The 56543-nt window shown below is 62.5% G+C and carries 51 protein-coding genes and 3 pseudogenes (2 of these 54 running past the window's edge); 31 read left to right on the top strand and 23 right to left on the bottom strand.

Annotated elements, in window-relative coordinates; genetic code table 11:
* From atpD to glmS, 5 genes are all read left to right on the top strand, one after another.
* Window positions 1-343, top strand: the 3' end of a protein-coding gene (gene atpD, locus GKC70_RS23500; RefSeq protein ID WP_317872224.1) for a F0F1 ATP synthase subunit beta. 1034 nt of this gene lie to the left of the window's left edge; 343 of the gene's 1377 nt are visible here — the last part of the coding sequence; its start codon lies off the left edge, out of view; it ends in the stop codon at window positions 341-343.
* A gap of 44 nt (window positions 344-387) precedes the next feature.
* Window positions 388-807 carry a F0F1 ATP synthase subunit epsilon gene (locus tag GKC70_RS23495; RefSeq protein WP_023532701.1) on the top strand — a complete coding sequence of 140 codons (420 nt, stop codon included), beginning with the start codon at window positions 388-390 and terminating at the stop codon, window positions 805-807.
* Window positions 808-927: 120 nt separating this feature from the next.
* Window positions 928-2295 carry a bifunctional UDP-N-acetylglucosamine diphosphorylase/glucosamine-1-phosphate N-acetyltransferase GlmU gene (gene glmU / locus GKC70_RS23490; protein WP_342650075.1) on the top strand — a complete coding sequence of 456 codons (1368 nt, stop codon included), beginning with the start codon at window positions 928-930 and terminating at the stop codon, window positions 2293-2295.
* A gap of 161 nt (window positions 2296-2456) precedes the next feature.
* The gene (locus GKC70_RS23485; RefSeq protein ID WP_039582305.1) at window positions 2457-3233 is read left to right on the top strand and encodes a DeoR family transcriptional regulator; all 777 of its coding nucleotides are present in this window, start codon (window positions 2457-2459) and stop codon (window positions 3231-3233) included.
* A gap of 2 nt (window positions 3234-3235) precedes the next feature.
* Window positions 3236-5071, top strand: a complete 1836-nt coding sequence (glmS, locus tag GKC70_RS23480; RefSeq protein ID WP_295483139.1) for a glutamine--fructose-6-phosphate transaminase (isomerizing) — start codon at window positions 3236-3238, stop codon at window positions 5069-5071.
* A 158-nt stretch (window positions 5072-5229) separates the two neighbouring features.
* Here the strand turns inward: glmS and GKC70_RS23475 are convergent, their stop codons facing one another.
* A complete protein-coding gene (locus GKC70_RS23475; protein WP_342650074.1) occupies window positions 5230-5754 on the bottom strand; it encodes a nuclear transport factor 2 family protein in 525 nt (174 codons plus the stop codon).
* On the bottom strand, window positions 5751-6851 hold the full coding sequence (locus GKC70_RS23470; protein WP_342650073.1) for an aldo/keto reductase: 1101 nt from the start codon (window positions 6849-6851) through the stop codon (window positions 5751-5753). The genes GKC70_RS23475 and GKC70_RS23470 overlap by 4 nt, the downstream gene beginning before the upstream one ends.
* 143 nt (window positions 6852-6994) lie before the next feature.
* On the opposite strand from GKC70_RS23470, the gene GKC70_RS23465 reads away from it, so the two are divergent.
* The 3 genes from GKC70_RS23465 (at window position 6995) to GKC70_RS23455 (ending at window position 10179) form a co-directional block, all read left to right on the top strand.
* Window positions 6995-7885 (top strand): AraC family transcriptional regulator, encoded by an 891-nt coding sequence (locus GKC70_RS23465; RefSeq protein WP_342650072.1) that lies wholly within the window; start codon window positions 6995-6997, stop codon window positions 7883-7885.
* A gap of 249 nt (window positions 7886-8134) precedes the next feature.
* A complete protein-coding gene (locus GKC70_RS23460) occupies window positions 8135-9118 on the top strand; it encodes a DUF1852 domain-containing protein (protein WP_342650071.1) in 984 nt (327 codons plus the stop codon).
* Window positions 9119-9144: 26 nt separating this feature from the next.
* A complete protein-coding gene (locus GKC70_RS23455; protein WP_342650070.1) occupies window positions 9145-10179 on the top strand; it encodes a methionine synthase in 1035 nt (344 codons plus the stop codon).
* Between the two features lie 39 nt (window positions 10180-10218).
* Here the strand turns inward: GKC70_RS23455 and GKC70_RS23450 are convergent, their stop codons facing one another.
* Window positions 10219-11595 (bottom strand): amino acid permease, encoded by a 1377-nt coding sequence (locus tag GKC70_RS23450; protein ID WP_342650069.1) that lies wholly within the window; start codon window positions 11593-11595, stop codon window positions 10219-10221.
* Between the two features lie 378 nt (window positions 11596-11973).
* Here GKC70_RS23450 and hcnA point away from each other — a divergent pair, with 378 nt between their 5' ends.
* The 4 genes from hcnA (at window position 11974) to cfaB (ending at window position 16264) form a co-directional block, all read left to right on the top strand.
* On the top strand, window positions 11974-12288 hold the full coding sequence (gene hcnA / locus GKC70_RS23445) for a cyanide-forming glycine dehydrogenase subunit HcnA (RefSeq protein ID WP_342650068.1): 315 nt from the start codon (window positions 11974-11976) through the stop codon (window positions 12286-12288).
* Entirely contained in the window at window positions 12285-13679 is a 1395-nt protein-coding gene (hcnB, locus tag GKC70_RS23440) for a cyanide-forming glycine dehydrogenase subunit HcnB (protein ID WP_317871756.1), read from the top strand. Before hcnA ends, hcnB begins: the two co-directional genes overlap by 4 nt.
* A 2-nt stretch (window positions 13680-13681) precedes the next feature.
* Entirely contained in the window at window positions 13682-14932 is a 1251-nt protein-coding gene (gene hcnC, locus GKC70_RS23435; protein ID WP_342650067.1) for a cyanide-forming glycine dehydrogenase subunit HcnC, read from the top strand.
* Window positions 14933-15079: 147 nt separating this feature from the next.
* Entirely contained in the window at window positions 15080-16264 is a 1185-nt protein-coding gene (gene cfaB / locus GKC70_RS23430; RefSeq protein WP_342650066.1) for a C17 cyclopropane fatty acid synthase CfaB, read from the top strand.
* 43 nt (window positions 16265-16307) lie between these two features.
* Here the strand turns inward: cfaB and cls are convergent, their stop codons facing one another.
* The gene (gene cls / locus GKC70_RS23425) at window positions 16308-17747 is read right to left on the bottom strand and encodes a cardiolipin synthase (RefSeq protein ID WP_039582372.1); all 1440 of its coding nucleotides are present in this window, start codon (window positions 17745-17747) and stop codon (window positions 16308-16310) included.
* Window positions 17748-17876: 129 nt separating this feature from the next.
* Here cls and GKC70_RS23420 point away from each other — a divergent pair, with 129 nt between their 5' ends.
* Window positions 17877-18407, top strand: coding sequence for a DUF3617 domain-containing protein (locus GKC70_RS23420; RefSeq protein ID WP_039582374.1), 531 nt, complete (start codon window positions 17877-17879; stop codon window positions 18405-18407).
* 4 nt (window positions 18408-18411) lie between these two features.
* Here GKC70_RS23420 and folE2 read toward each other — a convergent pair whose 3' ends face one another.
* Window positions 18412-19299, bottom strand: coding sequence for a GTP cyclohydrolase FolE2 (gene folE2, locus GKC70_RS23415; protein WP_342650065.1), 888 nt, complete (start codon window positions 19297-19299; stop codon window positions 18412-18414).
* 25 nt (window positions 19300-19324) lie between these two features.
* Complete coding sequence (locus GKC70_RS23410) at window positions 19325-19708, bottom strand: hypothetical protein (protein ID WP_029612214.1); 384 nt, start codon at window positions 19706-19708, stop codon at window positions 19325-19327.
* A gap of 112 nt (window positions 19709-19820) precedes the next feature.
* Between GKC70_RS23410 and zigA the strand changes: the two are divergent.
* The 3 genes and pseudogenes from zigA to GKC70_RS23395 all read left to right on the top strand — a co-directional run bounded on the left by zigA (window position 19821) and on the right by GKC70_RS23395 (window position 22700).
* A pseudogene (zigA, locus tag GKC70_RS23405) lies at window positions 19821-21028 on the top strand (zinc metallochaperone GTPase ZigA).
* On the top strand, window positions 21025-21657 hold the full coding sequence (locus tag GKC70_RS23400; protein ID WP_342651569.1) for a DUF1826 domain-containing protein: 633 nt from the start codon (window positions 21025-21027) through the stop codon (window positions 21655-21657). Before zigA ends, GKC70_RS23400 begins: the two are co-directional and overlap by 4 nt.
* A gap of 68 nt (window positions 21658-21725) precedes the next feature.
* Window positions 21726-22700, top strand: coding sequence for a CobW-like GTP-binding protein (locus GKC70_RS23395; RefSeq protein WP_342650064.1), 975 nt, complete (start codon window positions 21726-21728; stop codon window positions 22698-22700).
* Here GKC70_RS23395 and GKC70_RS23390 read toward each other — a convergent pair whose 3' ends face one another.
* Window positions 22701-23093, bottom strand: a complete 393-nt coding sequence (locus tag GKC70_RS23390) for a DUF3301 domain-containing protein (protein WP_342650063.1) — start codon at window positions 23091-23093, stop codon at window positions 22701-22703.
* A 120-nt stretch (window positions 23094-23213) separates the two neighbouring features.
* On the opposite strand from GKC70_RS23390, the gene pdxY reads away from it, so the two are divergent.
* Window positions 23214-24086 carry a pyridoxal kinase PdxY gene (gene pdxY / locus GKC70_RS23385; protein WP_342650062.1) on the top strand — a complete coding sequence of 291 codons (873 nt, stop codon included), beginning with the start codon at window positions 23214-23216 and terminating at the stop codon, window positions 24084-24086.
* A 1-nt stretch (window position 24087) separates the two neighbouring features.
* Here pdxY and GKC70_RS23380 read toward each other — a convergent pair whose 3' ends face one another.
* Entirely contained in the window at window positions 24088-24567 is a 480-nt protein-coding gene (locus GKC70_RS23380) for an acyl-CoA thioesterase (RefSeq protein WP_029612221.1), read from the bottom strand.
* A 340-nt stretch (window positions 24568-24907) separates the two neighbouring features.
* Between GKC70_RS23380 and GKC70_RS23375 the strand changes: the two genes are divergently transcribed.
* On the top strand, window positions 24908-26668 hold the full coding sequence (locus tag GKC70_RS23375; RefSeq protein ID WP_039582384.1) for a cation:proton antiporter: 1761 nt from the start codon (window positions 24908-24910) through the stop codon (window positions 26666-26668).
* Window positions 26669-26744: 76 nt separating this feature from the next.
* Here GKC70_RS23375 and GKC70_RS23370 read toward each other — a convergent pair.
* The 3 genes and pseudogenes from GKC70_RS23370 to uvrD form a co-directional block, all read right to left on the bottom strand.
* Window positions 26745-27151 (bottom strand): annotated as a pseudogene (locus tag GKC70_RS23370) (SMI1/KNR4 family protein).
* 113 nt (window positions 27152-27264) lie between these two features.
* Window positions 27265-28113, bottom strand: a complete 849-nt coding sequence (locus tag GKC70_RS23365; protein ID WP_342650061.1) for a Tim44 domain-containing protein — start codon at window positions 28111-28113, stop codon at window positions 27265-27267.
* 182 nt (window positions 28114-28295) lie between these two features.
* Complete coding sequence (uvrD, locus tag GKC70_RS23360; RefSeq protein WP_342650060.1) at window positions 28296-30479, bottom strand: DNA helicase II; 2184 nt, start codon at window positions 30477-30479, stop codon at window positions 28296-28298.
* A 218-nt stretch (window positions 30480-30697) separates the two neighbouring features.
* Between uvrD and GKC70_RS23355 the strand changes: the two are divergent.
* Window positions 30698-33192 (top strand): annotated as a pseudogene (locus GKC70_RS23355) (EAL domain-containing protein).
* A 36-nt stretch (window positions 33193-33228) separates the two neighbouring features.
* On the opposite strand, the gene GKC70_RS23350 reads toward GKC70_RS23355, so the two are convergent.
* Window positions 33229-33525, bottom strand: coding sequence for a hypothetical protein (locus GKC70_RS23350; RefSeq protein WP_304483130.1), 297 nt, complete (start codon window positions 33523-33525; stop codon window positions 33229-33231).
* A gap of 91 nt (window positions 33526-33616) precedes the next feature.
* Complete coding sequence (gene zwf / locus GKC70_RS23345) at window positions 33617-35059, bottom strand: glucose-6-phosphate dehydrogenase (protein WP_342650059.1); 1443 nt, start codon at window positions 35057-35059, stop codon at window positions 33617-33619.
* 105 nt (window positions 35060-35164) lie between these two features.
* On the opposite strand from zwf, the gene hexR reads away from it, so the two are divergent.
* Together hexR and GKC70_RS23335 are read left to right on the top strand one after the other, a co-directional pair.
* Window positions 35165-36031: a transcriptional regulator HexR gene (gene hexR, locus GKC70_RS23340; protein WP_039582397.1), complete on the top strand. Its 867-nt coding sequence runs from the start codon at window positions 35165-35167 to the stop codon at window positions 36029-36031.
* A 104-nt stretch (window positions 36032-36135) separates the two neighbouring features.
* A complete protein-coding gene (locus tag GKC70_RS23335; RefSeq protein ID WP_029612230.1) occupies window positions 36136-36354 on the top strand; it encodes a hypothetical protein in 219 nt (72 codons plus the stop codon).
* Here the strand turns inward: GKC70_RS23335 and GKC70_RS23330 are convergent.
* A complete protein-coding gene (locus GKC70_RS23330; protein WP_342650058.1) occupies window positions 36296-37258 on the bottom strand; it encodes a LysR family transcriptional regulator in 963 nt (320 codons plus the stop codon). The two genes, GKC70_RS23335 and GKC70_RS23330, sit on opposite strands and share 59 nt — an antisense overlap.
* Window positions 37259-37448: 190 nt before the next feature.
* Here GKC70_RS23330 and GKC70_RS23325 point away from each other — a divergent pair, with 190 nt between their 5' ends.
* Complete coding sequence (locus GKC70_RS23325; RefSeq protein ID WP_039582399.1) at window positions 37449-38864, top strand: acetyl-CoA carboxylase biotin carboxylase subunit; 1416 nt, start codon at window positions 37449-37451, stop codon at window positions 38862-38864.
* A gap of 97 nt (window positions 38865-38961) precedes the next feature.
* Window positions 38962-40770 carry a sodium-extruding oxaloacetate decarboxylase subunit alpha gene (gene oadA, locus GKC70_RS23320; protein WP_342650057.1) on the top strand — a complete coding sequence of 603 codons (1809 nt, stop codon included), beginning with the start codon at window positions 38962-38964 and terminating at the stop codon, window positions 40768-40770.
* 132 nt (window positions 40771-40902) lie between these two features.
* On the opposite strand, the gene GKC70_RS23315 is transcribed toward oadA, so the two are convergent.
* From GKC70_RS23315 to GKC70_RS23305, 3 genes are read right to left on the bottom strand one after another with little or no spacing between them, the layout of a single operon-like run.
* A complete protein-coding gene (locus GKC70_RS23315) occupies window positions 40903-41598 on the bottom strand; it encodes a GNAT family protein (RefSeq protein WP_342650056.1) in 696 nt (231 codons plus the stop codon).
* Between the two features lie 5 nt (window positions 41599-41603).
* Window positions 41604-42050 carry a GNAT family N-acetyltransferase gene (locus GKC70_RS23310; protein ID WP_342650055.1) on the bottom strand — a complete coding sequence of 149 codons (447 nt, stop codon included), beginning with the start codon at window positions 42048-42050 and terminating at the stop codon, window positions 41604-41606.
* A 12-nt stretch (window positions 42051-42062) separates the two neighbouring features.
* Entirely contained in the window at window positions 42063-42692 is a 630-nt protein-coding gene (locus GKC70_RS23305) for an FMN-binding negative transcriptional regulator (RefSeq protein WP_342650054.1), read from the bottom strand.
* 91 nt (window positions 42693-42783) lie between these two features.
* On the opposite strand from GKC70_RS23305, the gene GKC70_RS23300 reads away from it, so the two are divergent.
* Window positions 42784-44310 (top strand): PLP-dependent aminotransferase family protein, encoded by a 1527-nt coding sequence (locus tag GKC70_RS23300; RefSeq protein WP_342650053.1) that lies wholly within the window; start codon window positions 42784-42786, stop codon window positions 44308-44310.
* Between the two features lie 19 nt (window positions 44311-44329).
* Here the strand turns inward: GKC70_RS23300 and GKC70_RS23295 are convergent, their stop codons facing one another.
* The 4 genes from GKC70_RS23295 to aspA all read right to left on the bottom strand — a co-directional run bounded on the left by GKC70_RS23295 (window position 44330) and on the right by aspA (window position 49229).
* Window positions 44330-45433: a polyamine ABC transporter substrate-binding protein gene (locus tag GKC70_RS23295; protein ID WP_029612243.1), complete on the bottom strand. Its 1104-nt coding sequence runs from the start codon at window positions 45431-45433 to the stop codon at window positions 44330-44332.
* A 2-nt stretch (window positions 45434-45435) separates the two neighbouring features.
* Window positions 45436-46476 carry a histone deacetylase family protein gene (locus GKC70_RS23290; RefSeq protein WP_342650052.1) on the bottom strand — a complete coding sequence of 347 codons (1041 nt, stop codon included), beginning with the start codon at window positions 46474-46476 and terminating at the stop codon, window positions 45436-45438.
* Window positions 46477-46631: 155 nt separating this feature from the next.
* A complete protein-coding gene (locus GKC70_RS23285; protein ID WP_295483287.1) occupies window positions 46632-47624 on the bottom strand; it encodes an AraC family transcriptional regulator in 993 nt (330 codons plus the stop codon).
* Between the two features lie 180 nt (window positions 47625-47804).
* A complete protein-coding gene (gene aspA, locus GKC70_RS23280; RefSeq protein ID WP_039582414.1) occupies window positions 47805-49229 on the bottom strand; it encodes an aspartate ammonia-lyase in 1425 nt (474 codons plus the stop codon).
* A 181-nt stretch (window positions 49230-49410) separates the two neighbouring features.
* Between aspA and GKC70_RS23275 the strand changes: the two genes are divergently transcribed.
* From GKC70_RS23275 to GKC70_RS23255, 5 genes are all read left to right on the top strand, one after another.
* Window positions 49411-50352 carry a LysR substrate-binding domain-containing protein gene (locus tag GKC70_RS23275; protein WP_029612249.1) on the top strand — a complete coding sequence of 314 codons (942 nt, stop codon included), beginning with the start codon at window positions 49411-49413 and terminating at the stop codon, window positions 50350-50352.
* A gap of 168 nt (window positions 50353-50520) precedes the next feature.
* Window positions 50521-51012 carry a 5-(carboxyamino)imidazole ribonucleotide mutase gene (gene purE, locus GKC70_RS23270; protein ID WP_029612250.1) on the top strand — a complete coding sequence of 164 codons (492 nt, stop codon included), beginning with the start codon at window positions 50521-50523 and terminating at the stop codon, window positions 51010-51012.
* 10 nt (window positions 51013-51022) lie between these two features.
* Entirely contained in the window at window positions 51023-52105 is a 1083-nt protein-coding gene (locus GKC70_RS23265) for a 5-(carboxyamino)imidazole ribonucleotide synthase (RefSeq protein WP_342650051.1), read from the top strand.
* Between the two features lie 95 nt (window positions 52106-52200).
* Window positions 52201-52446, top strand: a complete 246-nt coding sequence (locus tag GKC70_RS23260) for a GlsB/YeaQ/YmgE family stress response membrane protein (RefSeq protein WP_039582420.1) — start codon at window positions 52201-52203, stop codon at window positions 52444-52446.
* Between the two features lie 48 nt (window positions 52447-52494).
* Window positions 52495-53028, top strand: coding sequence for a DUF3299 domain-containing protein (locus GKC70_RS23255; RefSeq protein ID WP_162889481.1), 534 nt, complete (start codon window positions 52495-52497; stop codon window positions 53026-53028).
* A 13-nt stretch (window positions 53029-53041) separates the two neighbouring features.
* On the opposite strand, the gene GKC70_RS23250 is transcribed toward GKC70_RS23255, so the two are convergent.
* Both GKC70_RS23250 and GKC70_RS23245 read right to left on the bottom strand, forming a co-directional pair.
* Complete coding sequence (locus tag GKC70_RS23250; RefSeq protein ID WP_342650050.1) at window positions 53042-53938, bottom strand: D-hexose-6-phosphate mutarotase; 897 nt, start codon at window positions 53936-53938, stop codon at window positions 53042-53044.
* 71 nt (window positions 53939-54009) lie between these two features.
* Window positions 54010-54408, bottom strand: coding sequence for an acyl-CoA thioesterase (locus tag GKC70_RS23245; RefSeq protein ID WP_029612256.1), 399 nt, complete (start codon window positions 54406-54408; stop codon window positions 54010-54012).
* A gap of 356 nt (window positions 54409-54764) precedes the next feature.
* On the opposite strand from GKC70_RS23245, the gene GKC70_RS23240 reads away from it, so the two are divergent.
* A complete protein-coding gene (locus GKC70_RS23240; protein WP_342650049.1) occupies window positions 54765-56054 on the top strand; it encodes an MFS transporter in 1290 nt (429 codons plus the stop codon).
* 138 nt (window positions 56055-56192) lie between these two features.
* A protein-coding gene (locus GKC70_RS23235; protein WP_029612258.1) for a phosphate ABC transporter substrate-binding protein PstS crosses the window boundary here: on the top strand, window positions 56193-56543 show its beginning. Its footprint extends 630 nt past the window's final position; 351 of the gene's 981 nt are visible here — the first part of the coding sequence; the start codon lies at window positions 56193-56195; its stop codon lies off the right edge, out of view.

Raw genomic sequence — 56543 nt, 5'->3', positions numbered from 1 at the left:
GAACGTGATCGGCAACGAGCACTACGAAACTGCCCGTCAGGTCCAGTACGTTCTGCAGCGTTACAAAGAGCTGAAGGACATCATCGCGATCCTGGGCATGGACGAACTGTCCGAGACCGACAAGCAACTGGTTGCTCGCGCTCGTAAGATCCAGCGCTTCCTGTCGCAGCCGTTCTTCGTGGCCGAAGTCTTCACCGGCGCGCCAGGCAAGTACGTTTCGCTCAAGGACACCATCGCTGGCTTCAGCGGTATCCTCAAAGGTGACTACGACCACCTGCCAGAACAAGCGTTCTACATGGTCGGCAGCATCGACGAAGCGATCGAGAAAGCCAAGAAACTGTAATCCCGGCGCCCCGCAAGGGGCGCTAATCAGGTTGAGGCAAGCAGATGGCTATGACAGTCCATTGCGATATCGTCAGCGCGGAAGGGGAGATCTTCTCCGGTCTGGTCGAGATGGTAGTAGCGCACGGTAACTTGGGCGATCTGGGTATCGCGCCAGGCCACGCGCCGCTGATCACCAATCTCAAGCCGGGTCCGATCACGCTGACCAAGCAGGGTGGCACTCAAGAGGTGTACTACATCTCCGGTGGCTTCCTCGAAGTGCAGCCGAACATGGTCAAGGTTCTCGCCGACACCGTGCAACGCGCTGCCGACCTGGACGAAGCTCAGGCTCAGGAAGCCCTCAAGGCTGCCGAGAACGCGCTGAACACCAAAGGTTCGGACTTCGACTACGGCGCTGCCGCCGCACGTCTGGCCGAGGCTGCGGCTCAGCTGCGCACTGTCCAGCAAATGCGCAGAGGCAAGTGATCCGGTCCTGCCGGTGATCTGCGTTGCGATTGAGTTAAAGGGTAGCCTCGGCTACCCTTTTTCTTTTCCCGATTTCCCCCTCGGTCACATCCCTGACCGCCCAGGATTGGTAGCCAGTCAATGTCACTCGATATCGTTATTCTCGCCGCAGGCCAAGGCACTCGCATGCGTTCGGCGCTGCCCAAGGTGCTGCACCCGGTCGCTGGCAATTCCATGCTTGGCCACGTTATCCACAGCGCCCGTCAACTGCAGCCCAATGGCATCCATGTGGTCATCGGCCATGGCGCCGAACGCGTGCGCGAATCCCTGGCGGCCGACGACCTGAATTTCGTCATGCAGGACAAGCAACTGGGTACAGGTCATGCGGTCGCCCAGGCGTTGCCGGCGATCACTGCCGACACCGTGCTGGTGCTCTACGGCGACGTGCCGCTGATCGAGGTGCAAACGCTGCAGCGTCTGCTGGCGAAGGTCGACGACCGCCAACTGGGCCTGCTGACCGTGAATCTCGAGGATCCGACCGGCTACGGCCGTATCGTGCGCGACGAACAGGGCCAGGTGACAGCCATCGTCGAACACAAGGACGCCAGCGATGCGCAGAAGGCGATCAAGGAAGGCAACACCGGCATTCTCGCGATGCCCGCCGCGCGCCTGGCCGACTGGATGGGCCGCTTGTCCAACAACAATGCCCAAGGCGAGTACTACCTCACCGACGTGATCGCCATGGCGGTGTCCGACGGCCTGGTGGTGGCCACCGAGCAGCCGCACGATCCGATGGAAGTGCAGGGCGCCAATGACCGCCGCCAACTGGCTGAACTCGAGCGACACTATCAGTTGCGTGAAGGCCGTCGCCTCATGGCCCTGGGCGTGACCCTGCGTGATCCGGCGCGTTTCGATGTGCGCGGTGAGGTGACGGTTGGGCGCGACGTGCTGATCGATATTAACGTCATTCTCGAAGGTCAGGTGGTCATTGAGGACGATGTTCAGATCGGCCCGAACTGCGTGATCAAGAACAGCACACTGCGCAAGGGTGTGGTGGTCAAGGCCAACAGCCATATCGAAGGCGCGGTGATGGGTGAGGGCAGCGACGCCGGTCCGTTCGCCCGGCTGCGTCCAGGGAGCGTGCTGGAGGCCAAGGCCCATGTGGGTAACTTTGTCGAACTGAAGAACGCTCATCTGGGCAAAGGCGCTAAAGCCGGCCACTTGACGTACCTGGGCGATGCGCAGATCGGTGCCCGCACCAACATCGGTGCCGGAACCATCACCTGCAACTACGACGGCGCCAACAAGTTCATGACCGTGCTGGGCGAGGACGTCTTCATCGGCTCGAACAACTCGTTGGTAGCACCTGTGGAAATCAAGGATGGCGCCACCACTGCGGCTGGCTCGACCATCAACCAGGCGGTCGAACCTGCTCAGTTGGCGGTCGCCCGCGCACGTCAGCGCAACATCGACGGCTGGAAAAGGCCGGTGAAGATCAAGAAAGACTGAGTTATCAACAGCTCTGTTATCCACAAGCCGACTTATGTGAATAAGTCGGCTTTTGTTTGCGCGGGTTTTCTGGGTGAAAGCTGTTGATGGGCAGCTTGACGAACTGCCGATCTTAGGTTTTGATTGCACCCATTATCTTTCGAATCGAAACTTAAAAGCAGATGTCGAAACGAAACACCCCCCAGCGCCGCCATAACATCCTCGCCTTGCTCGCAGAACAGGGCGAGGTGAGCGTCGACGCCTTGGCCAAGCATTTCGAAACGTCTGAAGTGACCATTCGCAAGGACCTCGCTGCGCTCGAAACCAACGGGCTGCTGTTACGCCGCTACGGCGGCGCCGTGCCGGTACCGCAAGAAATGTTCGGCGGGGTCGCCCAGCCCATTTCCAGCTACAAGAAAGCCATCGCCCGCGCTGCCGTAGCCGGTATTCGCGAACATGCGCGCATCATCATCGACAGCGGCAGCACCACGGCCGCGATGATCCCTGAACTGGGCCGCCAGCCTGGCCTGGTGGTGATGACCAATTCGCTCAACGTGGCCCGTGCCATCAGCGAACTGGAGCATGAGCCCGTGTTGCTGATGACCGGCGGCACCTGGGATCCGCATTCGGAGTCGTTCCAGGGCCAGGTCGCTGAGCAAGTGCTGCGCTCCTACGATTTCGATCAGCTGTTCATCGGTGCCGATGGCATCGACCTGAACCGCGGCACCACCACCTTCAACGAGCTACTTGGCCTGAGCCGGGTGATGGCCGAGGTGGCCCGTGAAGTGATCGTGATGGTCGAGTCGGACAAGGTCGGGCGCAAGATTCCCAACCTCGAGCTGCCTTGGGGCAGCGTTACCACCCTCATTACAGACGATCGCCTGCCGAGTTCGGCACGCGACCAGATTCAAGCCCGCGGCATCAACCTGATCTGCGCCGCGATCAGCCAGGAGCAATGACCATGTGTGGAATCGTCGGTGCAGTCGCCGAGCGTAACATCACCTCCATCCTCATCGAAGGCCTCAAGCGTCTCGAGTACCGCGGCTATGACAGTGCCGGCCTGGCGGTAATCACCGCCGAAGGCCAGTTGGACCGCCGCCGCCGCATCGGCAAAGTGGCCGAGCTGGAAGCCGCTGTGAGCGCCGAACCGCTCAATGGTCACCTGGGCATCGCGCATACCCGCTGGGCCACCCACGGCGCGCCGACGGAGCACAATGCCCACCCGCACTTCTCCGGTCAGGAAGTGGCCGTTGTTCACAACGGCATCATCGAGAACCACGAAGAGCTGCGTGAAGAGCTCAAAGGTCTGGGCTACGTGTTCGCGTCGCAGACTGACACCGAAGTGATCGTCCACCTGATCCACCATACCCTCAAGCAGATCCCCGACCTCACCGAGGCGTTCAAGGCCGTGGTCAAGCGCTTGCATGGCGCCTATGGCCTGTCGGTGATCAGTGCCAAACAGCCGGACCGCCTGGTCGCCGCGCGCAGCGGCAGCCCGCTGGTGATTGGCCTGGGCCACGGCGAGAACTTCCTCGCGTCCGACCAACTGGCCCTGCGCCAGGTCACTGACCGTTTCATGTACCTGGAAGAAGGCGACATCGCCGAGATCCGCCGCGATCACGTGAGCATCTGGGACCAATCCGGTGCTGCGGTGCAGCGCGAGACCGTGCAGTACCACGAAGGCGCCGAGGCGGCGGACAAAGGCCACTACCGCCACTTCATGCTCAAGGAAATCCATGAGCAGCCGTCGGTGGTTCAGCGCACCCTGGAAGGGCGCCTGGGCAAGGACCATGTCATGGTCCAGGCGTTCGGCCCGCAGGCCGCCGAGCTGTTCGCCAAGGTGCGCAACGTGCAGATCGTCGCCTGTGGCACCAGCTACCACGCCGGCATGGTCGCCCGCTACTGGCTGGAAAGCCTGGCCGGCATCCCGTGCCAGGTCGAAGTTGCCAGCGAATTCCGCTACCGGAAGGTGGTCGTCCAGCCGGACACCCTGTTCGTGTCGATCTCTCAGTCCGGCGAAACCGCCGATACCTTGGCGGCGCTGCGCAACGCCAAGGAACTGGGCTTCCTCGGCAGCCTGGCGATCTGCAACGTCGGCATCAGCTCGCTGGTGCGCGAGTCGGATCTGACCCTGCTCACCCTGGCTGGCCCGGAAATTGGCGTCGCCTCCACCAAGGCGTTCACCACCCAGCTGGTGTCGTTGATGCTGCTGACCCTGGCCCTGGGCCAAGTGCGCGGCACGCTGGAAGCGGGCGTCGAAGCCGAACTGGTCGAAGAACTGCGTCGCCTGCCGGCGCGCCTGGGCGAAGCCCTGGCCATGGACACCGTGGTCGAGAAGACTGCCGAGTTGTTCGCCGACAAGCACCACACCCTGTTCCTCGGCCGCGGTGCGCAGTACCCGGTGGCGATGGAAGGCGCGCTCAAGCTCAAGGAAATTTCCTATATCCACGCCGAGTCGTACCCGGCCGGTGAACTCAAGCACGGCCCGCTGGCGCTGGTCGATGCCGACATGCCAGTGGTCACGGTTGCGCCGAACAATGAGCTGCTGGAAAAGCTGAAGTCGAACCTGCAGGAAGTCCGCGCTCGTGGCGGCGAGCTGGTGGTGTTCGCCGACGAGAACGCCGGTATGAGCAACGGCGAAGGCACCCACGTGATCAAGGTGCCGCACATCATCGACGCCCTGGCACCGATCCTCTACACCATCCCGCTGCAATTGCTGTCGTACTACGTGGCCGTGTTGAAAGGGACCGATGTCGACCAGCCGCGTAACCTGGCCAAGTCGGTGACGGTGGAGTGAGGGTTGCTGGGTCGGATGTAGGGTGATGATTACCCTCGGCCCCAAGCGCTGCGTAGCAGTTCTCAACGGGTGTGCATTCGACTGATCAATCACGCAGCGATGAAGGAGGCACAAAGCCTCCTTCATTGATGGACAATCGTGCCCTGAAAGGGTCGCCGTCATGTCTTCTCTGGTTGGGGAACACGCTGCAGCACGTCCTCATAGGCACGCAGATCGAGGAACGCCGTTACCTCGATCGCACGTGCGTTTTCCATCCGTAATATCCAGGCATAGCGATTGATATAGGGCTTACCGTCGCCCGCGACGGCCTCGCCTGTCCACTGGACGATGACGTATCCGCCATCGGCCCAGACTTGCCTCGACACCGGCCGAATGGGTGTTTTGAGCCGCACGGTGATGGGGCGAACCGCCCTCTTCATCAAATCATCCCGCCCGTGATAAGTACCTGCGTAGGGCCCTGACCCTTCAATGGTCCAGACGACATCGGGTGCCACAACCTCGTTGAAGAAGTCAGAGCCACCCGCTGCCCACCGATCAAATGCGGCAGCGACAACGGCTTTGTTGTCGGCGACCACTGCAGGCTGGCTTGGCTCGACAATCGCCGAGGCAGACGTTGCACTGCAGGCAAGCGACGCGCAGAGAACGAGGCTGAAAATGTGATGGGTTGAACGCAGGCTGGTCACGATATGTTCTCCCTTGGCGTTTCTTGTCCCACGCGTTTCTGCACCGTGGCGCCGCCGAATATCAATTGCTGGACCATCGGTCTGGCGACAAACCGACCCGGAAAGATAGGTTCAGGCGCGCTTGCTCGATCCAGGCGCTCGAGATGCGACTGGTCCAAATCGATACTGAGTGCTTTCAGGTTGTCTTCGGCTTGAGCCAATGTTCGCGCCCCGACGATGGGCGCCACCACCACCGGGTTGCGCAAGGCCCACGCCAGCGCGACCTGCGAGGCTGTGGCACCTATTTCCCGGGCGATATCGACCACCACGCTGGCGATGAGCAGCGAGCGCTCATTCATGTGGCCCGTGGCACTGATCACGCCCTTGCGGTCTGTCGCTACGCCGGCTTCTTGGTTATCGCTCAGGTCTTCACGTCCATACTTGCCGGTCAGAATACCCCCGCCCAGCGGTGACCACGGCATCACGCCGAGCCCCATTTCCCGCGCCATGGGCAGTAACTCATGCTCCACGGTGCGCTCCACCAGGCTGTACTCGATTTGTAGCGCGACCAAGGGCGACCAGCCGCGCAGCTCTGAGAGCGCTTGCAACTGCACGACCTTCCACGCGGGCGTATTGCAGATGCCCAGATACAGCACCTTGCCGCTGCGAACCAGATCATCCAAGCCGCGCATGACTTCTTCCGCGCTCGTGGTGAAGTCCCAAGCGTGCAGGTACAGCAGGTCAATACGGTCGGTGTCCAGTTGTCGGAGGCTGGTTTCGACCGAACGCATCATGTTGAGGCGATGATTGCCGCCTGAGTTAGGGTCACCGGGATCACGGGCCATCGTGTACTTGGTTGAAACAACCAGGCGCTCGCGGCGACCCTTCATCAACTGGCCAAGCATGCGCTCGGACGCGCCATTGGTGTAGTTGACCGCGGTGTCTATGAAGTTGCCGCCCGCTGCGACATAGGCGTCGAAAATTTGCCGGGCTCCGGCTTCGTCCGTTCCCCACCCCCAGTCGGAGCCGAAGGTCATCGTCCCCAATGCAAGTGGGGAAACGCGAATGCCGGAGCGGCCAAGCAGGCGGTACTGATCGAGTGCTGCAGAATTAGACATTGGAACTCCTTACCGAACACTGTCGATGGCGGTAGGGAGACTGTGCGTCGAGAGGGCGGCTTGCGCGTACAGGGATCGTCTTGCATTCTTGCATCATCCTCCGAGGTACTGGGAGTTTCACGCCAGAACGTTTGGGACACGCCATGAATCAGCGGCACACCCTGATCGACATCATCCGTCGTCATGCGCCTTCCAATGGTTTCCACTCAACGCCCATAGCAGGCGTGACATTGGTGCGTTCAGATACGCCCACCGTGCCCATGCCCGTGGTGTATCAGCCAACCCTCTGCTACATCGTTCAAGGACGTAAGCAGGTCTCGATTGGCGCCACGACCTACGTGTACGACGCGGCCAATTACCTTGTCGCCTCAGTCGATATGCCAGTGATGGGCTCGGTTATCGAAGCGAGCGAGGCAGAACCCTATCTGTGCTTGGTGCTTGACTTGGACAGGGCGGTGCTCAGCGAGCTAGCCCTGCGCCATCCAGCCACTCGCCACGAATCATCTGCCTCGACGCCAAGTGGTATCGAACTCAACGGCAGCACCCCGGAGCTTTTGGACGCCGTCAGCAGGCTGGCTCGCTTGCTCGACACGCCTCAAGACGCTGCAGAACTGGCGCCGCTGGTGATACGCGAAGTGCTCTATCGCCTGCTCACCCGACCTGGCAATCAGATGCTGCTGCAGATGGCCACGGCCGACAGTCGTCTTCGTCAGATCGCCAAAGCAATCACCTGGCTTCGTGCCCACTATCAAGAGCCGGTGCGCATCGATGATGTGGCGGGCGTCGCAGGCATGAGCCGCTCCACCTTTCATGTCCACTTCAAGGCGGTGACGTCAATGAGTCCGCTGGAATTCCGCTGCCTGCTCAGGCTGCAGGAGGCCCGGCGCTTGATGGTGGCCGAGGCGCTGGACGCGGCAGGTGCCGGTTACCGGGTCGGCTACGAGAGTCCGTCTCAATTCAGCCGTGACTACGCACGCGTATTTGGCCTTCCGCCTGCCCGAGATGCTGTGCGATTGCGCAGCGCGTCTTTCTAGCATAGCCAGACGCCATACCTGAGTTTCGTGACCAGGCGCCTCAGTTAAAGCGCGAGCGTTCAGGCTGCGCCGCGCATGTATAACTGGACATGAGTGAAACTAAAGCCACTCTGAATTCAATTCATTGGCCCCAACTTGAGACCCCCCTCTAATATGCTGATCAATTCAGGGCCGAGCGAAGCTGATCGCTGATCGGCCAGTAGTGCTGGATGCACGATGATCTATTAGCGCTTGGGGAGTCGAGCCAAGATGAATAACGAATTTTCATTTTCGATTAATACGCTTCGTTTCGACGAACATTATCAACCGTCGCAGACTACCCGCATCACCACCAACTTCGCCAACTTGGCCAGGGGGGAGAGCCGCCAGGAAAACCTGCGTAATACATTGAAGATGATCGACAATCGCTTCAATGCGCTGGCTCATTGGGACAACCCTAAAGGCGATCGTTACACCGTCGAGCTCGAGATCGTTTCCGTGGAAATGGCGGTCGATGACGCGCAGGCTGCGGCGGCATTGCCTTTGATCGAGCTGTTGAAGACCACCGTGGTGGATCGAAAAACCAACGAACGCCACGATGGCATGGTCGGAAACAATTTCTCGTCGTATGTCCGGGACTATGACTTCAGCGTCGTATTGCCAGGGCACAACAATAATCAGCCTCGCTTCACTATTCCGGCAGATTTCGGCGTGCTGCATGGACAATTATTCAAAGCCTTCGTCAGTTCGCCTATTTATAAAGAGCATTTCAAGAAGGCGCCCGTCATCTGCCTGAGTGTGTCCAGCAGCCGAACGTACCAGCGGACGGAAAATCATCATCCTGTATTGGGTGTCGAGTACCTTCAAGATGAGTACTCGCTGACCGATGACTATTTCGCCAAGATGGGCCTGAAAGTTCGCTATTTCATGCCGCCCAACAGTGTCGCGCCGTTGGCATTCTATTTTTCCGGCGATCTGCTCGGTGATTACACGGCGCTCGAATTGATCAGCACCATCAGCACCATGGACACGTTCCAGAAGATCTACCGGCCTGAAATCTATAACGCCAACTCTGCGGCGGGAAAAGCCTATCAGCCGAGTTTGCAGCACCAGGACTATTCACTGACGCGGATCGTCTACGACCGGGAAGAGCGCAGCCGCCTGGCGGTGGAGCAAGGGCATTTCGTTGAAAAGCACTTCATCAAGCCCTACCGCGCCGTGCTCGAGCGGTGGTCTGCTCGCTACGCACGTTGATCAATCTCAAGGACAAGGTTTTTACCATGAACAAGCTGTTGCCTACTTCGACTGCTGGCAGTCTGCCCAAGCCGTCTTGGCTCGCACAACCCGAGACACTGTGGTCGCCCTGGAAACTGGAGGGCGAGGCGCTGATCGAGGGTAAGCAGGACGCCTTGCGGGTGGCATTGCACGAGCAACAACGCGCCGGCATCGACATCGTCAGCGACGGCGAGCAGACGCGTCAGCACTTCGTCACGACCTTCATCGAGCACCTCAGTGGCGTCGATTTCGAAAAGCGCGAGACGGTGAGGATTCGCGATCGCTATGACGCCAGCGTGCCGACCGTGGTGGGCGCCGTGGCTCGGCAAAAGCCGGTGTTCGTCGAAGACGCCAAGTTCTTGCGTCAGCAAACCCGGCAACCGATCAAATGGGCGCTGCCGGGTCCGATGACGATGATCGACACGCTCTACGACGCGCACTACAAAAGCCGCGAAAAACTGGCTTGGGAATTCGCCAAGATCCTCAACGAGGAGGCCCGAGAACTCGAAGCGGCTGGTGTGGACATCATTCAGTTCGACGAGCCCGCCTTCAATGTCTTCTTCGACGAGGTGAACGAATGGGGCGTCGCCACGTTGGAGCGTGCCATCGAAGGCCTCAAGTGCGAAACGGCCGTGCACATCTGCTATGGCTACGGCATCAAGGCCAACACTGATTGGAAAAAGACCCTGGGCTCGGAATGGCGGCAGTACGAAGAGGCCTTCCCCAAACTGCAGAAGTCCAGCATCGATATCGTCTCGCTGGAGTGCCACAACTCACACGTGCCGATGGAACTGATCGAGCTCATCCGTGGCAAGAAGGTCATGGTCGGTGCCATCGACGTCGCCAATCATGCGATCGAAACGCCCGAGGCGGTGGCCGATACCCTGCGCAAGGCGCTGCAGTTCGTGGATGCTGACAAGCTCTACCCGTGCACCAACTGCGGCATGGCGCCTTTGCCAAGGCGCGTGGCCAGCGGCAAGCTGCAGGCGTTGACGGCCGGTGCTGAAATCGTTCGCCGAGAGCTCACGAACGTGCGCTGAGCTCACCTGGAAGGGGCCGCATCACGGCCCCTTTCTCGGTTATTCGCGGACCATCCCGCGCATCTGTTCGCCCCGCCGCCTGCGCACCAGGAAGTACGCCGCCACGATCACCACCAAGGTGGCCAGCACCAGCCACGACTGCAAGCGCGTGGCCGGCTCCAGTGCCTGGGTCGTCAGCACCGCGACCAGCGCCAGGAAGGCCACGGCGTTGCTCACCGGAAAGCCCCAGGCCCTGAAGTACGACGCATCCACCACTTCGTGGCGGGTCTGCCAGCGCATCGCCAAGTGGGCGAAGATGATGAAGATCCAGACGAAGATGATGAATGCGCCGGTGCTCCTGGCCAGGGTCAGGAAGATGTCGCCGCCGCTGAGGAAATGCACCGTCAGGATGCTCACGCACACGCTGAAGGCCAGTGCCAGGGCATTGATCGGCACGCCCTTGGCGTTGGTCCGCGCGAACAGTGCCGGGGCGTGGCCGCGCTGGCTGAGGGAGAACAGCATGCGCGAGTTGGAGAACATGAACGAGTTCATCACCGACATGAACGAGACGAACAGCACCAGCTTCATCGCCACGGCCGCGCCTTTGAAGCCGGCGAGGGTGAACAGGGCCACGTAGGGCGAGGCGAGGTTGGCCTTGTCGACCCAGGGCAGGCACAGCACCAGAATCGACACCGAACCGACATAGAACAGCATCACCCGCACGATCACGCTCTTGATCGCACGGATCACGTTACGCCGCGGGTTCTCCGACTCGCCAGCGGCCACGGCGGCGATTTCGCTGCCGCCCAAGGAAAAGATCGCCACGAGCACCCCGGCCATCACCGGCGACAGGCCGTTGGGCATGAAGCCGCCGTGCTCGGTGAGATTGACCAGGCCCGGAGCCGGGATGTTTTCCTGCCAGCCCAGCAGAATCGAGGCGCCGAGCAGCATGAAAATGAGAATGGTGATGACCTTCAGCGCGGCCAGCCAGTATTCCACTTCAGCGAATGAGCGTACCGAGTAGGCGTTGCTGGCGATGAGTGTCACCAGCATGATGAAGGCACCGACCCAGATCGGCAGCCAGGGCATGAAGTCGTTGAGGATCGCGCCCAGCAGGACCGCCTCCAAGGTGATGGTGACCATCGACTTGAGCCAGTACAGCCAGCCGACCGTGAAGCCTGCCCAGTCGCCCAGGTAGGTATTGGCATAGGTGGAGAAAGAGCCGGCATCGGGATTGCGTGAGGCCATTTCGCCGAGCATGAACATCACCAGGGTGACGATGAGGCCACCGATGATGTAGGAGAGGATCGCGGCCGGGCCTGCCAAGGCGATCAAGCTGCCAGAGCCGACGAACAGGCCCGCGCCAATGACGCCGCCCAGCGCGATCATGGTGATGTGCCGCTGCTTGAGGCTTTGCTTCAATCCGCTGTCTTGCATGTCCAGGTGTCTCTTATTATTGGAAGGAACGGGCACTGGTACAGCGCGCAAGGCGCTGCGGTCCGCCTGCACAGGGCGGGGCCATCGAGCGGGGCCTGGGTCTGGCGCTGCGCCTGCCAAGGACTTCCCGATCTGTCACCTTGGGCAAAACGACGCCAGGGCTCAAACGAATTCTGCGCACAACATCCTGCGGTTTTTTCCTGAGGCCCGATGCGAGGGCTCAAACGGACGGCGTAAAAGGCATGCAAAGTGCCAGTATCCCGCTCGTCGGCGCGCAGCTTCCTAGGAAATTTCCTTCAATTCCTACGGCGCAGATCAATGTGTTGTTCCCTATGAGTGTCGTAACGTCCTGTGCTTTTCAAAACAAGGACGACGCTCATGCAAGCGATGGAACGGATACTCGACATACAACCCATCACCCAGGCCGACATCACCCTGCATCTCAACGGTCAGCCGGTGCAGGCAGCAGCCGGTGAAACCGTGCTCAGCGTGCTCAACGCGGTGGGGCTGCGCCCAGTGGCGCTCAATGACCATGGTCAGCGCAGCGGCGCCTTCTGCGGCATGGGGGTGTGCCATTGCTGTCTGGTCGCCATTGATGGCCGCGCCAAGCGTCGCGCGTGTCAGACCGTGGTGCGCGAAGGCATGCGCGTCGAGACTGAGGTCAATGCCATTGCCACGCAGGTGCAACCATGAGCCTGCGTCCGGTGATCGTCGGCGGCGGTTCGGCGGGGATGGCGGCGGCCATCGAACTGGCCGAGCAGGGTGTGGATTGTCTGCTGTTCGATGAAGCCTCGCGCCCCGGTGGGGTGGTCTATCGCGGTCCGCTGCGGGCCGGTGTCGACCTGGGTTATCTCGGCGCGCGCTATGGCAAGGCCCTGCAGCGACTGCACGAGCAATTCGCGGCCAACGCCCGGCACATCGACGTGCGCTTGAACAGCCGCGTGGTCGGTGGCGACAGCGAGCGGCTGATGGTGCTCGATGCCGACGAGCAACTGCATGAAATCGACTACGCCCAGTTGCTCCTGGCGGCCGGTTGTCACGAACGCAACGTGCCGTTTCCCGGCTGGACCCTGCCCGGGGTCATGCTGCTCGGCGGGTTGCAGTTGCAGATCAAGAGCAACGTGGTCAAACCCTTGGGCAGCACCCTGATCGCCGGCACCGGACCGCTGCTACCGCTGGTGGCCTGTCAGTTGCACGCCGCTGGGGCCAAGGTCGCCGGCGTCTACGAGGCCTGTGCGTTCAATCGCATTGCGAAGGAAAGTCTGGCGCTGATGAACAAGCCCCAGTTGTTCCTCGACGGCCTGAGCATGCTGGCCTACATGAAGCTCAACGGTATCCCCATGCATTACGGCTGGGGTGTGGTTGGCGCTCGCGGTGACGCTGAACTGAGCGAGGTCAGCGTGGCGCCCTATGGCCAGGACTGGAAACCTGACCTTAGCCGCGTGCAGCGCGAGTCGGTACAGACCCTCGCCGTGGGCTACGGCTTCATCCCGCGCACCCAACTCAGCCAGCAACTGGGTCTGGCGCACGGCTTCAGCGAAGACGGCTATCTGCGCGCCGAGTGCAATGTCTGGCAGCAGAGCAGCGAGGCGCACATCCACCTGGCGGGTGACATGGCCGGTATTCGAGGCGGTGAAGCCGCAATGCTGACCGGACGTATTGCAGCGGTCTCGATCTTGCAGCAACGCGGTGTGCTGGATGCCGCACAGGCCATCGAGCGGCGTGAGCGCTACCTGGGCAAGCTGGCGGCGATCAAGCGCTTCCGCTATGGCGTCGAGCGCTACACCCGTAGGGGCGCGGCGCAGATCGAGCTGGCTGCGCCGGATACGGTGATCTGCCGCTGCGAGCACGTCACCCGCAGCGACATCGACCTGGCGCTGGAGCAGGGCGTGCAGGACATGGCCAGCCTGAAGATGCGCACCCGGGTGAGCATGGGCGACTGCCAGGGCCGTATGTGCGTGGGTTATTGCAGCGATCGCCTGCGCGCCGACACCGGGCGCGCCGATGTGGGGTGGTTGCGGCCACGCTTCCCTGTGGACCCGATTCCGTTTTCCGCATTCCTGCACCTGGGCACGGAGGCCTGAACATGAACAAGACCTATGACATCGTGATTGCCGGTGGCGGCGTGATCGGCGCCTCCTGCGCCTACCAGTTGTCCAAGCGCAAGGGCTTGAAGATCGCCCTGATCGACAGCAAGCGCCCCGGCAATGCGACCCGCGCCTCGGCGGGCGGGCTGTGGGCCATCGGCGAATCCGTGGGCCTGGGCTGCGGGGTGATCTTCTTTCGCATGATGTCCTCGCGCAACAAGCGCGAGGCCCACGGTGCGGCGGTGGCGGTGGATTCGAGCACACCTCACATCCTGCCGCAGTGCTTTTTCGACCTGGCGCTGCAATCGAACGCGCTGTATCCACAGCTGCACCAGGAGTTGATCGAGCGCCACGGCATGGACTTCAAGTTCGAACGCACGGGCCTTAAGTACATCATTCAGGACGATGAAGACCAGTTGTACGCCGAGCACATCGTGTCGCACATTCCGCACCTGGCCGATCAAGTCCGCTGGCTGGATCGCGCGGCCTTGCGCGAGCGTGAGCCGGCGGTGAGTCACGCGGCCAGTGGGGCGCTGGAGTTTCTCTGCGATCACCAGGTCAGCCCGTTCCGGCTGGGTGATGCGTTCCTGGAGGCGGCCCGGCAGAACGGTGTTGACCTGTACCTGAACACCAATGTCACCGGCGTGCTGCATGAGCAGGCGCGGATCAAGGGCGTGCGCACGGCTGAGGCCGGCGTCTTCCATTGCCATACCCTGCTCAATGCAGCGGGCTCCTGGGCCGGAGAACTGAGCGAGTGGGCCACCGGCACCTCGATTCCGGTGAAACCGGTGAAAGGTCAGATCGTCCTGACCGAACGCCTGCCCAAGCTGCTAGATGGTTGCCTGACCACCAGCGACTGCTACATGGCGCAGAAAGACAACGGTGAGGTGTTGATCGGCAGCACCACCGAGGACAAGGGCTTCGATGTGCGCACTACCTTCCCGGAAATCGCCGGGCTGGTGCAAGGCGCAGTGCGCTGCGTGCCGGAGCTGGCGCAGGTGAGTCTCAAGCGCACCTGGGCGGGACTGCGCCCGGGGTCGCCAGACGAGCTGCCGATTCTCGGACCCGTGGAGGATATACCGGGCTACTTCAATGCCTGTGGACATTTCCGCACCGGCATCCTGACGTCGGCGATCACCGGGGTACTGCTGGACAAGGTCATCAACGACGAAGAAACGCCGCTGGATCTGACCCCATTCCTCGCTTCGCGCTTCGGCACGGCTGTGGATAAGAACTGGGCGGTGGTATAGATCCGACGATTGATCCGCGATGGCGCCTGACACCTTCGCGGATCGACCCTTTCCACAGATGCGCGAGGAAAGTTCCTACGGATGAGCTACCCTGATTCGATGGGGTTCGAATCTGTGTATGGCGTTCTAACGTGAAGGGGGTCTTTCATGCTTGCGCAACTTCCGCCAGCCTTGCAGAGCCTGCACTTGCCTCTGCGTCTTAAGCTCTGGGACGGCAATGAGTTCGACCTGGGGCCCAGTCCCCAAGTCACCATCCTGGTCAAGGAGCCGCAGTTGATCTCGCAGCTCACCCATCCGAGCATGGACGAACTGGGCACTGCGTTCGTCGAGGGCAAGCTGGAGCTCGAAGGCGACATCGGCGAAGTCATCCGCGTGTGCGACGAGCTCAGCGAGGCCCTGCTCCACGACGAAACCGACGTCAACCCCGTGCGCACCGCGCACGACAAGGACACCGACGCCGAAGCCATTTCCTACCACTACGACCTGTCCAACGCGTTCTATCAGCTGTGGCTCGACCCGGACATGGTGTACTCCTGCGCCTACTTCAAGGAACCGGACAACACCCTGGCCCAGGCGCAGCAGGACAAGTTCGACCATCTGTGCCGCAAGCTGCGATTGCAGGCTGGCGACTACCTGCTGGATGTGGGGTGCGGCTGGGGTGGGCTGGCGCGCTTCGCCGCTCGTGAGTATGGAGCCAAGGTGTTCGGTATCACGCTCAGCAAAGAGCAGCTCGCCTTGGGACGTCAGCGGGTCGAAGACGAGGGGCTGGCCGACAAGGTCGATTTGCAGATCCTCGACTACCGCGATCTGCCCCAGGATGGTCGCTTCGACAAGGCGGTGAGTGTCGGCATGTTCGAGCACGTGGGTCATGCCAATCTCGAGCTGTACTGTCAGCGGCTGTTCGGGGCCGTGCGCGAGGGTGGCCTGGTGATGAACCACGGCATCACGGCCAAGCATGTGGACGGCCGCCCGGTCGGACGCGGGGCAGGGGAGTTCATCGATCGCTACGTTTTCCCCCATGGCGAACTGCCCCACATTTCGATGATTACGGCGCGTATCTGCGAAGCGGGACTTGAAGTCGTGGATGTGGAGAGCCTGCGCCTGCACTACGCCAAGACCCTCAATCACTGGAGCGAGAACCTGGAGAATCAGCTGCACCGCGCGGCAGCGCTGGTGCCGGAGAAGACGCTGCGGATCTGGCGCCTGTACCTGGCCGGATGTGCTTACGCCTTCACCAAGGGCTGGATCAACCTGCATCAGATTCTCGCGGTCAAGCCCTATGCGGACGGTCACCATGACCTGCCGTGGACGCGCGAAGACCTCTATCGTTGAGCCCGTGCGGGCCGCCTCGGCGAGGCGGTCCTTCAGGTTCGCGTTACAGGATGGGTGAGATCAGTCGGGCGATGCGCATGCCCAATTGCTGTAGGCGGTGGGTATCGCGGATGTCCTCGGCGGTGACCTCCCGCGACTGCTCGAAATCACGCAGCAGCATGGCCTCCACCTGATCGGCGAATGCACGGTCGATGGTCAGCAAGGTGATCTCGAAATTCAGCCTGAACGAGCGGTTGTCCATGTTGGCGCTGCCGACGGCGCTGACGTCGTCATCCACCAGAATCACCTTCTGGTGCACGAAACCGGGTTGATAGCGGAATATTCTCACCCCGGCACGCACTGCCTCGAAGGCGAACAGGCTGGAGGCCGCGTAGACGATGCGGTGGTCTGGTCGGCTGGGAATCAGGATGCGCACATCCACACCGCGCAGCACCGCCAGGCGCAGCGCAGCCACCACCGCTTCGTCGGGAACGAAGTAGGGGCTGGTGATCCAGATGCGTCGAGTGGCTGACTGAATGGCCTCGACGAAGAACAGTTGGCAGGTCTCCTGCGGGTCGGCGGGTCCGGTGGCGAGTACCTGACACAGCACGCCGTCTTCGGGATAGGCATCGGGCAGGATCAGTGGCGGCAACTCACGGGTGGCCCAATACCAGTCCTCGGCGAACGACTCCTGCAGGCACGCCAGCACCGGTCCGCTGACCTGGACATGGGTGTCTCGCCAGGGCGACAGACGCGGGTGTGCACCCACGTACTCGTCGCCGACGTTGTGCCCACCCAGAAATCCGACCAACCCATCCACCACCACGATCTTGCGGTGATTGCGGAAGTTGACCTGGAAGCGATTGAACCAGCCGCGCTTCGAAGAGAAGGCCTGGATCTGTACCCCACCTTCTCGCAGCACTTGGCTGTAACGCGAGGGCAGGGCGTGGCTGCCCACCTGATCGAACAGCACATAGATCTTCACGCCTTCGGCAGCCTTGCGCAGCAGCAGTTGTTGCAAGCGCTGGCCGAGGGCGTCGTCGTGGATGATGAAGAACTGCACCAGCACCGTATCGCTGGCCCGTTCGATGGCAGCAAAGATCGCCTCGAAGGTTGCCGTGCCATTGATCAGCAGTTTCACCTCGTTATTGGCCAGGCACGGCATGCGGCCCAGCTTGGGCATCGCTCGCAACGCGACATAGCTCACCGACTCGCGCGCGGCCAGGGCCTCTTCGACCCACGGTCGCCAGTTGAGGTTGGCCATCGCCACGTGCATCTCCTGGTTGGCTTGGCGACGCGCCTGGATGTAGGCATAGAAGGAGCGCGCGCCGAACACCAGATAGGGGATGAGGGTCAGGTAGGGGATGAACAGCAGCGACATGGCCCAGGCGATGGCGCCTTGCGCCGTGCGTACGGTGAACACCGCATGCAGTGCGGCACCGATGCCGAGCAGGTGGATCAGGCCGAGCAGGTAACCGAAGAAATAAGGGCTGTGGTAGTCCATACGCATCCTGCATTCCAAGAGCACTGTTGCTAACAGACCATGTTCATCGGTGTAGGTGCAACCCGCAGGGGTAAAACGCGTCTAAGCCTCTGTCCGGCCTGGGGCCGGTATCTCGAGGAGTACTGATCCATGAAGATTCGTCTGCCACTGATCGCCCTGGCTTTTGGCCTGGGCAGCCCGCTGCTGGCGCACGCGCAGATGCTGCAACCCGGTCTGTGGGAGCTGACCACCAGCGACATGCAGGTCGATGGCAAACAGCTACCGGACATGCAGTTCATGTTGGGCCAATTGAAGAATCTGCCACCTGAGCAGCGCGCGATGATGGAGGGCGCCCTGGCCAAGCAGGGCATCAGCGTAGGCGGCAAGGGTGTGCGTGCCTGTTTGACACCTGAGCAGGTGGCGACCAACGACATCCCTTTGCAAGACCCGCAATCGGGTTGCACGCAGAAGATCACCGACCGGCAGGGCAACGTCTGGAAGTTCCAGTTCACATGTCCCAAGGCGCAGGGTTCAGGCCAGGCCACGTTCCTCAGTGACCGCGAGTTCACCACCAAGGTCAGCGGTACCTTCAACGCGTCCGGTGTTCAGCAGCAGGGCAGCATGAACACCCGTGCGCTCTGGCAGGGAAAAGACTGCGGCAACGTGCGTCCGCGTAGCTGAAGGTTCACCACTGCCAGCGGTTTTCAGCAACGGCATCGTGGGCATGCAGACTTTCTGCATGTTCCACGCGCAGGTCGAAGCCGCTGCACCATGCCAATCCTCGTAGCGCGTGATGAATACGTCGCGCCGCGTCTTCGCAGAACATCAGGTTCTGCCCGTTCGCCAACGCGAAGGCTTGTTCGTCGGCGCGTTTCACCGCCGTTTGTACAGCCGTGCCCAGTGCGTTTTCTACGGCATCGATCAGCGCTTCGACCGGCAGGGTTTGTAGTGTGTCCTGCAGGCGTACCCTCACGGCTGCCTGGCTGCGCTGGCTATGCGGTGTCGCGACGATTCCCGCAGTGCTTCCCAGCCATTGCAGAACCGCCTGGGTGTCTGGCGGCTGATTGGCGAAGTCGCTGAGGAATTGCTGCTGAATCAGCTGCCGAGCCAGGGCCGCCGAGCAGGGGCAGGTCGAGGAGTAAGGGATTTCAACGTATTGTTCCACGTGGAACATCTCGTTTTCGATTCTCGCATCGAGGATGACGGGATAGCGCTTCCATCCCTCCAGTGGACTGATCAACGCAGGGCGCTTGAGCATGCAGTCGAACTTCAGACGCACATAGGCCGACGATGACAGGCCGTCATGGGTGTCGAGAAAATGGGCCAGCAATTGGCGCAAAGCCAGTGGCGTCAATTCAGTGTGCTCCAGCGCCTCCAAGGCCAGGTACAGGCGCGACATGTGAATGCCGCGTGATTCCCCATCATCAAGGCTTACACCGGCATCGGCCCAGGCGCTCAAGCTGCGGCCGCCCAGTTGCACCGGCAAAGCGATGCCGCGCATGCCGACCCAGTCCAAGGGCTGCAGCGTCGGGCTGGTTTGTGCGGCGATGTCGGGAAGCGTCAGGCTGGTCATCGAGATATCCCATGAAAAAAGAGGCTTAGCGGCAGCCGCCGATCAAGCTGCAGTGCAGGTTGAAGCGTTGTCCGCTGGAGCTGGAAACACGGTTCAGGGTGGTCCAGCCAACGCGACGGCTGTAGCCCACCCAGGCTTCGCCGTCGCTGGCCAGACCGGTGAAGAAGGTCATCTGCCCATAACGACTGTTGGTCTGGGCCCAGAGTCGACGAGTGACGCTGTCGTAACCGCGCAGATGAAAATCGCTGCCGTCGGTGCGCACGCTGTAGTAACTGCCCTTGCTGTCTTCGCATGCCAGAAGTGTGGCGCTGCGAGTGCATACGGCCAGACCGCTATGCGCAATCGCGGCGTGCAGCGGGGTAGATACCGCGAATGTCAGTACCCATACGGCGAGCTTCGAGCGGTTCATGATCATCCTCAAAGGCAGCCGTTCGACAGACGCGGCTTGGCGAAATTGTATTGTTATATTATAACATTGTGCAATGCATCGTTTCGAATGCGCATCGCCGATGAGGTTCATCATGTCCGACCGTCTTCCCGTCACCGTGCTGTCCGGCTTCCTGGGGCCGGCAAGAGCACGCTGCTCAATCATGTCCTGCGCAATCGCGACAACCTGCGAGTCGCGGTCATCGTCAACGACATGAGCGAGATCAACATCGATGCCAGCGAGGTCCAGCGTAACGTCAGCCTCAATCGCGCCGAGGAAAAACTCGTCGAGATGAGCAATGGTTGCATCTGTTGCACCCTGCGCGAAGACCTGCTGGAGGAAGTCGCCCGCTTGGCCGACGAAGGGCGTTTCGATTACCTGCTGATCGAGTCCACCGGCATCTCCGAGCCGTTGCCGGTGGCCGAGACCTTCACCTTCCGCGACGAGCAAGGTCGCAGCCTGTCCGATATGGCCCGGCTGGACACCATGGTCACGGTGGTCGATGGTCTGAACTTCCTGCGCGACTATCAGGCTGCCGACAGCCTGGCCAGCCGGGGCGAAACCCTGGGCGAGGAAGACGAACGTTCGATCAGCGACTTGTTGATCGAGCAGATCGAGTTCGCCGATGTGCTGCTGCTGAGCAAGATCGACTTGATCAGTCAGGCGGACCGTGACGAGCTCACCGCGATTCTGCGCAGCCTCAATGCCCGGGCGCAGATCGTACCGATGGTCATGGGAGAGGTGCCGCTGTCGCGCATCCTCGACACCGGTCTGTTCGACTTCGACCAAGCCGCACAGGCACCGGGGTGGCTTCAGGAGCTGCGCGGGGAGCACGTGCCCGAGACTGAGGAATACGGTATCGCCGCGACCACCTGGCAAGCGCGCAAACCGTTTCATCCACAGCGCTTTTTCGACTTTATCCACAACACGTGGAGCAATGGGCGGCTGCTGCGCTCCAAAGGATTCTTCTGGCTGGCCAGCAAGTACCAAGAAGCCGGCAGTTGGTCGCAGGCCGGCGGCATGATGCGCCATGGCTTGGCCGGTCGTTGGTGGCGCTTCGTGCCACGCGAGCAATGGCCTCAGGACGAAGACAATCGCCAGGCGATCCTCAAGCAATGGACCGCCGAGACCGGTGACTGTCGCCAAGAGCTGGTCTTCATCGGACAGAACATCGACTTCGCCCGGTTATCCACAGAACTCGAGGCCTGCCTGCTGACGGATGAGGAGATGGAGCAAGGGCCGATGGCCTGGCTGCGCCTGCCCGATCCCTTCGGCCCATGGTACGAAGAGGCGGCTGCCTGATGTTGGCGCTCAAGGCTGTGGATATCTGCCAGAGGCAGGGCGAGTCTCCTCAGGTCATGACCGAGATCCTTCGCGATAACGTCAATCTCGCGGTCTGGCAGCGTCGTTTACCGGTACAGGTCGAAGACTTTGCCGAGCTGGTCACAAGTCTGGATCAGCCGATGTCCGATGAGCGGGTGATCGAGGTGAATGAACAGCAACCGCCGAGGCTGACCGGACTGCTGCGCGAAGCGGCGGATCTAGAGGGGTATGAAGGGTTCGTCGCCGATGTCACCTGGCTGGTGGAGGCCTTCACCTGCCTGCTTGGCGCCCGCCGTGTAGGGCTCAGGCTGCGAGTGCTCGACGGTGCGATGTGCCCGCGTTTTCATGTCGATCACGTGCCGCTGCGCTTGCTCACCACCTATGCGGGAATGGGCAGTGAATGGCTGGCGGAAGGGCACATCGACCGCAGCCGTTTGCAGGTGGCGCAGCCGCCTGTGGATAACATCCAGCGCTTGGCGACGGGTGAGGTGGCGCTGCTCAAGGGCGAGAAATGGGTGGGTAACGAAGGGGCGGGTTTGATTCACCGCTCGCCCGCCACGCCCAGAGGTGAGAAACGATTGTTGTTGAGTCTGGACTGGCTGGGCTGACAGGCGGGTGCAAGCCAGCGGTTCGCCGCCGCGCTAGACTGTTCTTTTATTCGGTTCGACACCGCACCATGTTGCAGCATATTCCGACCCATGTGATCGCCGGCCCGCTGGGCGCTGGCAAAACCACGTTGATCCGTCATCTGATGAGCCAGCGTCCGGCGCACGAGCGCTGGGCAGTGCTGGTCAACGAGTTTGGCCAGATTGGTCTGGATGCCGCACTGCTCAGCCGCGACGAGACGGGCGTGGCCATCGGTGAGGTGGCGGGAGGGTGTCTGTGTTGCGTCAATGGCGTGCCCTTCCAGGTCGGATTGAGTCGCCTGTTGCGCAGTGCCAAGCCAGACCGGCTATTCATCGAGCCTTCTGGCTTAGGCCACCCGCTGCAACTGCTGGACCAGCTCACTCAGGCTCCCTGGACAGGTGTGCTGGATGTCCGGCCTCTGGTCATGGTGATGGATGCCCAGGCGCTGGCCCGCGGCGAGTTGCTTGCCGAAGCCCAACTGCAAGCGCAGCTGAAGGCGGGCGTGTTGATCTTCAATAAATCGGCCTCTGTGGATGACGCCTCTCGCCTGTTGATAAGTTCTCGATTTGCCGACCAGCGCGGTATCTGGACCGATCAGGGCAAGCTCGATCTCAGCGATCTTCCGGCTTCATTCGCGAATCCATCGTGCCTCGTGGCGCCCAGCCCTTTGCCTGTGGACAGTTCACCGCCGGCGTTGCCAGCCCTGTGGATAGATCCTGAACGCCCCATTTGCCTTGCCCAGCAAGGCGAGGGCGGCTGGAGCGTGGGTTGGCGTTGGCACCCTACTCAACGTTTGGATGAAGCGCTGTTGAGCGACGCGCTCCGGCACTGGCCTTGGAAGCGGGCCAAAGGGGTTATCCACAGCGGCCAAGGATGGCGTTCGTTCAATGGATTGAACGGCGAACTGCAGGACTGGCGTTCGAGCGAGTGGCGCAAGGATTCCCGCCTCGAACTGATCTTCGATCACCCGCAGGCCTTGGAGGCGCTGCAAGCTGCCATGGCGCGCTGCCAGTTGAGCGCGTGATCAGTTGCGCCAGCGGTTGTGTTCCTGGCGCCACTGCTGCATTTCGATGACGTTGTCGCCGCGCGGCGCCGTGTTGATCTCGAACGGATAAGGCGCCAGTTCGATCTGCATCGTGTGGGCACCGAACTGGGTCACGCTAACAGGATGCCGTTGCTCTCCGGTGACCGTGAACTCGAAGGCATAGATACGTGCCAGGCGCTTGCGGCCCTTGGCGTCACGCACGAAGCCGATGCGTTTGAGCGCCACGGCGTCGTCGAGCAGTTCCAGGTCGAGCTTGGCGCAATGCTGCTTGACCCGCTCGAGTGCCTTCTCGCGCAAGCCGTGGTTATGCCACAGCCAGGCGCCAGCCGTCGCCAACAGCATCAGGACGAACAGGTTCTCCAGGGTCAACATTTCAATAGGCTCCAGACAGGTGGGCGCAGCTTAACTGCGTCGCTGGCCTGTCGTACAGGTGGCTTTAAGGTTCATACTGCTCGGTCTTCACTTATCCACACAGCTTCGGAAATCTCCTGCATGAAACGTACGCCGCACTTGCTCGCCATCCAGTCCCATGTGGTTTTTGGACATGCCGGAAACAGCGCTGCGGTGTTCCCCATGCAGCGCATTGGCGTGAATGTCTGGCCGCTCAATACCGTGCAGTTCTCCAACCACACTCAGTATGGTCAGTGGGCAGGAGAAGTGCTCGCGCCTGCGCAAATTCCCGCGTTGGTGGAAGGCATTTGCAACATCGGTGAGCTGGGCAATTGCGATGCGGTGCTCTCCGGTTACCTGGGGAGCGCCGAGCAGGGCCGGGCCATCCTTGCTGGGGTGCAGCGGATCAAGGCGGTGAATCCGCGCGCGCTGTATCTGTGCGACCCGGTCATGGGGCACCCTGAAAAGGGCTGTATCGTGCCGCAAGAGGTCAGCGACTTCCTGCTCGACCAAGCGGCGGCGGCGGCCGACATCCTGTGCCCGAACCAACTGGAGCTGGACAGTTTCTGCGGGCGCCGCGCGCAGTCGCTGGAAGACTGCGTGGCCATGGCGCGTAGCCTGCTGGCGCGTGGGCCACAAGTGGTGCTGGTCAAGCACCTGGCCTACCCAGGGCGTGCCGACGATGCCTTCGAAATGCTGCTGGTGACGCGTGAGCAGAGCTGGCACCTGCGTCGGCCACTGCTGGCATTCCCGCGTCAGCCGGTTGGGGTCGGCGATCTCACCTCAGGGCTGTTCCTGGCGCGCGTGCTGCTCGGCGACACCTGGGTACAGGCGTTCGAGTTCACCGCAGCGGCTGTGCACGAGGTGTTGCTGGAAACCCAGGCCTGCGCCAGCTACGAGCTGCAACTGGTGCGCGCTCAGGACCGCATTGCGCACCCACGGGTACGCTTCGAGGCGCAGGCACTCGAGTGGTAGGTCACTCGGTCTTCAAATCCTGATAGCGCTTCTCCAGCTCTTGGCGGATCTGCCGGCGCTGCTGACCCTGCAGGAACCGGCGCTTTTCTTCGCTGCTTTGCGGCTGGCGTGCGGGGACTTGCACCGGACGGCGATTGTCGTCCACGGCCACCATGGTGAAGAAACAGCTGTTTGAGTGACGCACCGAGCGCTCGCGGATGTTCTCGGTCACCACCTTGATGCCCACCTCCATGGAGGTGTTGCCGGTGTAGTTGACCGAGGCGAGGAAGGTCACCAGCTCGCCGACGTGCACCGGTTCGCGGAAAATCACCTGGTCCACCGACAGGGTCACCACATAGGTGCCGGCATAACGGCTGGCGCAGGCATACGCCACTTCGTCCAGGTATTTCAGCAGTGTGCCGCCATGTACGTTGCCAGAAAAGTTGGCCATGTCTGGCGTCATCAGGACGGTCATGGTCAGCTGGGCGTTGCCGGGTTCCATAGAGTGCTCACGGTGTGGTTGCGCTGAAACGGGGTGGGTATCTCCAGACACTTCTAAACCCCTTCGATGAAGTTTCCTATCGTGGTTACGGACGTCTGCGAGCGGTCCGCCGTCACGCCGATCATGCCATTACTGGGCGCGGTCTGGCCGATCTGTTTCTGCATATTGCATCGCCGTTCGATCGACGGACGCAATGTTACCCTGAGTACGCCCATGCAACATGGGCGTACCGCCGATCAACACAATCTGTACTTGCCGTTCGCTCAGGTGTCGCCTGGCCGAGCGGCGATTTGCCTCATGCGTCGATACAACCGTGCGTTGATAAAAGGAGTGCCACGCCATGCATGCCATAAGCTTCATCCAGGATCTGGCCGTGATCATGCTGGTCGCAGGGGTGGTAACCATTCTTTTCCACCGGCTGCGTCAGCCGGTCGTACTGGGCTACATCGTTGCCGGCTTCATCATCGGCCCCCATACCCCGCCGTTCGGCCTTATCCACGACGAAGACACCATCAAGACCCTGGCCGAGCTCGGGGTGATCTTCCTGATGTTCTGCCTGGGCCTGGAGTTCAGCCTGCGCAAGCTGTTCAAGGTCGGTGCCACGGCCTTCATCGCCGCGTTCCTCGAGATCGTGCTGATGATCTGGATCGGCTTCGAAATCGGCCGCTGGTTCGGCTGGAACACCATGGATTCGCTGTTCCTCGGCGCCATCCTGGCGATTTCCTCGACCACCATCATCGTCAAGGCGCTCAATGACCTGAAGATGAAGAACGAGCGCTTCGCTCAACTGATCTTCGGTGTGCTCATCGTCGAGGACATCCTCGGCATCGGCATCATCGCACTGCTGTCGGGCATCGCGGTCAGCGGTTCGGTAAGTTCCGGCGAAGTGTTCTCGACCGTCGGCAAGCTGTCGCTGTTCATGATCGTCGCCCTGGTCATCGGCATTCTGCTGGTGCCACGGCTATTGGCCTATGTGGCCAAGTTCGAAAGCAACGAGATGTTGCTGATCACCGTACTCGGCCTGTGTTTCGGCTTCTGTCTGCTGGTGGTCAAGCTCGAGTACAGCATGGTGCTGGGCGCCTTCCTGATCGGCGCGATCATGGCCGAATCGCGCCAGTTGCTGAAGATCGAGCGCCTCATCGAGCCGGTCCGTGACCTGTTCAGCGCCATCTTCTTCGTCGCCATTGGTCTGATGATCGACCCTCACGTGCTGGTCGAGTATGCCTGGCCGATCGTGGTGATTACCCTGGCCGTGGTGCTCGGCAAGATGCTTTCGTGCGGCATGGGCGCCTTCATCGCCGGTAACGACGGGCGTACCTCGTTGCGGGTGGGCATGGGGTTGTCACAGATCGGAGAATTTTCCTTCATCATCGCGGCGCTGGGCATGACATTGCAGGTCACCAGCGACTTCCTCTACCCGGTGGCGGTCGCCGTCTCGGCCATCACCACCTTACTGACGCCTTACCTGATCCGAGCGGCCGATCCGCTGTCCATTCGTCTGGGCAAGGTCGTCCCGCAGCGCCTGTCCAGGGTGCTGTCGTTGTACGGCGAGTGGCTGCGCAGCATTCAGCCGCAAGGTGAGGGCGCCATGCTGGCGGCGATGATCCGGCGCATTCTGTTGCAGGTTGGGGTGAACCTGGCGCTGGTGATCGCGATTTTCTTCAGTGGCGGTTACTTCGCCGTGCGCATTGGCGCGTGGCTCAGCGAATGGATCGGCGATGTGGGGCAACAGAAAGCGCTGATCTGGGGCGCCGCGCTGCTGCTGTCGCTGCCCTTCCTGATCGCGGCCTACCGCAAGCTCAAGGCGCTGTCGATGTTGCTGGCGGAGATGGGCGTCAAGCCGGAAATGGCCGGGCGCCACACCCAGCGAGTGCGGCGGGTCATCGCCGAGGTGATTCCATTGCTGTCGCTGCTGGTCATCTTCCTGCTGCTGTCGGCCTTGTCGGCCAGCATTCTGCCGACCAGCGAACTGCTGCTGATCATCGCGGTGGTGGCTGCGGTGGTGGTGGCGCTGCTCTGGCGCTGGTTCGTGCGCATGCATACACGCATGCAGGTGGCATTGTTGGAAACCCTGGAAAACAGCCGCGACCACTCGCACTGATTGGTTGCGGTGTCGCTTGTTCCGACGCGGCGAGGGTAAGGCCTTCGCCGTGTCAGAAGCGGGTCGCTCAGCAGGCTCAGCTTTCCAGCCAGACGTCCCGCGCCCAGTGCCACACCGACTCCCAGCTATCTTCCCCAACGATCTCTTCGTCGCCGTCCCACAGCACCACGGTGCCGTCTTCTTCGACGCAGTAGTAATTGTCGCCGTCCTGGCACAACGGAATCAGGTCACGCGGTACACCGGCGTCCCAGGCGTTGGCGGCGACGTCGGGCAGGTAGGTGTGCGATTGCGGGTCAGTGACGGTGACCGGTTCGAGAGACCCGTAGACCACGTCACTGACCGTGAGCAGGAACTCTTTGAAGACGAAGGGGATATTGATGAACAGCTCTTCCTCGATCTCGACCAGTTGGTCTTCATCGGGAAGCTCGAGGGGACCGGTACCGGCTCGTTGGCTTCACGGAGTTGTTCGATCACTTCTTCCACGTTTCACTTCCTCTGGCCTTGATGACAACGCTGCGGTTTATACCCTAGTAGCCCGCTACGGCAAAAGCAAAAACCCCGGAACAGGTCCGGGGTTTTTGTGCTGCAGATCGGAATCAGCCGTTCTGGCGGATACCGGCCAGCATCCAGGGCTGGTTCTCGCCCTGTGCACGCTCCATGTGCCAGCTTTCGCTGAAGGCTTCGCCTTGATCGAAGCGAGAGTTCTTCGACACGCCACGGAAGGTCAAGGTCGCGACGGTCTTGTCGGCACGGTCTTCGACGCCGTCCAGTTGCACGTCGAGGTCGTCGATATAGGTGGACTGGAAGCCATCACCTTGTTCGGCGCGCTCGCGCTTGAGGAACTCAAGCATCTGCGGGGTGACGAACTCGGCGATCTTGTCCATCTCGTTCGCGTCCCAGTGCTGCTGCAGGGTCTGGAAATGGTTGCGCGCGGCGGCCAGGAAGTTTTGCTCGTTGAACCAGGCCGGGGCGTTGATCACCGGCGAGGCGACCGGTGCGGCCGAACCGCCGAAGATCGACTGGGCAGGCTGCTGCGCTTGTGGCTGTACTTCACGCTGGTACGGCGCGTGACCCGCAGCCTGTGGCTGCTGCTGACGGCGACGTGCGGCGATGAAGCGGAAGACCAGGAAGGCGATCAAGCCCATGATCAGGAAGTCGAAGATCTGCATGCCCTGGAAGCCATCGCCCATGAACATGGAGGCCAGCAGGCCACCAGCAGCGATACCGGCCAATGGACCCAGCCAGCGCGAAGCACCGCTGGCAGCGGCCGGGGCGCGGCCCGGAGCGGTTGGCGTGGCGGCAGGCGTAGTGGGGGAGGCCTGGCGGGTCTGGTGCATGGGCGCTGCGCCCGAGCTCTTGCCACCGCCGAAGCGCTTGGCATTGGCGTCGAGGCTCAGCGTCAGGCCGACGCAGAGCGCCAGTGCGATGCTAAGAAAACGTTGCATAAGATGGGATTTCCCGTTTTGTGGATTGCACGCGCGTCATGGTGCACATGATCTGACAGACAAGGCCAGCGTAAGAATGTTTCGAGCTTTTGCCTGGCGGGCAGGGCGACGTCTGGAAGAGTCTGTAGGTAGAGTCTGGAAAGGTTGTCTGAAAAAGGAACCTCACTGAGATCCCTTTGCCCTCAGATCGCTTCCAGCTTGGCGTACCCCAGCATCAACCATTTGCTGCCTTCGTCGAAATTCACCTGCACCCGCGCTTGGGCGCCGGACCCTTCGAAGTTGAGGATCACGCCCTCGCCGAATACCGAGTGCTGAACCCGCTGCCCGAGGCTGAAGGCGGTCTGCGGGATCGCGGCATTGGCGAACAGGCTGCTGGCCTGGGTCTGAGCGCCGCCGAAGGGGCGACTGACCGAGTTGGACAGGCGCACCTCCTGAACCAGCCCGGCCGGAATTTCCCGAACGAAGCGTGACACCTTGTTGTACGTCTCACTGCCATACAGACGGCGCGTTTCGGCGTAGGACATGATCAACTGGCGCATGGCCCGCGTGATACCGACATACGCCAGCCTGCGCTCTTCTTCCAGACGTCCCGGCTCTTCCAGGCTCATCTTGTGCGGGAACAGCCCTTCTTCCAGGCCGACCAGGAACACATAGGGGAACTCAAGGCCTTTGGCACTGTGCAGGGTCATCAATTGCACGCTGTCTTCGTGCTCGTCGGCCTGGGCATCGCCTGCTTCGAGCGAAGCGTGGCCGAGGAAGGCGGACAGCGGCGACAGGTCGCCGTCGTCTTCGCTGGTCTCGAAGTTGCGCGCGGCGCTGACCAGTTCTTCAAGGTTTTCCACCCGCGCCTGGCCCTTCTCGCCTTTCTCTTCCTGGTGATAGACGATCAGCCCGGATTGCTCGATCACGGTCTGGGTCATCGTGTGCAGCGGCATCTCGCTGACCTTGGCCGCGAGGTTCTCCATCAATTCGATGAAGCCGCCCAGCGCGCTTGCCGCGCGACCCTTGAGGGCTTTGGCGGCGAGCAACTGGCACATGGCATCCCACATCGACGACTGGCTGTGACGAGCGTGCTCGCGGATGGCCTCGACGGTTTTTTCGCCGATACCGCGTGGTGGCACGTTGATGACCCGCTCCAAGGCTGCGTCGTTGCCGCGCCCTTCGAGCAGGCGCAGGTAGGCCATGGCGTTCTTGATCTCGGCGCGTTCGAAGAAGCGCTGGCCGCCATAGATGCGGTAGGGAATACGCTCGCGCAGCAGGGCCTCTTCGAGCACCCGCGACTGGGCGTTGGAGCGATAGAGGATGGCAATGTCATTGCGTGAGTGGCCGTCCTTGATCACGCGCTCGATGCTCTCGACCACGTAGCGTGCTTCGTCGTGCTCGTTGTAGGCCGCATACAGCGTGATGGGTTCGCCTTCGCCCAGGTCGGTCCACAGTTCCTTGCCCAGACGCCCACTGTTATTGGCGATCAAGGCGTTGGCTGCTTTGAGAATGCCGCCCGTGGAGCGGTAGTTCTGCTCCAGGCGGATCAGCTCGGCATCGGGGAAGTCGGCGGTGTACTGATGGATGTTCTCGATCTTGGCCCCGCGCCAGCCATAGATGGACTGGTCGTCGTCGCCCACCGCCATCAGGCTGTCGCCGCCTGCGGCCAACAGGCGCAACCAGGCGTACTGCACGGCGTTGGTGTCCTGGAACTCGTCCACCAGCACGTGACGGAAGCGGCGCTGATAGTGCTCCAGCAGGCCAGGGTGGTCGCGCCACAGGTCCAGGGCGCGCAGCAGCAGCTCGGAGAAATCGATAACACCGGCGCGTTCGCAGGCCTGTTCGTAAGCTTCGTAGATGCCACGCATGGTGGCCAGGAACAGGTCGCCGCCTGGCTGGATGTGCTGCGGGCGCAGGCCTTCGTCCTTTTGCCCGTTGATGAACCACTGGGCCTGGCGAGCGGGCCAGCGTTGCTCGTCCAGACCCATTTCGCGGATCACGCGTTTGACCAGGCGCTGCTGGTCGTCGCTGTCGAGAATCTGGAAGTTCTGCGTCAGCCGCGCTTCCTGCCAATGGGCACGCAGCAGGCGGTGCGCCAGGCCGTGAAAGGTGCCGACCCACATACCGGCCGGGTTGATGCCCAGCAACTGCTCGATGCGGTGGCGCATCTCGGCCGCCGCCTTGTTGGTGAACGTCACCGACAGGATGGAGTGCGGCGAGGCCTGCTCGACCTGGATCAGCCAGGCGATGCGGTGCACCAGCACGCGGGTCTTGCCGGAGCCGGCGCCAGCCAGCACCAGTTGACGGCCACGCGCAGCGGCTACGGCCTGGCGCTGGGCATCGTTGAGGGAATTGAGCAGGAGGGAGAGGTCATCAGTGTGCATCCGGCCATTCTAGGGGCGCGCGGGGCGGGGGCAAACGCGTTGCTGATAAATCTCGGGCATTGCGGCGGGCCGTTCATCGGCAAGGGGCAGCGGACAAAGGACAGGGCTGTTGTGAAAACATGACGTACAGCAGTTTGGCCAGCAGGCGGTGTTGTGTATTCTCCGTGACCGTTAGCGGCTGACCATTACAAGAACACTGCCATATGACCCAGAATTGCATGGTGATCGACGCATTACCCGACAAGACGAAGCGCGTTCGCAGGCAATTCGCAACCGAGCTCTCCATCGAGCGCACCCGCCTGCTGTATCAAGGCTCCTTGCTACCCACTCTGCTCATGTTGCTCAACGGCCTGCTGTGTGCCTGGCTGCTATGGAGTCCGGCCCGCTACCTGTTGGTGTGTGTGTGGACGCTCTGGCTCCTGGCGTTGGTGGGTCTGCGCGTCATTCAGGTGGCGGCCTTCGAGGCGGCGCCTGCGCCACGGCAGGCGCAACCGAATTGGTGGCGACTGTTTCTCGGGGATCTGCCTTCAGTGGGCTGACCCTGGCCTGTGCCGCGCTCGCCTTGGTGCCGGTGGATAGCTTCGTCCAGCAGGCCTGGGTGTTCGGCTTGCTGGGCGCTGCGGCGCTGTCGGCCAGCGTCGCCTATGCGGTGAGTCTGCCCGCCTTTCTCAGTTTCGTGCTGCCGGGGCTGCTGCCGCCGATCGGCTTTCTCTTCATCTACGAGGATGGCGCGCAGCGCGGCTGGGGTTGGCTGGGTCTGATTCTCTTGGGCGCGCTGTTCGTGGTGGCTTGGCAGATCAATCGGCTGATCGAAAACGGTCTGTTGCGACGCTTCCAGAACCAGGCGTTGATCGAACATCTGCAGCAGGCACAGCGCCAGGGCGAGCGGTTGAACCTGGCGCTGAGTGAGGAGGTCAAGCAGCGCCGTCAGGTCGAAACGCAGCTACGTCATGCCCAGCACTGCCTGGAGCAGCGGGTGAGCGAACGTGGCCGTGAGCTGGACCTCGCGCATCAGGCACTGGGCGCCAGCGCGCAACGCCTGGCTGTGCATGAGGAGCAGCAACGCCTGGCCGCCACGGTGTTCGAGGCCGCCAGCGAGGGCATCGCCATCCTCGACGCACACTTCCAGGTGCTGGCGGTGAACCAGCCCTATTGCACACTCACCGGCCACTCTCGCGAAGAGTTGCTGTCGTGCAACCTGTTGCAACTGCCGAGCAGCCGCGATGCGCAGCGTCACAGCGAGTCGATCCGCGAAGCGTTGCAACAGCAAGGCCGTTGGCAGGGTGAACTGGTCGAGGCACGTAGCAATGGTGAGTTGTACCCTCAGTGGTTGCAGCTCAACGGGGTGCACGACGGCAACGGCAGGCTCAGCAACATCGTTGCGTTCTGCACCGACCTGTCGACGCGCCGTCAGTCGGAGGAGCGTTTGCGTCATCTGGCTCATTACGATGAACTCACTGGACTGGCCAACCGCATGCTGTTACGCCTGCGCCTGGACCAGGCACGCCAGCGTGTTCGGCTCAACGGCCGCACCTTGGCCCTGCTGCACGTGGACCTGGACCGCTTCAAGCTGCTCAATGAAAGCCTAGGTCAGGCGCTGGCCGACCAATTGCTCAGGCAGATGGCGCGACGTCTGGCCAACGCAGTACCCGAGGCCGATACGGTGGCGCGTATATCGGGTGACGAATTCGTGGTGCTGTTCGATGGCTACAGCCATTTGTCGAGCCTGGTTCGGGTCACCACGCGCCTGCTCGACAAGCTGCGTGTCCCGCAGCAGTTGGGTGACCACGAAGTGGTGGTCAGTGCCTCGGTGGGGATCAGCCTGCTGACGGATCCTTCCTGCGACCTTGAGGCGCTGCTCAACCAGGCTGATATGGCCAAGCAGCACGCCAAGCACTTGGGCGGTGACTGTTTCCAGTTCTACACCGAGAGCCTGCGCGCCAGCACGCTGGAGCGCCTGCAACTGGAGAACCACTTGCGCAAGGCCTTGGTCGAGAACCAATTGCGGGTGTTCTACCAACCCAAGATGTGCCTGAGCAGTGGCCGTCTGAATGCGGCCGAAGCGCTGGTACGTTGGCAGCATCCGCAGTGGGGCATGGTGCCGCCCAGCGAATTCATCGGGCTGGCGGAAGAAACCGGGCTGATCGCGCCGATGGGCGAATTCGTCCTGCGCCAGGCGTGCTGGCAAGCGTGCGAATGGTTGCGCCAGGGCCGAGACATCCGGGTCTCGGTGAACCTTTCGGTGTACCAGTTGCGCCAGGGCAAGGTGGTCAGTCTGGTCCGTCAGGTACTGGAAGAGACCGGGTTGGCGCCGCATCTACTGGAACTGGAACTCACCGAAAGCCAGTTGCTCGACAACGTCGAGCACATCATTACCACGTTCGAACAATTGCATGCGCTAGGGGTGAAGCTGGCGATCGATGACTTCGGCACGGGCTATTCGTCGCTGAGCTACCTGAAGCGCTTCCCGGTGGATTACGTGAAGATCGACCAGGCGTTCATCCGCGGCCTGCATGAGGGCAATCAGGATGCCGCGATCATCCGGGCGATCATCGGCATGGCCAAGAGTCTGGGGCTCGAAGTGGTGGCCGAGGGCGTGGAAACCCCAGAGCAATTGTCGTTCCTGCGTGAGCAGGGTTGCGACGAAGTCCAGGGTTACTTAATCAGTCGTCCATTGGAGGCCGAGGCTTTCGAGAAACTGCTGCAGCAATGACCGTCGGCGAGTCGTTCCCGCAATGGGTCGGCCGCGTCAGTTCTGCGCGTTCACGCGCAAGGTTTCGATTGCCTTACCGTCGTGGAGGACGACGACCAGGCGTACCGGGTAGCCGAAGTCTTTTTCGAACACCACCGGTTTGTCAGTCATCACCGCGAGGTGAATCCCGTCCTCCTGCTCCAGGACCAGATCCAGATTCAAGTTGGATGACCTGTCCTGAATGCGCGATGGCACCAGCAGCGGGGTGACTCCTGGGTTGGCCACGGTGACTGTGGCTTCAACGCGCAGCAATGTGTCGGTTTGTGTTGCAGTCCAATGCTTCGATTCGGTCATGAGGGTTTTTCCTGCAATGGGCGTTACGCGGCATGCGTCGCTTCAGCGCAACGATGCGCCTTGGCAGGTCGCGATTGCAGGACGAAAGATTTCAGTCATGCCACTGCCTTCCCTGGTTCGCCAGCAGGCTGTTGGCCTGTTCCGGCCCGTTACTGCCGGCCGGGTAAGGGCGGGGCGCCTGGAAGTGCGCTTCCCAGCCCTTGAGGATCGGGTCGATCCAGGCCCAGGCCGCTTCCACCTCGTCGCGGCGCATGAACAGGGTGGAATCGCCTTCCAGGATATCCAGCAGCAGGCGCTCATAGGCGTCCCAGCGGCGGGTGTGGCCGAACGCCTGGGCCAGGTTCAGGTCCAGGTCGACCGGAGCCAGGTGCATGCCCTTTCCAGGCCGTTTGGTCATCATGCGCAGGCTGATGCGCTCTTCGGGTTGCAGCCGGATCAGCAACTGGTTGACCTGTTCACCGGCGAACAGCGCGTGGGGCACCGGCTTGAACTGGATGACGATCTGCGATGAACGCCGCGCCATGCGCTTGCCGGTACGCAGGTAGAACGGCACCCCGGCCCAGCGCCAGTTCTCGATGTGCGCCTGGACGGCGACGAAGGTTTCGGTGTCGCTGTCGTGGTCCACGTCTTTTTCGAAGTAGTAGGCCGGCACCTCCTGACCTCCGATTCGACCGGCGCTGTACTGCCCGCGTACGGTCTGGTCCTGCACGTCCTGGTCGCCGAGTGGACGCAGGGCGCGCAGGATCTTCACCTTCTCGTCGCGCACGGCCTCGGCCTCGAACTGCGCCGGAGGCTCCATGGCCACCAGGCACAGCAACTGCAGCAGGTGGTTCTGCAGCATGTCGCGGGTGGCGCCGGCGCGATCGTAGTAGGCACCGCGATTCTCCACGCCGAGGGTTTCGCACACGCTGATCTGCACATGATCGACCTGCGCGTTGCGCCACACCGGCTCCAGCAGGGCGTTGGCGAAACGCAGGGCCATGAGGTTCTGCACGGTTTCCTTGCCCAAGTAGTGATCGATGCGAAACACCTGGGATTCCTCGAATACAGCACCGATGGCCTGATTGATCGCTTGGGCCGACGCCAGCGAATGGCCGATGGGCTTTTCCAGCACGATGCGCGCTTCCGGGTCGGCCAGGCCTGCCAGGCGCAGGTGGCCGGCGATCGAGGCAAACAGACTGGGCGCGGTGGCCAGGTAGAAGATTCGCGTGAGGCCACCCGGTTCGCCAAGATAGCGGGCCAGGCGGACGAAGTCGGCGCCTTGGGCGGCGTCCATGGCGAAGTAGTCCAGGCGCGCGCAGAAGCGTCGCCACAGTTCGTCGTCGAAGTCGGCAGGGGCGATCTGCGCCCGGCCATGACGCTCGACGCGCTTGAGGTAGTCGCGACGCGACAGTGGCTGGCGGGCCAGGGCGATGATGCGTACGGCATTGTGCAGGCGGTTTTGGCGATACAACTGATAGAGCGCCGGCAGCAGCTTGCGCAGGGCCAGATCGCCAGTACCGCCGAAAACCAAGATGTCGCAGGGAATACTCAAGCCACCACGCTCCCATGTTCGTTTAGCTGGGCGGTCCGCCGGTCATGTAGTATAACTACAAGATAGCTACATCCCCGGTCAGCCGATCATAACCGAGTCAAGCCTGTGAATCTGTTGCAACACATCGCCCAATCGCGCCATCTGCTGCGCAAATCGGAACTGAAAGTGGCCGACCATGTGCTGCTCGATCCGGCTGCCGTCATGCACAGCTCAATGGCCGATCTGGCGCATAACGTCGGCATCAGCGAGCCGACCATCGTGCGTTTCTGCCGGGCCATTGGCTGCTCCGGGTTCCAGGATCTCAAGCTCAAGTTGGCGCAGAGCCTGGCGGCGGGCGCCAGCTTTGGACAGTTCGCCATCCATGAAGACGACTCGGTGGCCGACTACAGCCTGAAGATCTTCGACACTACGCTGCACACGCTGATGGAGGTGCGCGAGCACCTCGACCCGCAGGCCCTCCAGCAGGCGGTCAGTGCCATGGCCCAAGCCCAGCGCGTGGAGTTCTACGGTTTCGGTGCATCAGGCGCGGTGGCCGCCGACGCTCAGCACAAGTTCTTCCGCTTGTTGCTCAGTGCGGCGGCCTATTCGGACCCGCACATGCAGGCCATGTCCGCGGTCACGCTCAAGCCGGGCGACGTGGCGGTGTGCATCTCCCAGTCGGGGCGCTCCAAGGACCTGCTGATCACCGCGAATCTGGTGCGCGAAAGCGGCGCCAACCTCATCACCCTGTGCCCCAGCCAAACCCCATTGGCGGAACTGTCGACCGTCAACCTGGCCATCGATGTGCACGAAGACACCGAGATCTACACCCCGCTGACGTCACGCATCGCCCACCTGGTGGTGATCGACGTGCTGGCGATGGGCGTGGCCATGGCGCGTGGCCCGAGCCTGGTGAATCACCTCAAGAGCGTCAAGCGCAGCTTGCGCAGCCTGCGGCTGTCGCCCAAGTCGATCAAGGCGACCGACGACTGAGCGCGCTTGCGTGCTAGCGACCCGCAAAATTCATCGGCCTGTCACCAATCGGTAAAGCGCGCTCGCCACCCTGAAGCTCCCGCATCCGATCTGGGAGACAGGCAATGGCAAACGATCACTTCGGTTCGTACCAACCCAACGCCAAGGCTCGCAAGCAGGCTGAAAAGGATCAGCGTCGCATGGAATATCGCCGTGCGATCGAAAGCTATTGCGACCAGCGTCAATTGCTTCGTGAAATCGCCGATTACCCCGAATTGCAAGACATCACGGTGTGGCAAGTGGTGCCGGCAGCTTCCCAGAAAATCGCTCCACCAGCCCACTGATCGTCGCCCGTTCGCTGCGAATGAACGCCAGGAAGGCCAAGGCGACCGGCGACTGTCGCTTGGCCTTGGCTTGTACCACGCACCAACTGCGAAACAGCGGCAGTTCTTCCACCGGCAGCTCGCGCAGCAGGCCGGTGGCCAACTCCATGTTCACCGCGTGTCGCGTCAGCAGGGCGATGCCCAGACCGGCGATCACGCTCTCTCGCTGAGCCTCGGCAGACGCCACTTCCAAGGTCTGGGTAAAGTGCACGCGCTTGTCCTTGAAGTATTTCTCGCAGGCCTTGCGCGTGCCTGAACCCTGTTCGCGGACCAGCAGGGTGTGAGGTTCCAGATCTTGCAAGCGCAGGCGCTCGGGCTGTGACAGCGGATGATCCGGCGGCGCTACGGCGATGATCGGGTTGTTGAGAAAGGGCAGGAACTCCAGGCCCATGTCCTGGGGCACCATCGACATGATGATCAGATCGTCGCGGTTGTCCGACAGCCGCCGAATCGCCTGGGCGCGATTGACCACGGTCAGCGTGAGGTTGACCTCAGGATGGCGTCGCTTGAACGCCGCGAACAGATGAGGCACGAAGTGCTTGGCGCTGGATTCGATCGCCAGCTTCAACTGCCCTTGCAGTGAGCCCTGCATATCCGACAGCTGCATGTCGAAGTTCTCCAGCCGGCCGAAGATGTCCCGGCTGGCCCGTTGCAGTGCCTCGGCCGCTTCGGTCAGGTACAACTTCTTGCCCACATACTCGAACAGCGGCTGACCCACCAGCTCCTCAAGCTGACGGATTTGCAGGCTGACGGCCGGTTGCGTGAGCGACATTTCTTCGGCCGCGCGGCTGTAGGAGCGCAGGTCGCACACCTCATTGAAGATCTGCAGTTGACGCAACGTCATACGCATCAATGACTTACGCATTTATCCGAACACCCCGGCAATACCCTGTTACCGAACTATAAGCTTTTGCTAATACTGCCTCTAACAAATATTGATTTTTGTTTATCGATCAGCGGCGCTAGCTTTGAACGTGCGACTGGCCAGCAGCGTCTGGTCACGCGCCGACCGGTGTATCCGGATCGTCTGTTCGAACGGCTTTGGGAAGACTCCAGTGATAAAAAAAATCCTGATCGCCAACCGGGGTGAAATCGCAGTCCGCATCGTGCGTGCTTGCGCCGAGATGGGCATCCGCTCCGTCGCGATCTTTTCCGATGCCGACCGGCATGCCTTGCACGTCAAGCGCGCCGACGAGGCCTACAGCATCGGTGCCGAGCCGCTGGCCGGTTACCTGAACCCGCGCAAGCTGGTGAACCTGGCTGTGGAAACCGGTTGCGACGCCCTGCATCCGGGCTACGGCTTCCTGTCGGAAAACGCTGAACTTGCGGAAATCTGCGCCGAGCGTGGGATCAAGTTCATCGGTCCGGCCGCCGAGGTCATCCGCCGCATGGGCGACAAGACCGAAGCACGGCGCACCATGATCCAGGCCGGGGTGCCCGTCACGCCTGGCACCGAAGGCAACGTGGCCGATATCCACGAGGCCCTGCGCGAAGGCGACCGCATCGGTTACCCGGTGATGCTCAAGGCCACTTCCGGTGGCGGCGGACGCGGTATCCGCCGCTGCAACAGCCGCGAGGAACTGGAACAGAACTTCCCACGGGTGATTTCCGAGGCGACCAAGGCCTTCGGCTCGGCCGAGGTGTTCCTGGAAAAGTGCATCGTCAATCCCAAGCACATCGAGGCGCAGATCCTCGGCGACAGCTTCGGCAACGTGGTGCACCTGTTCGAACGCGACTGCTCGATCCAGCGCCGCAACCAGAAGCTCATCGAGATCGCCCCGAGCCCGCAGCTCACCCCTGAGCAGCGCGCCTACATCGGCGACCTGGCGGTGCGCGCCGCCAAGGCGGTGAATTACGAGAACGCTGGCACCGTGGAGTTTCTGCTCGCCGAGGGCGAGGTGTACTTCATGGAGATGAACACGCGGGTGCAGGTGGAGCACACCATCACCGAGGAAATCACCGGTATCGACATTGTCCGCGAGCAGATCCGCATTGCCTCGGGCGAGCCGTTGTCGGTCAAGCAAGAAGACATCGTGCACCGCGGCTTTGCGCTGCAGTTCCGCATCAATGCCGAAGACCCGAAGAACAACTTCCTGCCCAGCTTCGGCAAGATCACCCGTTATTACGCCCCCGGCGGCCCGGGCGTGCGTACCGATACGGCGATCTATACCGGCTACACCATTCCGCCGTTCTACGACTCGATGTGCCTGAAGCTGGTGGTCTGGGCGCTGACCTGGGAAGAGGCCATGGATCGCGGGTTGCGGGCTTTGGACGACATGCGCGTGCAGGGCGTCAAGACCACCGCCGCGTACTACCAGGAAATCTTGCGCAACCCGGAATTCCGTAGCGGCCAGTTCAATACCAGCTTCGTCGAAAGCCACCCTGAACTGACCAACTACTCGATCAAGCGCAAACCCGAAGAATTGGCCCTGGCCATCGCCGCCGCCATCGCCGCCCACGCCGGCATCTGAATGCAGTGGCAAGCTGCGAGCGGCAAGCTGCAAGTAGAAGCGGATCGGCTTTTCTTGCGGCTTACCGCTACACGCTTGCCGCTAAAAGGAGATAACAATGTCCAAGAAAATCCATGTAACCGACACGATCCTGCGTGATGCCCACCAGTCTCTGCTGGCCACGCGCATGCGCACCGAAGACATGCTGCCGATCTGCGACAAGCTCGACAAAGTGGGCTACTGGTCGTTGGAAGTCTGGGGTGGCGCCACCTTCGACGCCTGTGTGCGCTTCCTCAAGGAAGACCCGTGGGAGCGCCTGCGCCAGTTGCGCGCAGCCCTGCCCAACACGCGCTTGCAGATGCTGCTGCGCGGGCAGAACCTGCTGGGCTACCGCCACTACAGCGACGACGTGGTCAAGGCATTCGTGGCCAAGGCGGCAGTCAACGGCATCGACGTCTTCCGTATTTTCGATGCCATGAACGACGTGCGTAACCTGCGCGTGGCCATCGAAGCGGTGAAGGCGGCTGGCAAGCACGCGCAAGGCACCATCGCCTACACCACCAGCCCGGTGCACACCATCGACGCCTTCGTGAAGCAGGCCCAGCAGATGGAAGCCATGGGGTGCGACTCGGTGGCGATCAAGGACATGGCCGGCCTGCTGACCCCGTTCGCGACCGGCGAACTGGTCAAGGCCCTGAAGGCCGAGCAGTCGCTGCCGGTGTTCATCCACTCCCACGACACCGCCGGCCTGGCCGCCATGTGTCAGCTCAAGGCCGTGGAAAATGGCGCGGATCACATCGACACGGCTATCTCCAGCTTCGCCTGGGGCACCAGCCATCCCGGCACCGAATCGATGGTCGCAGCGCTCAAGGGCAGCGAGTTCGACACCGGTCTGGATCTGGAACTGTTGCAGGAAATTGGCCTGTACTTCTATGCCGTGCGCAAGAAGTACCACCAGTTCGAGAGCGAGTTCACCGCCGTGGACACCCGCGTGCAGGTTAACCAGGTACCGGGCGGGATGATTTCCAACCTGGCCAACCAGCTCAAGGAGCAGGGCGCGCTCAACCGCATGAACGAGGTGCTGGCGGAAATCCCACGGGTGCGCGAAGACCTCGGCTTCCCGCCACTGGTCACGCCGACCTCGCAGATCGTTGGCACTCAGGCGTTCTTCAACGTGCTTGCCGGCGAGCGCTACAAGACCATCACCAACGAAGTGAAACTGTACCTGCAGGGCGGCTACGGCAAGGCCCCAGGTGTGGTCGATGAGCAACTGCGGCGCCAGGCGATTGGCAGCGAAGACGTGATCGATGTGCGTCCGGCCGACCTGCTCAAGCCGGAAATGGCCAAGCTGCGCGCCGACATCGGCAGCCTGGCGCACAGCGAAGAGGACGTGCTGACCTTCGCCATGTTCCCGGACATCGGCCGCAAGTTCCTCGAAGAACGCCAAGCCGGCACGCTCAAGCCCGAAGTGCTGCTGCCGATTCCCGAAGCCGGCGCCGCCGCCTCGGTGGGCGGTGAGGGGGTGCCGACCGAGTTCGTCATCGACGTGCACGGCGAGACCTACCGCGTGGACATCACCGGTGTCGGGGTCAAGGCCGAAGGCAAGCGCCATTTCTACCTGTCGATCGATGGCATGCCGGAAGAAGTGGTGTTCGAACCGCTCAACGACTTCGTCAGCGGCGGTAGCAGCAAGCGCAAGCAGGCCAGCGCGCCGGGCCATGTCAGCACCACCATGCCGGGCAACATCGTCGATGTGCTGGTCAAGGAGGGCGATGCGGTCAAGGCCGGGCAGGCGGTGCTGATCACCGAGGCCATGAAGATGGAGACCGAAGTGCAGGCGGCCATCGCCGGTAAGGTCGTGGCCATCCATGTCGCCAAAGGCGACCGGGTCACGCCGGGTGAGATCCTGATCGAAATCGAGGGCTGATACGCAGCCCTCGAGGGTGAAGCGGTTACCTCATGGGGAGCGAAGGCTCCCCTTTTTTTGCGGTGCGTTTTAGTGCAGATGGAGGCGTAGGAAGTGATTTGCAGATGGGTCTGGTCAGGCGCGCAAGCCGGATCAGGTAGCGCTGCCAGCGCCGTCGCTTGCCCGTCGGCAGTCTTCCAGCGTTCGCACCTGACCTTCCGGCCGCTGGTTCTCGGCCGCCAACCAGCGCTCGAAACCGGCCGCCACCTGCGGCCATTGCCCGTCGGTGATCGCATACCACGCCGTATCGCGGTTACGGCCCTTCACCACCATGTGTTGCCGGAACACCCCCTCGAAGACGAAACCGAAGCGCTGCGCGGCGCGCTTGGAGCGGGCGTTGGCGTCGTTGCACTTCCATTCCAGCCGGCGATTGCCCAGTTCGAATCCAAGTTTGCCCAGCAGGTACACCGCTTCGGTGCCCTTGGGCGTGCGCTGCATGGCGGCGCCGAAGGCGATGTGGCCGAGTTCGAAGCGACCGTGGTCGGGCACGATCGACATGTAGCTGAGCAGGCCTTGGGCCTGATCGCTGTTTTTGTCGATCACGCTGTAGAACAGCGGGTCTGCACTGGCGGCATGGCCGTGCAGCCAGTGCTCGAAGGCGGCGCGCTCGGTGAAGGGGCCATAGGGCAGATAGTCCCACAGGGCCGGGTCGGCGTCCGGACCTTGCAGGACTTCCCAGAGGTCGTCGCCGTGGCGCGCCGGGTCGAGTTTTTCCAGGCGGATGAAGCGCCCCTCCACGGGCGCTTCATTGGGAGTGCTGGCAGGTGTCCAGTTCAGTGCGTCAGTCATGGCGCTTACAACCCTTTGCGGAATTGGATGAAGCCTGGCCGTTCGGCCACCTGTTGATACAGGCCGATGGCTGTGGCGTTGGTTTCGTGGGTCAGCCAGTGCACCTTGATGCAGCCGGCGGCCTTGGCCGTGGCACAGACATGCTCGATCAACTGACGACCGATGCCCAGGCCGCGCTGCTGTGGGTCGACGTACAGATCCTGCAAGTAGCAGGCGTTCTCGATGCTCCAGTTGGAACGATGGTAGATGAAGTTGACCATGCCCACCGCCTTGCCATCGACCCAGGCCAGTGTCGAATAGGTGGGTTCGCTGGGGTCGAGCAGCCGCTGCCAGCTGTTGGCGCTGACCTCCTCGGCCAGGGTGGTTTCGTAGAAGCGCAGGTAGGCCTGCCACAGCGGCAGCCAGGCGGCGTGATCTTCGGCGCGGACAGGCCGCAGCGTGACGGTGGACATGGGCATTCTCCTTTAGAGCGAGCGCATCTGCGCGGCAAGTGATTGGTCGAGTGGGTCGCGGCTGTCGGCCAAGCCAGCGTGAACGCCCTGGATGTCCGCCGCGCTGCGGTTCTGGCTGAGCTTGCGCGCGCCCTGTAGGCGGGCGATCGGCAGACGGATACCGACGATGGCGCGCAGCATGCCGTCGATGTAGTCGGCTGGCGCATCGGCCACCGCCCAGGGCTCGCTGCGGCCCTGCTCGTGCAGGTCGGTCAGGCGGCTGACGATCTGCAGCAGCGACTCGGCGTCGTGCATGACATCGACCGCACCGTAGGCATGCACCGCGACGTAGTTCCAGGTCGGCACCACCTTGGGATCGTCGTGCTTGCTCGGGTAATAGCTGGGGCTGACGTAGGCATCCGCACCTGCAAACACCAGCAGCGCCTCGCCGCCGCGCTGCAGGTCCTGCCACTGGCGATTGGCTCGCGCCAGGTGGCCGTAGACCGTGCCGAACTCGCCCTCATCGGTGTCCAGCAGTACCGGCAGGTGAGTGGCCAGCAGGCCGTGGTCACCGTAGCTGATCAAGGTGGCGAGGCGGGCGCTCTGCATGTGCTGGTGCAGACGCTGAAGGTCGTGATCCTGGAAGGGTTTGGCGATGTGCATGATGAAAGTCCTTGTTCGATGGGGACCATCCTAGGCAGGCTATTGGTCTGCTGTAAGAGCCATTGAAGTCTATTTTCATAGGTCCAATTTCATGACTGAGCGCGCACTCGTATCGTCTTTCGACCCAGCCGGAATCGTTTTGGACCGGCGCCGCGGACTCAGCCAGCAGCTGTATCAGGCGCTGCGCGCAAGGGTGCTGGATGGCCGCCTGAGCAGTGGTACGCGCCTGCCGGCCACCCGTGACCTGGCGTCGATGCTGGCGCTGTCGCGTAACAGCGTGGTGCGTGCCTACGATCAGCTGTATGCCGAAGGCTTCATTGAAAGCCGAGTCGGCGATGGCACGTATGTGAGTCGGCTGGAAAAACTGTCCACACAGTTATCAACAAGGTTATCCCAGGGGTTATCAACAGGTTTATCCACATTTTCGTCTTCTGGTACTGAGCATTTATCCAGCTCGACGCGTTCCAGTGCGCCGCTCGAGCGCCTTGCCAGCCATCATCTTTCACTGCCCCGAACCGATGCACCGCGGGCATTTCGACTGGGCATGCCGGCAGTCGATCTGTTTCCGTTCGAGGTCTGGGCCAAGCTACAGGCGGGTTTCTGGCGAAATCCCGATCCCGCTGTGCTCGGCTATGGTGATCCGGCGGGCGAGCCACTGCTGCGCGAACTGATCGCCGCCTACATGCGTCGCTCGCGCGGGCTGTCGTGCACCGCTGAACAAATTGTGATCACCAGTGGTGCGCAGCAGGCCATCAGCCTTTGTGCACAGCTGCTGTTGCAGCCGGGCGATGAGGTGGCTGTGGAAAACCCAGGCTATCGAGCGGCTCGGCATGCGTTCGCCCTGGCCGGTGCTTCGTTGCGCGGCGTGCCGGTGGACGAGCAGGGGCTGGAATGCGAGCGGCTGGCGGATTGGCCTGATTGTCGATTGGTCTATGTGACGCCCGCGCACCAGTACCCGACCGGCGTCACCCTGAGCCTGGCGCGGCGCCTGGCGTTGCTGGCCTGGGCCGAGCGCCACGACGGTTGGATCGTCGAGGACGACTACGACGGTGAGTACCGCTACAGCGGCGCGCCGTTGGCCCCGCTGGCGGCGCTGGACAGGCAGCAGCGGGTGATCTACGTCGGCACTTTCGGCAAGATCGCTTTTCCGGCCATGCGTTTGGGCTACCTGGTACTGCCGCCGCGACTGGTCGAGCCGTTCAGCCAGGCACGCGCGCTGGCAGTGCGACACTCCGAGGTCGGTACTCAATGTGTGATGGCGCAATTCATGGCTCAGGGACACTTTCAGCGTCACATTCGACGCATGCGCCGGGCGGCCCTGGCCCGTCGCGACGTGCTCAAGGCGGGCTGGCCCAAGGATGTTTCGGGGTTGGGCACCATGCCGGAAGTGGCGGCAGGCCTGCATGTGAAGGTGGATGTGGATAACGTTGCCCGGGAAACGCAACTGGTGGCGCAGGCCGAGGCGGTGGGGGTGGAAGTGCAGGCGCTTAGCCCGTACTGGCTTGAGAACGGCGAAGCACCTGTGGATAAGTGCGCGGGTCTGGTGCTGGGTTTCGCCGCGGTTCCCGAGCCGGAGATCGCCGAGGCCTTGCTGCGGTTACGCAAGGCCTGGCGCTAGCCACCGGCAGAGGTACGACTCAGGTTCCCGACTTGATCCGCGTCCAGGCGCGGGTGCGTGCCCGCTCTGCCTCTCGGCTCAGCGGCTTGAGGGTGTACAGCTTGGTCATCGCCTCGGCCGTTGGGTACAGGTTCGGGTTGTTGCGAATGTCCGGGCTGACCTTGTCGGTAGCGTCCTTGTTCGGGTTCGGGTAACCGACGAAGTCGCTGATCGGCGCGATCACCTCAGGCCGCAGCAGGTAATTGATGAAGGTGTGGGCATCTTCCGGGTTTGCCGCGTTCTTCGGAATCGCCAGCATGTCGAACCAGATTGGCGCGCCTTCCTTGGGCAGGCGCATGTCCACCACCACACCGTTCTTGGCTTCGCGAGCGCGGTTGGCCGCCTGGGAGAAGCTGCCGGAGTAACCCACGGCCACGCAGATATCGCCATTAGCGATGTCGGCCATGTACTTGGACGAGTGGAAGTAGGTGACGTAAGGACGAATCTTCAGCAGCAGCGCCTCGGCCTTCTTGTAATCGGCCGGATTATCGCTGTTGGGCGGCAGGCCCAGGTACTGCAGCGCCAGCGGCAGGATCTCCGAGGGGGAATCGAGCAACGCCACGCCGCATTGCTTGAGCTTGGCGATGTTTTCTTCCTTGAAGATCAGGTCCCAGCTGTCCACAGGCGCGTTGTCGCCGAGCGCAGCCTTGACCTTGGCTGGGTTGAAGCCGATCAGGATGGTGCCGTACATGTAAGGGACCGCGAAGCGGTTGCCGGGATCGTTGGCCTCGATCAGCTTCATCAGCGCCGGGTCCAGGTGCTGCCAGTTCGGCAGCTTGCTGCGGTCCAGCGGCTGGAACACCCCGGCTTCGATCTGCTTGGCGAGGAACACATTGGACGGCACCACCACGTCATACCCGGAGTTGCCGGTCAGCAGCTTGGCTTCCAGTGCTTCGTTGGTGTCGAAAATGTCGTAGATCAGCTTGACCTGGGCATCCTTCTGGAAGTCCACCAGGGTCTGCGGCGTGATGTAGTCGAACCAGTTGTACACGCGCAGGGTGCGCTGTTCGGCATGGGCCGCAGCACCGCCGGCCAGCAGGCCGACAGCGATGAGTGGGGCAAGCAGACGCTTGAATGGACGCATGATCAGGCTCCTGTCTGGACGCGCTGGAAGCCTTCCAGCACGTTGACCGCGTTGATACCGATTTCCTCGACGGCGTAGCCACCTTCCATCACGAACAGCGTCGGCTTGCCGAGCCGAGCGATGCGCTCGCCCATGGCCAGGTAGTCCGGGCTGTCCAGCTTGAACTGGGAAATCGGGTCGTCCTTGAAGGTGTCCACGCCCAGCGACACCACGATGACCTCGGCGTCGAAAGCGGCGATGCGCTGGCAGGCGTCTTCCAGTGCCGCGCTCCAGGCCGTCCAGTCGCTGCCCGCTGGCAAGGGATAGTTGACGTTGCAGCCCTCGCCGGCGCCTTCGCCGGTTTCGTCGGCATAGCCCAGGAAGAACGGGAATTCATCGGTCGGATCGCCGTGGATCGAGGCGAAGAATACGTCGTTGCGGGCATAGAAGATGTCTTGGGTGCCGTTGCCGTGGTGGTAGTCCACATCGAGGATGGCGACCTTGCCCTTGCCCTGATCGAGGAAGGCCTGGGCAGCGATGGCGGCGTTGTTCAGGTAGCAGTAGCCGCCCATCACCTCGGCGGCGGCATGGTGCCCTGGCGGACGGCACAGGGCGAAGGCCGAGTGAGCGCCGTGGTGGATGGCGGCCTGAGCCGTCAGAGCCACTTGGGCTGCGCTGTAGGCGGCCTGCCAGGTGCCGGCGGTGATGGGCGCGCCGCCGTCGAAGCTGTAGTAGCCCAGTTCGCCATGCAGGCCGCGTGGCTTGATGGGGCGCAAGGTGCGTGCCGGCCAGGTGAAGGGCAGCAGGTCGCCCTCCTGGTTCATCGCCGCCCAGCGGGCCCAGGCACCTTCGAAGAAGTCCAGGTAGGCGGCGCTGTGGACGCGCAGCAGGGGTTCACGGCCGAAGTCGGTGGGCGCCTGGATCGGACCCAATTCGCGCTGCTTGACGCGGTCGAGTACATGATCGGCGCGTGATGGCATCTCGAAGCATGGCATCAGCTTGCCGTCGATCAGCTCGCAGCGGCCGTGGTGCAGGCGGTGATCGTCGGAATAGATCGTCAGCATTTGTTGTTCTCCGCAGGGACTGGCGTGAATTCATTGTGGTGGCCAAGCCAGAGGGGGTGAACGTCGCAAACGGCCAAAAGGGGATCGATGTGGCCACTGTCGATGGCCGGATCGGGGCGGTGGGGGATCATTCAGGCCGCGTCCAGCGGTTTGGATCAGCCGCGAAAATGACTGGGTGCCACGCCGCTCCAACGCTGGAAGGCATGCCGGAAGCTGGCCGTCTCGCTGAAACCGAGGGTCTCGGCGATGCGGTAGATGGGCATGTGATCCTCGGCCAACAGCTGTTTGGCGCGCTCGAAACGCAGTTCGTCGAGCAACTGCTGGTAACTGCTGCCCAGCGCCTGCAAGTGGCGGCGCAGGGTACGCGAGGAGCAGTTCATCTGCTGCGCCAGACCCTCTAGCCCAGGCGCCGCGTCGAGTTGCTTGAGCAGCAACTGGCGGATGCGCCCGAGCCAGGCCTGGCGTCCGGTGAACTCCAGGTTCAGGCGGCGGCACCGTTCGGCCATGGCCTTATGGGTAATGGGGTCGGCGAGTGGCAAGGGCATGTCGAGCCAGCGCCGTTCGAAGGCGACGGCGTTGTCTTGCGCGCGGAATTCCAGGGGGCACTGGAATGCACCGGCATAGAGCGGATGATAGGCCGGGCGCGCGTGTTCGAAGCGGGCGGCCAGCAGGGGCAGTGGCCGGCCGAGCAGGTCATCGCAGATGACCTTGAGCGACACCATGCAGAATTCGGCGTTGAACGCTGCCAGGGCTGGCGGCTCGCGATAATCGCTGGCGCTGAGCCAGACGCGCTGGCCGTCGTCGACCAGGCGCAGTTGGAAGATTGTTCCCAGCAGTGCCGGAAAGCGCAGTGCCAGACGCAGGGCGTCACCCAAAGTGGCACTGGAGAGCAGCGCGTAACCGAGCATGCCATAGCAGGACACATGCATGCGCCGGCCCAGTTCCAGGCCGATTTCCGCGCGTCGCGCCACGGCGTTTGCGCAGACCTGCAGCTCCTGCTGGGTGGTGATGCGCGCGTCGGGATGCCCCAGGTCCGCCGGGCCTATGCCGCTGCCATCGAGCAGTTGCGTAGCGTTGCAGCCCTCTTCCTGGAACAGGTTGAGGATCAGCGAAACGGCGTTGAGGGTCGTGAGGTGACTGTGCAGCATGCTCGGCATCCCGGTGCGGTGAGGGCTATTGGCGAGCAAGTTGTGTGCCGCAGGGCGCCGACGGGGCGGTGGAGGTGCGAAGCATGGATAAAAAAAGGGCCCGGCGCTGTGCGCTCGGGCCCTGGAAAGGTTGAGAGGTGTCTAGTCCCTCGACCTGGTGAGACGGTTGCAGCGATCGGGTTACGCTTTGAGCGGAACCAGACGGGGAGCGATCATGTTTTCCGGACGCAGGATGTCATCGAGCATGGCGTCGTCCAGCAGCTTCTCCTCGCGAACCAGTTCCAGCACGCCACGCCCGGTTTCGAGGGCGACGCGGGCGATACGGGTGGCGTTCTCGTAGCCGATGTACGGGTTCAGCGCGGTGACCAGGCCGATGGAGTGCTCGACCAGTTCGCGGCAGCGTTGTTCGTTGGCAGTGATGCCGACGATGCAGTGCTCGCGCAGCATGTCCATGGCGCGCTGCAGCAGGCGGATCGAGTCGAAGATCTTGTAGGCGATCAGCGGCTCCATCACGTTGAGCTGCAACTGGCCGCCTTCGGCCGCGACGGTCAGGGCCAGGTCGTTGCCCATGATGGCGAAGGCCACCTGGTTGACCGCTTCGGGGATCACTGGGTTGACCTTGCCCGGCATGATCGAGCTGCCCGGCTGGCGCGCCGGCAGGTTGATTTCGTTGATGCCGGTGCGCGGGCCGCTGGACAGCAGGCGCAGGTCGTTGCAGATCTTCGACAGCTTGACCGCGGTGCGCTTGAGCATGCCGGAGAACAGCACGAAGGCGCCCATGTCGGAGGTGGCTTCGATCAGGTCGGCCGCCGGTACCAGCGGCTGGCCGCTGATGGTGGCCAGGCGCTGCACGGCCAGGGCCTGATAGCCCGGGTCGGCGTTGATGCCGGTGCCGATGGCGGTGCCGCCCAGGTTGATTTCGGTGAGCAGCTCAGGCGCCAGCGAACGCAGACGGTTGAGGTCTTCGGTCATGGTGGTGGCGAAGGCGTGGAATTCCTGGCCGAGGGTCATCGGCACGGCGTCTTGCAGCTGGGTGCGGCCCATCTTCAGGACGTGGTCGAATTCCTTGCCCTTGGCCGCGAAGGCCTGGATCAGGCTGTCGAGGCTGGCCAGCAGGGCGTCGTGACCCAGCAGCAGGCCCAGGCGGATGGCGGTCGGGTAGGCATCGTTGGTCGACTGCGCCATGTTCACGTCGTTGTTCGGGTGTAGGTACTGATATTCACCCTTCTGGTGGCCCATGGCCTCCAGCGCAACGTTGGCGATGACCTCGTTGGCGTTCATGTTGGTGGAGGTGCCTGCACCGCCCTGGATCATGTCGACCACGAACTGCTCGTGATAATCGCCTTTGATCAGGCGGGCGCAGGCTGCGCTGATGGCAGCGTGCTTGGCATCGCTCAGGTGGCCCAGCTCACGGTTGGCGTCGGCAGCGGCCTGCTTGACCATGGCCAGGGCCACGACCAGCTTCGGGTAGTGCGACAGCGGAACGCCGGAGAGGTGGAAGTTGTTGGCAGCGCGCAGGGTCTGGATGCCGTAGTAGGCATCGGCAGGGACTTCAAGGGTACCAAGCAGGTCTTTTTCGACACGGAACGATGCAGCGGAGGACATGACGGATATCATCTCGGGTTGGCCCCGGCACTAGCCGGAATGCCGCCAATCCTAGGGATCGACGGGTTTTGCGGCCAATGCTGATGCACGCTAACCTATGCACAAACGGCATACGGTTTGATGTGACGCCGATTGACAATCGAGCGTGTCCCATTTTGGTGCACGCCTGCGGAGCTTCTCGATGAACCTTGAAAGCAAGTGGCTGGAAGACTTCAGTGCCCTGGCCTCGACGCGTAGCTTCTCCCAGGCGGCAGAGCGCCGTTTCGTCACCCAGCCGGCCTTCAGCCGCCGCATCCGCAGCCTGGAAGCTGCGCTCGGGCTGACCCTGGTGAACCGCTCGCGCACGCCCATCGAGCTGACCGAGGCCGGACAGCTTTTTCTGGTCACCGCTCGAACCGTTGTCGACCAGTTGAGCGAAGTTCTCCGCCACTTGCACCATTTGGAGGGCGGGCAGGGCGAGGTCATCCAGGTGGCCGCCGCGCATTCCCTGGCTTCCGGCTTCTTCCCGCGTTGGGTGGCGCAGTTGCGCAACGACGGGCTGAACATCGCCACCCGGCTGGTGGCCACCAACGTCGGCGACGCCGTGCACGCCCTGCGCGAAGGCGGTTGCGACCTGATGCTGGCGTTCTATGACCCGGATGCCGCCTTGCAGATGGATGCGGAGATCTTTCCGTCCCTGCACATGGGCACCACCGAGATGCTGCCGGTGTGTGCGGTAGGGGCTGATGGCAAGCCGCTGTTCGACCTGGAAGGCGAGGCCAGCGTGCCGCTGCTGGCCTACAGTGCCGGTGCGTTTCTCGGGCGTTCGGTGAGCCTGCTGCTGCGCCAGCGCAACCTGCGCTACACCACGGTGTACGAGACGGCGATGGCCGACAGCCTCAAGAGCATGGCGCTCGAAGGCATGGGCATCGCATGGGTGCCGCGCCTGTCGATGCGCGGCGAGCTGGAGCGCGGGGAACTGGTGATCTGCGGCCCCAGCCAGTGGCATGTGCCGCTGGAGATTCGCCTGTACCGCTGCGCGCTGGTGCGCAAGGCCAATGTGCGGTTGCTGTGGCGCAAGCTCGAAGGTGTCGCACAGGGCGTAGCAGTTGACTCGAAAGTCAGCGCAACCCCCGAAAAATAAGGCCGACAGATGGTCGGCAGGGGTGCCTGTGCGGCGCTGGGTTACGGTATACTGCGCGGCCCCTGGACCGGTTAGATCCGGTCATGAACAGCAAACAAGCCACGCCGTCCCGCGTGGCTTGTTGTTTTTTGACGGCGCCCCCGGGCGCACAAGCGAAGAGGCTCGACGATGAGTGCACTGGTTGGCGTGATCATGGGCTCCAAGTCCGATTGGTCCACCCTTAGCCACACCGCCGATATGCTGGAAAAACTCGGCATTCCCTACGAGGTGAAGGTGGTGTCCGCCCACCGCACCCCCGACCTGCTGTTCCAGTACGCCGAACAGGCCGAAGGCCGCGGCATCGAGGTGATCATCGCTGGCGCTGGCGGTGCTGCGCACCTGCCCGGCATGTGCGCCGCGAAGACCCACCTGCCGGTGCTCGGCGTGCCGGTCCAGTCGTCGATGCTGTCGGGTGTCGATTCGCTGCTATCGATCGTGCAGATGCCGGCCGGTGTGCCGGTCGCTACCCTGGCCATTGGCAAGGCCGGCGCGATCAACGCGGCGCTGCTGTCGGCAAGTATCCTGGGCGCCAAGTACCCGCAGTACCATGCGGCGCTCAAGCAGTTCCGCACCGAGCAGACCGACACCGTTCTGGACAACCCGGACCCACGCCAGGCTTGAGGCTGACGATATGAAGATCGGTGTAATCGGTGGCGGCCAACTGGGCCGCATGCTGGCTCTGGCGGGTACGCCGCTGGGCATGAACTTCGCTTTCCTCGACCCGGCGCCGGATGCCTGCGCAGCACCGCTGGGCGAACACCTGCGCGCCGACTACGGAGACCAGGACCACCTGCGTCAGTTGGCCGACGAAGTCGATCTGGTCACCTTCGAGTTCGAAAGCGTCCCGGCCGAAACCGTCGCCTTCCTCTCGCAGTTCGTGCCGGTCTACCCGAGCGCCGAGGCGCTGCGCATCGCGCGCGATCGCCTGTTTGAGAAGAGCCTGTTCCGCGACCTGGGTATTCCCACCCCGGCCTTCGCCGACATCCTCTCGCAGGCCGACCTCGACGCCGCCGTGGCCAGCATCGGCCTGCCGGCCGTGCTCAAGACTCGCACCCTGGGCTACGACGGCAAGGGCCAGAAAGTCCTGCGCACGGCGCAGGACGTGGCAGGCACGTTCGCCGAGTTGGGTAGCGTGCCCTGCCTGCTGGAAGGATTCGTGCCGTTCACCGGCGAAGTCTCGCTGGTGGCCGTGCGGGGCCGTGACGGCGAGACGCGCTTCTATCCCCTGGTGCACAACACCCACGACAGCGGCATCCTGCGCCTGTCGGTGGCCAGTGTCGCGCACCCGTTGCAGGCCCTGGCCGAAGACTACGTCGCACGCGTGCTGGAGAAACTCGACTACGTCGGGGTCATGGCTTTCGAGTTCTTCGAGGTGGACGGCGGTCTGAAGGCCAACGAGATCGCGCCGCGGGTACACAACTCCGGGCACTGGACCATCGAAGGCGCCGAGTGCAGCCAGTTCGAGAACCACCTGCGCGCCGTCGCCGGCCTGCCGCTGGGCTCGACCGCCAAGGTCGGTGAGAGCGCCATGCTCAACTTCATCGGCGAGGTGCCCGCCGTGGACAAGGTGGTGGCCGTCGACGATTGCCACCTGCATCACTATGGCAAAGCGTTCAAGGTCGGTCGTAAAGTCGGCCACGCCACGTTGCGCTGCAAGGACATGGCTACCCTCCAGGCGAAGATCGCCGAAGTCGAGCAACTGATCGGCGGCTGATCGAACTTCGCCGGGCGCTCGCCCTCTGAAATGGCAACACGCCAAAGCGCTGCACGGGCTTTGGCCTGTTCCATCTTTATTGCGGAGGGATTGCCATGGGCATCATCGGAACTATCTTCATCGGCCTGATCGTCGGCCTGCTCGCGCGTTTCCTCAAGCCGGGCGACGACAGCATGGGCCTGATCATGACCATCCTGCTCGGCATCGCCGGCTCGCTGGTGGCCACCTACGGCGGCCAGGCGCTGGGTATCTATCATGCCGGCCAGGCGGCGGGCTTCTTCGGCGCGCTGGTCGGCGCCATCGTGCTGCTGGTGATCTACGGATTCATCAAGAAGCGTTGAACACAGGCTAGAATGCGCGGCAATTCATCCGAGTTGCCGAGCATTGCCATGCGTGCGTCATTCCTGTTTTCCCTGTTGCTGGCCAGCACCCTGGCCCATGCCGAGCTGCCCGAGACCGATTGGCTTGAACTGATGCCCAAGTCGGACCAGAAGGCCCTCGAGCAGATGCCTGAAATCGACCACAACTCGCCTGAAGCGCTCGGCACCTTCACCGCCAAGGGTGGCCTGAAGCAGAGCAAGGGCCTGCCTGCGGTGATGTACTCGACCAAGACCGTGGCGGCGATGAATGGCCGGCAGATCCGCCTGGGCGGTTATCCGGTGCCGCTGGAAAGCGACGCCAAGGGCAACAGCACGTTGTTCTTCCTGGTCCCGTATCCGGGCGCCTGCATCCACGTGCCGCCGCCACCACCGAACCAGTTGGTGCTGGTGCGCTATCCCAAAGGCCTGAAGATCACCGATATCTACACGCCGCTGTGGGTCAGCGGCGCGTTGAAAATCGAGAAGGTCAGCAACGACCTGGCCGACGCGGCCTACGCGCTGGACGCGGCGAAGGTGCGGGTGGTGGAAGACGCCGACCTCTGAGTCGCCGTAGGGCTCAGAGCGCTTCGCTGCTCAGTTCCACCTGCAGCACATGGCCCGCGCCGGGCGCCAGGGTGACCACGTCGTCCCACACGTTCGCCGTCTCGATGCACAGCATGCGCTGCCAGCCATCGTCGGCCATGTCCGGCAACTCGCGGGCTCGGTCGGTCCAGGGGTTCCAGATCACGGCGCTGCGCGAGCCGCTGGCACGCAAGATGACTCGACGGTTCCAGCGCGGATCGACGATCGCCAGTTGCTGCGGCGTGTTCAGGTAGATACGGTCGGTTTCGCCCGCAAAGCGCAGCACGCCGTGCTGGGTGCGCGGCTCCCAGTTCTCCAGGGTTTCGATGTAGGTCAGGCCCTCGACGCCCTCCACCTGCACCTCGCGCACGTCACTCACGGCGAAGTAGCTGTGCAGCGCCTGGCTCAGGGTGACGGGCGCCTCGCCCAGGTTGCGACTGGACAGTGCGACGCGCAGTTGCGTGCCCAATTCGATCACCAGGCGCAATTCGACGGTGTGCGGCCAGTCGGGCAGTTGGCCCTGGGCCTCCGGCAAGTCGAATTCGATGCGCAGCGTTTCATCACGCTCCTCGACACCCAGCAGTTGCCAGTCGCGGCCACGCACCAGGCCGTGGGCCGGTGCTTCGCTGCCTTGGTACATCGCGCGGACCGAGTCAGGGTTGCGCTGGAAGTTGCTGAACCAGGGCCAGCACACCGGCACCCCGGCGCGCACCGACTTGCCTGGACGGAACAAAGCCTGGTCGCTCAGCCACAGCAGCGGCGGCTCGCCGAGGCGCTGGTAGCTGAGGATCTGCGCGCCCTGCTGGGCGATGAGAAGTTCGGCGTGCTGGCTGACGATGCGCCAGCAGCTGAGTTCGCCGTGTTGCTCGGTGTCGACCGTGAAGGTTGCCATGCGGCCCTCATTCAATTCGGGTGAGGCCGTTGGACCTCGATGCCGACGTCGAGTTTACCGCGCGGCGGGCTTCAGCAGCGCGGCACGGAGCGGGTACGGCCGCTGCCGTCGATGGCGACGAAGACGAATACCGCTTCGGTGACCTTGCGCCATTCGCTGGACAGCGGGTCGTCGCTCCACACCTCGACCATCATGCGGATGGAGCTGCGCCCGATTTCCAGGGTCTGGGTGTAGAACGACAGTTGCGCGCCCACTGCCACCGGCACCAGAAAGGCCATGCGGTCGATGGACACGGTGGCCACGCGTCCGCTCGCGACGCGGCTGGCCATTGCGGTGCCAGCCAAGTCCATCTGCGCGACCAGCCAGCCGCCGAAGATGTCGCCGAAGCCGTTGGTTTCACGCGGCAGCGCGGTGATCTGCAAGGCCAGGTCGCCCTGCGGGATGGGATCTTCTTGTTCGAGCTCAATCATGCCGTGGGGCCTCTGACCCGTGAAGCTTCATTGGTTGGCGCGGTGGTGGACGCCCTGAAAACGATTCAGCGCGAAACATACTACGCTGATCTGGCTGCCGGCGGCGGCCAAAGGAAAACGCTGAGGAACCGTCTGTCCAGTGTGACCGGCGTTTTCGCACAACGTCCCACATCGCAGCCAACCTTTTCCTACAACGGGCCAGTATATAGACGGGATTGGCCAGCGACGACAGCGCAATGGTGAATAACTGTAGGGTTTTTGTATCGCTATGAGCAGCGCTTAGCAATTTGCTATCTTCGCCCTTCCCGCACCAGCAGCCGCGCCACAAGCGGCCTGTCCTATAAAAGAGAATTTCCATGACCGCCGTGCCCAACCCCCTCGAACAGCCTTCCCGGCCGCTGGCCCGCAGCGACTACAAGACCCTTTCGCTGTCGGCGCTGGGCGGCGCGTTGGAGTTCTATGACTTCATCATTTTCGTGTTCTTCGCCACGGTGGTCGGCAAACTGTTCTTCCCTGCCGACATGCCCGAATGGCTGCGCCTGATGCAGACCTTCGGCATCTTCGCTGCTGGCTACCTGGCGCGGCCACTGGGCGGCATCGTCATGGCCCACTTTGGTGACCTGCTCGGGCGCAAGAAGATGTTTACCTTGAGCATCTTCATGATGGCACTGCCGACGCTGATCATGGGCCTGCTGCCGACCTATGCGCAGATCGGCCTGTGGGCACCGATCCTGCTGCTGCTGATGCGCGTGGTGCAGGGCGCGGCGATTGGAGGCGAAGTGCCGGGGGCCTGGGTGTTCGTCTCCGAGCACGTGCCCGAGCGCAACACCGGGTATGCCTGCGGCACGCTCACGGCGGGGCTGACGGCGGGCATCTTGCTGGGCTCGTTGGTGGCCACCTTGATCAACACCCTGTACACCCCAGAGCAAGTGGCCGACTACGCCTGGCGTATTCCATTCCTGCTCGGCGGCGTGTTCGGCCTGTTCGCGGTGTACCTGCGGCGTTGGCTGCATGAAACCCCGGTGTTCGCCGAAATGCAGCAGCGCAAGGCCTTGGCCGAGGAACTGCCACTGCGTGCGGTCCTGCGCGATCACCAGGGCGCGATCGTTCTGTCGATGTTGCTGACCTGGCTGCTGTCGGCGGGCATCGTGGTGGTGATCCTGATGACCCCGGCATTGCTGCAGAGCCTGTACCACATCAGCCCCACCGATTCGCTCAAGGCCAACAGCGTGGCCATCGTTCTGCTCAGCCTGGGTTGCATCGGTGCGGGTAGCCTGGCGGATCGCTTCGGCGCCGGGCGGGTGTTCGTGCTCGGCAGTCTGGGGCTGCTGGCCTCGTCCTGGGTCTTCTACCACAGCCTGCCGACGCGCCCGGACCTGCTGTTTCCGCTGTATGCCGTCACCGGTCTGTTCGTCGGCCTGGTCGGCGCGGTGCCCTACGTGATGGTCAAGGCGTTCCCGGCCGCGGTGCGGTTCAGTGGGCTGTCGTTCTCCTACAACGTTGCCTACGCCATCTTCGGCGGCCTCACGCCCATGGTGGTGACCGGGCTGCTCAAAGTCAGCCCCATGGCGCCGGCCTACTATGTGGCGGGGCTGTGTGCGGTGGGCCTGGGGGTAGGGCTGTACCTGCTCGCACGAAAACGCTGACGACCCGACATGATGAAGGGCCTTCGCAATGATGGCCTTTCATCCATTTGTCACAATTAGGTCATATCGTGTTCATGCGGCGTGCCGATACTGGGCCCCGTTCCATCCGACACCCCCCATTCCTGCTAGGAGTAAGGCATGAAATTGAAGCGTTTGATGGCGGCCCTCACCTTTGCCGCCGCTGGCGTCGCAGCCGCCACCGCGGTCGCCGCTGTCGATCCTGCTATCCCGACCTACACCAAGACCACGGGTGTGTCGGGCAACCTCTCCAGCGTCGGTTCCGATACCCTCGCGAACCTGATGACTCTGTGGGCCGAGGCCTACAAGAAGGAATATCCGAACGTCAACATCCAGATCCAGGCTGCTGGCTCGTCCACCGCACCACCTGCGCTGACCGAGGGCACCGCCAACCTCGGCCCGATGAGCCGCAAGATGAAGGACGTCGAGCTGCAGGCCTTCGAGCAGAAGTACGGTTACAAGCCGACCGCC

Source organism: Pseudomonas sp. REB1044 (genome assembly GCF_038813925.1).
Lineage (GTDB): Bacteria > Pseudomonadota > Gammaproteobacteria > Pseudomonadales > Pseudomonadaceae > Aquipseudomonas > Aquipseudomonas boreofloridensis.
This window is presented reverse-complemented; position numbering and strand designations above follow the sequence as displayed.

Excerpts from the sequence above, each read along its gene's own strand:
- GKC70_RS23310 (WP_342650055.1), bottom strand. The coding sequence starts at position 42,050 with ATGTCCACCGTCACGCTGCGGCCTGTCCGCGCCGAAGATCACGCCGCC.
- hcnA (WP_342650068.1), top strand. The coding sequence starts at position 11,974 with ATGCAAGCGATGGAACGGATACTCGACATACAACCCATCACCCAGGCC.
- GKC70_RS23375 (WP_039582384.1), top strand. The coding sequence starts at position 24,908 with ATGCATGCCATAAGCTTCATCCAGGATCTGGCCGTGATCATGCTGGTC.
- GKC70_RS23265 (WP_342650051.1), top strand. The coding sequence starts at position 51,023 with ATGAAGATCGGTGTAATCGGTGGCGGCCAACTGGGCCGCATGCTGGCT.
- GKC70_RS23250 (WP_342650050.1), bottom strand. The coding sequence starts at position 53,938 with ATGGCAACCTTCACGGTCGACACCGAGCAACACGGCGAACTCAGCTGC.
- GKC70_RS23260 (WP_039582420.1), top strand. The coding sequence starts at position 52,201 with ATGGGCATCATCGGAACTATCTTCATCGGCCTGATCGTCGGCCTGCTC.
- uvrD (WP_342650060.1), bottom strand. The coding sequence starts at position 30,479 with ATGCACACTGATGACCTCTCCCTCCTGCTCAATTCCCTCAACGATGCC.
- GKC70_RS23255 (WP_162889481.1), top strand. The coding sequence starts at position 52,495 with ATGCGTGCGTCATTCCTGTTTTCCCTGTTGCTGGCCAGCACCCTGGCC.
- GKC70_RS23240 (WP_342650049.1), top strand. The coding sequence starts at position 54,765 with ATGACCGCCGTGCCCAACCCCCTCGAACAGCCTTCCCGGCCGCTGGCC.
- GKC70_RS23460 (WP_342650071.1), top strand. The coding sequence starts at position 8,135 with ATGAATAACGAATTTTCATTTTCGATTAATACGCTTCGTTTCGACGAA.
- cfaB (WP_342650066.1), top strand. The coding sequence starts at position 15,080 with ATGCTTGCGCAACTTCCGCCAGCCTTGCAGAGCCTGCACTTGCCTCTG.
- hcnB (WP_317871756.1), top strand. The coding sequence starts at position 12,285 with ATGAGCCTGCGTCCGGTGATCGTCGGCGGCGGTTCGGCGGGGATGGCG.
- GKC70_RS23330 (WP_342650058.1), bottom strand. The coding sequence starts at position 37,258 with ATGCGTAAGTCATTGATGCGTATGACGTTGCGTCAACTGCAGATCTTC.
- GKC70_RS23350 (WP_304483130.1), bottom strand. The coding sequence starts at position 33,525 with ATGACCGAATCGAAGCATTGGACTGCAACACAAACCGACACATTGCTG.
- GKC70_RS23470 (WP_342650073.1), bottom strand. The coding sequence starts at position 6,851 with ATGTCTAATTCTGCAGCACTCGATCAGTACCGCCTGCTTGGCCGCTCC.
- aspA (WP_039582414.1), bottom strand. The coding sequence starts at position 49,229 with ATGTCCTCCGCTGCATCGTTCCGTGTCGAAAAAGACCTGCTTGGTACC.
- GKC70_RS23395 (WP_342650064.1), top strand. The coding sequence starts at position 21,726 with ATGTTGCAGCATATTCCGACCCATGTGATCGCCGGCCCGCTGGGCGCT.
- GKC70_RS23275 (WP_029612249.1), top strand. The coding sequence starts at position 49,411 with ATGAACCTTGAAAGCAAGTGGCTGGAAGACTTCAGTGCCCTGGCCTCG.
- GKC70_RS23300 (WP_342650053.1), top strand. The coding sequence starts at position 42,784 with ATGACTGAGCGCGCACTCGTATCGTCTTTCGACCCAGCCGGAATCGTT.
- GKC70_RS23455 (WP_342650070.1), top strand. The coding sequence starts at position 9,145 with ATGAACAAGCTGTTGCCTACTTCGACTGCTGGCAGTCTGCCCAAGCCG.
- GKC70_RS23380 (WP_029612221.1), bottom strand. The coding sequence starts at position 24,567 with ATGGAACCCGGCAACGCCCAGCTGACCATGACCGTCCTGATGACGCCA.
- glmU (WP_342650075.1), top strand. The coding sequence starts at position 928 with ATGTCACTCGATATCGTTATTCTCGCCGCAGGCCAAGGCACTCGCATG.
- GKC70_RS23285 (WP_295483287.1), bottom strand. The coding sequence starts at position 47,624 with ATGCTGCACAGTCACCTCACGACCCTCAACGCCGTTTCGCTGATCCTC.
- GKC70_RS23290 (WP_342650052.1), bottom strand. The coding sequence starts at position 46,476 with ATGCTGACGATCTATTCCGACGATCACCGCCTGCACCACGGCCGCTGC.
- GKC70_RS23315 (WP_342650056.1), bottom strand. The coding sequence starts at position 41,598 with ATGACTGACGCACTGAACTGGACACCTGCCAGCACTCCCAATGAAGCG.
- GKC70_RS23495 (WP_023532701.1), top strand. The coding sequence starts at position 388 with ATGGCTATGACAGTCCATTGCGATATCGTCAGCGCGGAAGGGGAGATC.
- GKC70_RS23420 (WP_039582374.1), top strand. The coding sequence starts at position 17,877 with ATGAAGATTCGTCTGCCACTGATCGCCCTGGCTTTTGGCCTGGGCAGC.
- GKC70_RS23365 (WP_342650061.1), bottom strand. The coding sequence starts at position 28,113 with ATGCAACGTTTTCTTAGCATCGCACTGGCGCTCTGCGTCGGCCTGACG.
- cls (WP_039582372.1), bottom strand. The coding sequence starts at position 17,747 with ATGGACTACCACAGCCCTTATTTCTTCGGTTACCTGCTCGGCCTGATC.
- GKC70_RS23450 (WP_342650069.1), bottom strand. The coding sequence starts at position 11,595 with ATGCAAGACAGCGGATTGAAGCAAAGCCTCAAGCAGCGGCACATCACC.
- hcnC (WP_342650067.1), top strand. The coding sequence starts at position 13,682 with ATGAACAAGACCTATGACATCGTGATTGCCGGTGGCGGCGTGATCGGC.
- folE2 (WP_342650065.1), bottom strand. The coding sequence starts at position 19,299 with ATGACCAGCCTGACGCTTCCCGACATCGCCGCACAAACCAGCCCGACG.
- pdxY (WP_342650062.1), top strand. The coding sequence starts at position 23,214 with ATGAAACGTACGCCGCACTTGCTCGCCATCCAGTCCCATGTGGTTTTT.
- oadA (WP_342650057.1), top strand. The coding sequence starts at position 38,962 with ATGTCCAAGAAAATCCATGTAACCGACACGATCCTGCGTGATGCCCAC.
- GKC70_RS23390 (WP_342650063.1), bottom strand. The coding sequence starts at position 23,093 with ATGTTGACCCTGGAGAACCTGTTCGTCCTGATGCTGTTGGCGACGGCT.
- glmS (WP_295483139.1), top strand. The coding sequence starts at position 3,236 with ATGTGTGGAATCGTCGGTGCAGTCGCCGAGCGTAACATCACCTCCATC.
- GKC70_RS23245 (WP_029612256.1), bottom strand. The coding sequence starts at position 54,408 with ATGATTGAGCTCGAACAAGAAGATCCCATCCCGCAGGGCGACCTGGCC.
- GKC70_RS23335 (WP_029612230.1), top strand. The coding sequence starts at position 36,136 with ATGGCAAACGATCACTTCGGTTCGTACCAACCCAACGCCAAGGCTCGC.
- GKC70_RS23485 (WP_039582305.1), top strand. The coding sequence starts at position 2,457 with ATGTCGAAACGAAACACCCCCCAGCGCCGCCATAACATCCTCGCCTTG.
- GKC70_RS23410 (WP_029612214.1), bottom strand. The coding sequence starts at position 19,708 with ATGAACCGCTCGAAGCTCGCCGTATGGGTACTGACATTCGCGGTATCT.
- GKC70_RS23305 (WP_342650054.1), bottom strand. The coding sequence starts at position 42,692 with ATGCACATCGCCAAACCCTTCCAGGATCACGACCTTCAGCGTCTGCAC.
- purE (WP_029612250.1), top strand. The coding sequence starts at position 50,521 with ATGAGTGCACTGGTTGGCGTGATCATGGGCTCCAAGTCCGATTGGTCC.
- GKC70_RS23295 (WP_029612243.1), bottom strand. The coding sequence starts at position 45,433 with ATGCGTCCATTCAAGCGTCTGCTTGCCCCACTCATCGCTGTCGGCCTG.
- GKC70_RS23465 (WP_342650072.1), top strand. The coding sequence starts at position 6,995 with ATGAATCAGCGGCACACCCTGATCGACATCATCCGTCGTCATGCGCCT.